The following is a 57,671-nucleotide window of genomic DNA, read 5'->3' on the forward strand; positions in this document are numbered from 1 at the left end:
GCGACTCATGAGTGCTCGGTTATATGCGGGCCAATTGGTTGTGCGGTAGATTTTGTGTGTAGGCTTCTTCATTTGAAAATTATATCGCTGAAAAAGCCTTTACAGATAGGTTTGTGCAACAAAGCCATTGGTAGGTGAAAGTTTAGATTAACGATTCACCTACCAGCTGGGTCTGATTCTGTCAGCAAGATTTATTTTATCAGCTTGAGCATTAAATATTGTCGCTCAAGTTTATTCTATTTTGTGAAATTTTTTTTTGTGAATCTTTACCCCAATTGAATTTTTGTGCACAGATGCCTAATCCGACAATAAAGAGCGCAAGCAAGCTGGTATAAGTCACTTCTTTGAAATATGTTCCTTCAACCAGCATGGTAATCAGGGCGCCAATAATAAAGAAGATTGCCAGATAAGTCAGCCAAGGGAATAACCACATTTTAAAGTCAATCACTTGTCCTTCCGCTTCTAATTTCTTACGCATACGTAATTGAGAAAAAGCAATGGTGAGATAAACATAAAGTGCCGCTGTACCTGTCGCTAACATAAAGATGTCGTAGACATTCATACTTTCAGTGGCAGTCAGGTAGGTTGCCAATAAAGCGAATGATGATGACACCAGAACACCCATCCAAGGACTACCATTACGGTTGATTAAACCAAAGCTTTTCGGTGCATCGTGACGTTTTGACAATGAAAACAGCATACGTGAACAGGTATACAGTGCAGAGTTAAAACAGCTACACACTGAAGTCAGAACCACAAAATTGACAATGTGTTTTGCTTCTGGAATACCGAGTGCAGTTAAGGTCACACTATAGGTTCCCCAAGTTGGGTCTTTGAGTAGTGGATTGTTATGTGGAATCAGGCAGACGGTAATAAGCATTGAACCGACATAAAACAACATGATACGCCATACCACTGAGTTAGATGCTTTGCGGATTTCACGTGCAGGGTTTTGTGATTCTGCGGCAGCCACCGTCACAATTTCAGCGCCAATGTAGGCAAACATAACCCCGAGTAATGCCGTGATTACCGCAGAGAAACCATTGGGCATAAAACCTTCAGAGGTTAAATGGGTAATACCTGACACACCTGCTTGGCTCCACGGCCATAAGTGCATAACTGCCAAGCTACCAATGACTAAGAAAATAACAATTGCGATCACTTTGATCAGGGCAAACCAAAACTCAAATTCGCCATAGTTTTTGACATTTTGTAAGTTAACGACAACCAGTGACACAATCACTAGGAGCATATAGCCCCAGATGGGGATAAACGGAAACCAGCTGTTGAGGATTTTACCTGCGACATACGCTTCCCAGCCCATCAGTAATGCCCAAGAACACCAATACAGCCAGCCAATGGTAAAACCTGCCCAGCGGCCAATTGCACGATCAGCATAAGTTGAGAATGAACCGCTATCCGGGTTGAGAACGGCCATTTCACCCAGCATGCGCATGATTAATAAAATGAGCAATCCACCAAAAGCATAAGCCAAAATTGCAGCGGGACCTGCCGAGTAGATTACATTACCGGAGCCAATGAACAGTGAGCCACCAATTACCCCGGCAATCGAGATCATTGTAAGATGACGTGACTTAAGTCCACTTTTTAAGCCGTGTGATGAATCGGGCGTGGAGACATGTTGATGTTCTGCCATATAATTTCCCTTAATATCCATAGTGTAACAGCAATAGAGCTCTCTACCTTGTGTACACTATCTATCCTTTGAAACTGTAACCGAATTCGCAATCACTTCATTAATTTTAAGTTAAACTTAATAAAGCCGATGTTTCTATAAACACATGAAAAATCACACTTTGATTACAAAACTGTTACATGCTGTTTATGTATGCTGCTAATTTCTCTTTTTTGTTGTCAGGTGACGAGAGCCATTTTTTAGCTATTGAAGGGAGCCAATTGCGTTAAAAAGGTGAAAATTACAGAAAGAAATGTTTACAGAAAAATAAAGACTAAATAAAATGAAGGGGCCATAAAAGGTTTTACTCCTTGTTTAAAAACAGGATGATAATATATTGATTTTAAAAATAAAATTTTAATTAGAATCGAAATTTTACTAATTTAAAGTATGAATTCCATTGTCGCGCAAGCATTTTAACAGTACGCCGAAAGCCACCAATATTTCTTGTTCGCTCACGCAGGCGAAACCGAGCAGTAATCCTTTCTGCCGGGTAGAATAGTGCTTGGTATAGTATTGCGACAGGGCTCTGACCTTAATACCTTGATCAAGTGCATTCGATGCAATCAGGACATCATCACTGCTGCTTGGTAGTTTTAAAATCAGGTGTAGGCCTGCTGCCGTGTTGTATTCGTGCAGAAAATCTTCACCTAAATGACGGTGAATTAAATCAATCAGAAATGCATGGCGTTTACTGTAGAGTAAGCGCATGCGCCGGATATGCGCCTCATAATGGCCCTCACGGATAAATTCTGCCAGTGCCTTCTGATCAATTAAATGTCCACCGCGATAGAGTTCTGAGGCCACAATGCGCAGTGGGGAAAACAGTTTCTTCGGAACCACCAGATAGCCGATACGCAGTGCAGGATAAATGGTTTTGCTGAATGTGCCCATATAAATGACCGGGGAATCAGGTTCCAATCCTTGTAAAGACGGATAGGGCTGGCCTGAAAACCTGAATTCACTGTCATAATCATCTTCCACAATCCAGCTTTTATGCTGCCGGGCAATTGCAATCAGCTGTTTGCGTCGTTCCAGGCTTAGATGTGAACCTAGCGGATACTGGTGGGAGGGTGTAACAAAGATCAGCTTGGGGGGTACTTTCGGATCAAGATCAGGAATAATGCCTTCCTGATCGACCGGCAGTGAACGCAGATTGACCCCGTTAATGCGCAAAATGTTGCGGGCGCCCCAGTAGGCTGGATCTTCGATCCAGACTTCATCGCCAATGTCGCTCAAGGTACGCGAGACTAAATCAATCGCCTGATGCGTGCCTTCGGTAATAATGATTTGATCGGCATCGCATTGCACCGAACGTGCAATTTTCAGATATTCCGCAAGTTCTTGGCGCAGTTCCAGACAGCCGCCAGCATTGCTGTAAATCAAGCGGGTAATTTCCGGTTCACGGCTCAAACGGGTCTGAATTTTGCTAAAAATGTGATGCGGAAACTCTGTCACATCCGGTGCACCGGGAACAAAAGCACCCCATTGATAAGGCGAGGCTGCTGAATAGCCGATTAAGTAAGAACCACGCTGAGACAAGCTGTAACTTTGCTGAGATTTTTTTTCTTGAACAGGGGCGTTGCTATTTTCCGCCTTGACTAAAAAGGATTCGGGCAGTTTATCTGTGACCCAGGTGCCTTGTCCTGTGCGGGCATCGACATACCCTTGAGCCTGTAATTGTTCATATGCACTTAATACCGTATTACGGGAAACCTTGATCTCTTTGGCCAGATCGCGGGATGCCGGCAGACGAGTCTTGGGTGCCAATACGCCGTCAATTATGGCATTGCGTAAGCAGCGAAATAATCGTAGCTGCAATGTTCCATCGATATCTTGCTGTAATCGCTGCAGCAAATAGTCTCCAAGCAAGCTACGCAATTGGCTCTCTCCTACAAATTCAAAGTGGCTCTCGTGAGAGCGATATCGGTATGTGCAAAATAATCTGGTCAGGCAGTAATTGTAAAGTATCCCGTTGTTGCGCAGTGCATGTAAATACGGGCCTGTAAACGGCAGGCAATATACACATATCTGGGTTAAAGCCAAAGCGAAAAATCCAAGCTGAATGTTTTAGCTCAGATCACGCTGGCTACAGAGCTGGATCAATAAATGCCGACAAGCAGAGATAAATTTATACTTTTTGTAGTCGCAAGGAAATGCGTCTGCATACAAAAAACAGGATCATGCAATGAACACAATGATGAAGGGGCTCACCTATACCGAGCACGGTACGACGGCCTGGAACAATTATCTGAAACAGCTGGATAAAGTGGCTCCTTATCTGGGTGAACTCAGCGAAAGACTGGATATGTTGCGACGCCCGAAGCGAAGTCTGATTGTGGATATTCCGGTGATTATGGATGATGGCAGCGTTCAGCATTTTGAAGGTTATCGGGTTCAGCATAATTTGACCCGTGGTCCGGGCAAAGGCGGTGTACGCTTCCATCCTGATGTCAATTTAGATGAGGTGATGGCACTGTCTGCATGGATGACGATTAAGTGTGCGGCGCTGAATTTACCTTTTGGGGGTGCCAAAGGCGGGGTACGGGTTGATCCAAGCCAGTTATCCAAGCGTGAACTAGAACGATTGACACGGCGTTATACCGCAGAAATCAATTTGGTTATTGGGCCGCAAAAGGATATTCCGGCACCGGATGTGGGGACCAATCCGCAAATTATGGCCTGGATGATGGACACCTTTTCCATGAATGCCGGTTCTACCATTACCGGTGTGGTGACCGGGAAACCCGTGCATCTTGGCGGTTCTTTAGGCCGCAGTAAAGCCACAGGACGTGGCGTGTATATTAGCGGGCGTGAAGTGGCGCAGCAAATTGACCTGGATTTAAAGGATGCCCGGGTGTGTGTGCAGGGGTTTGGTAATGTCGGCAGCGAAGCCGCCTTGCTGTTTCATGAAAATGGCAGCAAAGTGATTTGCGTACAGGATCACTCCGCAACCCTATATCAGGAACAAGGGATTGATATTCCCAAGTTAATGGAATATTCAAACACCTATCACAAGATTCAGGGGTTTGCTGCAAGCGACGAAATCGCGATGGCAAAATTCTGGCAAATTCCCGCAGAAGTGTTTATTCCTGCGGCGCTGGAAGGGGTGATTGATGTGCATGTTGCCCAAACTATTCAAGCCAAGATCATTTTGGAAGGGGCCAATGGTCCGACCCTCACTGAAGCGGATGAAATCCTGAGTCAGCGTCAAATCACTGTTGTACCGGACGTGATCTGCAATGCTGGTGGCGTGACTGTCAGCTATTTCGAATGGGTACAAGACCTTGCCAGCTATTTCTGGACAGAAGAAGAAATCAATCAGCGCATGGATGTGATCATGAAAAATGCTGTGCATGACGTTTGGCTCAAAGCCATGCAGGCCGGATGTTCTTTACGTACCGCAGCTTATATTTTGGCATGTGAACGAATTCTGATGGCTCGCCAAGAGCGCGGCATCTATCCAGGTTAAGGGTAGGGTCTCTTGCAGGATGCAATATTTGACCCGGCATAAGTTTGGATATTTAACGCCTTTGCTGATTCCATTTGGTCAGAAACTTTGCTTTTGCCAGCGACCTGGTTTTGAAAATTATTATTTCTTTTTTGGGGCTTCTATAATGTCGCAACGTTTTTTAGTGAAACCATTTTCGTTCTGTGCGCTTGTCGCCAGTGCCGTTACGATGTCTGCCACCGTGCAGGCAGATTCGCTTTCTTGGGGAGATGCCGATACCGATTTAGGCAAACTGACCGTATCGGGGTGGCTACGAGCGAATTATCAGGATAAGGATTATTCGGACAGTGACCATAAAGTAAAGTTTAATGCGGCGAAACTCAGCCTGAAATATGATGCCAAGTCATTGTTCGGCGATGTGGAATACCGTTGCTATCAAAATGATACCCTATGTGATTTTTCAACTTTGGTGAATGCCAACTTGGGCTATAAGCTGAATGATGACAGCCGCATCACCTTGGGTCTGCAAGATATGCCTTTTGGTATTGGCCGCTTCTGGAGCAGCAGCTGGTACGGCAGTTCAATGGACAATGCCGGACTGGAAGATGTGCATAATCTGGGTATTAACTGGCAGCAGCAGCTCGGTACAAATACCAAGGTCAATGTGGCTTATTTTGTGCGTGATGGGGGAAGTTTTGCCGGCACTGGTGACGATGCGGCGCGTTATGCGGCCAATTATGTCCAGCCGGAAGATGCCAGCACCGATGACATCGAAGAAAAAAACATGTGGGTCGCACGCATCAATCAGCAGATTCCGTTGCAGGACAGCCCGGTTAAGCTGAATGTCGGCGGTTCGTACTGGTATTCAGATTTGGAAAATAACCGCAATGGTCAAACCGGGCATCGCAATGCATGGAATGTGTTTGGTCGCTTAAACTACCAGAATGCAAACCTGACCCTGACTGCCGGACAGAATCGTGCAGATACCCAGGCTGTAGAAAATCCAGATTATGCCACGGTAGGTTCTTTTGAATCGAAGTATCATGTGGCCAATAAAGCCAATTATTATGTGGCGAATCTGGATTATCAAATGACTGATTTTTACAAAGATTACGATCTGACGCCTTATGTCAGCTATACCGTCTTTGATAAAGACAAGTCCGGTTTCGGTACATCTACACGCAATATTTTGGGGGCTCAGCTGGATGTTAAGCAGTTTTCGCTGGCAGCCGAATATATCACTGGTAAAAATGATGTATTCATTGGCGGTGATGCAGGTTCTTTGGCGCAAGGAGATGCCGCAGGCCATAGCCGGCTGCTGAATTTACTGTTTATGTATAATTTTTAAATTTTTGCTCTCAGTTATCAAAATGGCACCTTATAAAAAAGGTGCCATTTTTTATGGTGTAATTTCAACTTTATGATTTGTATCTAATTATCCTGTTTTTTTGATTTTTTAAATCTTCGGGATGGGGTGAATTGGCTCTGTCTATCTGATTCAAAGTGGCTCTCGTATCAGGCCGATAAAAGCGCAAAATGAGGAAGATCAATCAGTCATTTGCATATCATCAAGCACATGATATGGATGCCAAAATTTTACAATGTATGAATCAAGAATGAGGATACAAAATGGACAGTAAACACTCTGCACTGAATGCACGTAAACAGCAAGCGACGCCTCGTGGTGTTGGTGTCATGTGTCAATGGTACGCGGAGAAAGCAGAGAACTCGACAATTTGGGATGCCGAAGGCAATCAATATATCGATTTCGCAGGTGGTATTGCGGTACTGAATACCGGTCATCGTCATCCTAAAATTATTGCTGCTGTTACTGAACAATTAACAAAATTTACCCATACAGCCTATCAGGTTGTACCTTACGAAAGTTATGTCTCTCTTGCTGAGCGTATTAATGAGCGTGCACCAATTGACGGCCCTGCAAAAACCTCATTCTTTTCTACTGGTGCTGAAGCAGTAGAAAATGCAGTTAAAATTGCCCGTGCCTATACTGGCCGTCACGGCATTGTAACTTTTGGTAACGGTTTCCATGGTCGTTCATTCATGACCATGGCCATGACGGGTAAAACTGCCCCTTACAAACGTGACTTTGGGGTAATGCCGGCGGGTGTTTTCCATGCACGTTATCCGGTAGAGTCAAAAGGCATTACTGTGGACGATGCCATCCAAAGCATTGAAGACATTTTTGCTGAAGATGTGGCTGCACATGATGTGGCGGCAATCGTACTTGAGCCTGTGCAAGGTGAAGGCGGTTTTAATGTTGTACCGGCAGAATTTTTAAAGCGTTTACGTGCATTGTGTGATCAGCATGGTATTTTGATGATTGCAGATGAAGTACAAACAGGCTTTGCCCGTACCGGTAAACTGTTTGCCATGAATCACTACGAAACCAAAGCAGACCTGATCACGATGGCAAAAAGCCTGGGCGGTGGTTTCCCGATCTCTGGCGTGGTTGGTCGTACTGAAGTTATGGATGCACCGAATCCTGGCGGCTTAGGCGGTACTTATGCGGGTAGTCCGATCGCCGTTGCTGCAGCACATGCAGTTATTGATGTGATTGAAGGTGAAGGTCTGTGTGATCGTGCCAATGTCTTGGGTGCGGAACTGGTTTCGGTATTAAATAACATTAAAGCCAGCAGCAATGTAGTCACTGATATTCGCGCGCTGGGTTCAATGGTTGCAGTAGAATTGGAAACGGCTGAACAGGCCAAAGCGGTGCAAAACTATGCAATGGCAAATGGCCTGCTGATTTTAACCTGCGGTCGTTCTGGTAATGTGATTCGTTTCCTATATCCTTTAACCATTCCAACAGCGCAATTCCGTGAAGGCCTGGCTATTTTAGAACAGGGATTTGCAACTTTAACTGCATAAGAATGAATGAGGGATTGAAATGCTTCCAGATCATTTGAAATATTTATTACAGCATCCGGATGTTTGCTTGGATCAGCCCTTAAGTGGCGATTACATCGAAGTAAAAGATGCGGCAACACATGACACGCTGGCATGGGTGAAATCCCATGACCGTGCATCGGTAGAACAAGCAATTGCTCGTTCACAGACGGCACAGAAGGCATGGAAAGCACAAACAGCATTACAACGCGCTGATGTGCTGTGGGCCTGGTTTGATTTGATGCAGGAAAATAAAGAGTCATTGGCTCAGATTTTGACTGCTGAACAAGGTAAACCTTTAGCTGAAGCGCGCGGTGAGATTGCTTATGCCGCCTCCTTTATCCGCTGGTTTGCTGAACAGGCGCGCCGTATTGACGGTGAAGTGCTGACACCAACGTTGCCGAATCAGCGCTTGTTGGTCATCAAACAGGCAATTGGGGTCACCGCTGCAATTACGCCGTGGAATTTCCCTGCAGCCATGATTACCCGTAAGGCTGCGCCTGCAATTGCTGCCGGCTGTTCTATGCTGGTTAAACCGGCTGAGCAAACGCCATTAACAGCCTATGCTCTGGAAGTGCTAGCTTTACAGGCAGGTTTACCACAAGATGTATTGCTGCACATTAGTGGCGATGCCATTGAAGTGGGCAAAACCTTGTGCGAAAGCGACACAGTGAAAAAGCTGAGCTTTACCGGTTCGACTCAAGTCGGCCGCATTTTGATGCAGCAATGTGCGCCAACCATCAAAAAACTGTCACTTGAGCTGGGTGGCAATGCGCCAGTACTGGTTTTTGATGATGCCAATCTGGAGCAGGCGGTTCAGGGCATTATGGTCAGCAAGTTCCGTAATAGCGGTCAAACCTGTGTCTGTGCCAACCGTATTTATGTGCAAGATGGCATTTATGATGCGCTGGCTGAGAAATTGACTGCCGCTGTAGCCAATTTAAAAGTGGGTGATGGCCGTCAAGACGGTTCCACTCAAGGCCCGTTAATTGATGAAGATGCAATTACCAAGGTGCAGTCGCATATTACAGATGCAGCGAGCAAAGGTGCACAGATTAAAATTGGTGGCCAGCGTTCAAGTCTAGGCGGCACTTTCTTTGAGCCTACCGTGCTGACTGAAGTAACCCAGGACATGAAAGTGGCTAAAGAAGAAACTTTTGGTCCATTGGCTCCATTATTCCGCTTCCACACGGAAGAAGAAGCGGTGGCGATGGCAAATGATACCGAGTTTGGCTTGGCTACTTATGTATTCACACAGAGTACAGCGCGTCAATGGCGTGTCGGTGAAGCATTGGAATATGGCATGGTCGGAATTAATACCGGTGCCATTTCTAATGAAGTTGCGCCATTTGGTGGTGTGAAGCAATCTGGTTTAGGACGTGAAGGTTCTAAATTCGGTATTGATGAATATCTCGAAATGAAATATCTGTGTGTAGATTTATCTTCATAATAAATGCTACATCAACCAGTTAAAAATCAGCCCTGCCCATTCAGGGCTGATTTTTATACAATAAAAACTGTTTAAACTTAACTCACACAGCAGTTAAAAAATATTTTTAAGCAACATGATTTGTCTATATCAATAACTGGAATTGATTTTCTGCCAAATATCTTTATTGGCTAAAATTATTCTGATCCTAGCCATGAAAGAAGAGTTTCCATTTCTTTTCTTGTAAAGGGGTCCGGTATTTCAACTTGAACCTTACGGTTTTTGATTTTATTCATTGGATTTCTAGAAATAATATTATTCTTTACGGCCACTTCAAATACATCTCTTAAGGGAGTTGCACAGTTGTTAAAAATTTTAGCTGTTTGAAAATGCGTTTTTTTCTGGTCACTATAGTTTTTCTTCTGTTTTAGACCTTTAGATTAGAATTTTTGTAGCATCTATAATCCCAACATTCCAATCAATACCTTCGCCTTCAGGCAACTTTTTCGGCAAATTGAAAAGTCTGGGCGGCCTGGCTGCACTATGGGAACCAGTGCCGGTGATTCTTCCAGATTAAGCAGAGTATAAATATGTTTACTCAACGTATCCTTAGCTTACCAAGTGACATCCTATACCAGCCGTTACAAGCAACACCGTCACCATTTTGAAATTCAACCGTATGCGCTTCAGCGTTGATTTTATTTACGCTATTGCCACGGATGGTTTCGATGTTGCTCATGTCATTAAGCTTTTAACTCAGCAGATACGATGCCGAAGCCCGCAATCCACTCACTGATTTCTTCATAGCAATGTGTCGTCATGTCGTATTCGCCCAGTTCGCTCAAGGCAGCAAATGCAGCCATCCAGGCACGAACTTCCTGACCACCACGGCCACCGTCACGGCGGATTTCCGCTTCAGTCATGGCTTCCAGTGCAGCGAAATCTGCATTTTTGAATTTTTCAAGTAATGCCAGATCCCACTCAGGGTTTAGAGGCACAGAAATGCTCTTGTCGCCTGCAGCCAGACGCTGACCGACAGAAATCACATTCGCCTGACGGGCATTACGTGCTTCAGGTGTCGGGTTACGGCCCGCAATCAGGAACTCTTCCACTTCTGGTGGCACAGAACCCATTTGCGGAGTCGGTGGATCGTGTGACAAACCACCGGTACCCAGGACAAGTACACGTTCATTTTCAAGGTTTAAAGACTTGATAAACTGACCTACAGCACGGCCTAAAGCGATGGTACGCTTGGTGGTGGGCATAGGTGCTGCAGCGCCATTAATAAAAACTGGAATTGTTGGATAACGGTCAAGCTGACCTTCACAGAGGAAATGTAAAGGCTGGGTTACCCCATGGTCAGCTTGCATGCGATAAGAATATGCAACATCCACACCTTCATCCAGTACACTGCGAACCAAAGCCAGTGCCTTGTCTTGAGGTACATTCAGGTGGTCATTATCTTTACCATAGTCCCAGTCACCTGCAGCCTTGGCACGAACACCGACACAGAAGCTTGGCATCAGGTCATAGAAGAAACCATTAAAATGGTCAGGACCAAAAGTAATGATCAGGGTAGGGTCATAAGCTTTTACTTCAACTGCCAGTTTGGCAAAGGCATCACGAACAACCTGTTCTTTGCGTTTTTCCTGAGGTGAAGCAAATTCCATTAAAGGGCTATGAGATGCACAAATAAGTTTAATAGCCATAACAGGCTCCTTAAAAGGAAGGCAGCCTAAGAACAGGCTGCCGATAAGTCCGTTTTGATCAGACTAGATTTTTATTCATCAAAGCATCTAGCATACAGCTGACGTAAACTACGGATATCTAGACTGTAACTTGACAAATAAAAATCGTATTCATCAGAAGAACACACTCAGGTTATGTGAGGTATAGGTCACTTGGTCTAGGGTGATTTTGCGGTCAAAAATTTGCCAGCCTAAACCACCTTCAACTTTACGGATCTTGTCGTGACGTTTACCACAGTAAATCGTAATATCTTTCTCTTTTTGAGAACGGTAGAGCAGATAAGTCACGTACACATCGTATTCGCCTGCAACTTCAGTTGGTTCAACAATCACGTTGCTCACCATGTGAGTGGTACGTGATGGAGGCTCTTCCGCCCAAGCCATACCCGTTTCCAGACGCGCTACACGGCGTTCCAACAGATGTTTGTTGTCGTTGAACACCCAAGTTGTTGGTGGCTCAACTGAACGGCGACGGTCACGGGTTTGCGCGTTTGGCGTGGTACGCAGGACGTAAGAAACGTCGTCTGCCATAACATCCAGCCATTCGCGAAATTTCCAGTCATCCAGCAATTTTGCTTCACGATAAAGAAACTGACTGATTTCGTAATGAAGTTCCACACTTACTTGACTCATTTCACAAGCTCCTTCTCATATGCTTCAGTTGCTTTCTCAACATCTTCCCATTCTTTATGAATCAGCAGGTCTGCCCAACGACGATAAAAACCACGTGCTGCTGTTTCAGAGAAAATATAGCTGGTGATACCAGGGACACCATCTTCACGTACTTTTTCGCTGCCTTTACCCATCTCAACGATCAGTTTGTTTTGACGAGCTTTATAACCACGTAATACTTTTTGAATTTCTACCCAGTTTTCAGAGTCATCTTGCTCAAGGAAACCAGCAGGACCGAAAGCACGGGTTGCAGAACGTTCAAATGCATCTTTCACGTCTTGTGGTGCATCAGCATCACAGATACAGAATGCCCAAACTTCAGTTTTGTTTGGACCACGTGGGTGCCATACACGAAGTGTTGCAGTACCGTTCAACCAAGACAGTGTCGGGAACATGGTGTTGTGACCTGCTAGACGCAGTGCACGGGTTTCACCTAAACGTTCTTTTACTTCTTCATAAGTTTCACGGAAATAGTTTGCTACTTCACCATCTACCCAAACGTTTGCATCTGGTTTTTCGGTGAAGAAGAAGCCTGAACCATGGCCACGTGAACCGAATTGGATCGCGTCTTTCGCTGTTTCCCACACTGGACGGGCCGTTTGTGCTGCACCAAGGTGTTTAGACGCATCATCGTCCGGTTTTGCACCAAGCACCTGTACTGCAGATGCATGAGAGAACAATGCGTGGTATTGGTCAGATGCGAACTGTTCAGCAGCAAATTTCCAGTTACACTCGATTTCCCACTTGTGTACACCACCAACAATCACTGTACCACCAGGGCGACGATCTAGAACACCATCTAAATACCAAGCCATATCGCCCATGTATTCTTCTAGGTCAGGCGTTGTTTCATCCCAGCAGCCAAATACCAGGCCTTTGTAGGATTTAACACGGGTTACTTCAAGTAATCCCCATTCTTTTTTGCAAGCCCCTTGTGGGTAAGCACGCTCTTCAAGCGGGATGTCTTTTAAAGAACCGTCAATACCGTATGACCAGCCGTGGTATGGGCAAGTGAACGCACGGGTATTACCACAGTCTGCGAAGCTTACGCGCATAGCACGGTGACGACATTGGTTTAAGAATGCTTTAACTGAACCGTCTTTTTGGCGTGCCACAATAATCGGATCTTCACCCATGTAGGTGTTAAAAAAGTCACCGGCTTTAGGAATCTGGCTTTCATGGCAAAGGAATAACCATGTACGACCAAACACGCGTTCAAGTTCTAATTCGTATAAATCTGGATCTGTATAAATAGATGGAGTAATACGTCCATTTTGTGCATCGACTAAAGCGTCGATTTCGCGCACATCAATTTTTCCACTCATGAAAAGCTCCTGCGACCAATCTTGGCACAAAGTAATAGACTTAACTTTTCAACGATGATGAAATTTTCGGGTGTATTTTAGGAAATATTTTATTTATTTTAATTAATATATTTAATGGATTATTATTGTGGTAATAATTCCTATTAAATTGCTCGTGATTATAATCTGTTTTTTAATTTAATGAACGTATTTTTTTTAGTAATTCCTACTAAATTGATAGTATTTAAAGTGTGTTTTTTTAATTTAATTAATATTATTTAACTAGAATATTGTTTTTCAATTTTTTATTGTTTATTTACAAACATTTAATTTAATATTATCTATTTTTATTGATATGTTTTTTCATTGTTTTTTAGGAATAATTCCTACTAAATTACTCATATTTTGGATGTGTTGTTTTATTTTAATTTTTGTATTTACAATTATAATTAAAGTAGTAATTCCTACTAAAATACTTATATTTAAGGTGGGCATATTTTTTTAGGTGTTAGGTGTAAGATTTTTTATTACTCGGCGAGTCGGTTATATAAAACTATGGTGCCTCCATTACTTTATGAGCGTTGCTGAAGAGGTGAACTTCTCTTAGTCAATAAATCAAAGATGAGGAATAAGGCATTGATGTGAAAAGCCATAATGTATCAAACCTAAAGAGGAGTTTGCTGAGGAAAATGTATTTTCCTTAAATGGGTACTTGACCCTGCACAACGCGGTTTTTGACTTTACTAAAAGCTTAGGGCATTCGGCACAATATTGTACAAAAGGTCAAGAATATCCTGTCTAACCTTTATTATCTCGATCGGGGTGAGCTGAGAATGTACCATTTTGCTGGGCTATATTGTGTCTTTGAGTATGGATGAACGTGTGCTTCAGTCATGGATATAAAGCTAATTTATCCTTTAGGTGAATATGAAGGAACTCCGGAGGAGTACAGAGGCTCGTTTTTTATTTCTTTTGATAAATCGTTTATTTTTAAATCATCAACCATCGTTCAAATTCAGCAACTTTAGCTATTTTTCTAACCATGGCAGCATCAAAAAAAACTATCAAAAAGCCCACATTAATCAATTCCTGACGAATATCTTCTATCTTTTGCTACTTAAGTCTAATACGGTTTTCATGAATAAAAATAGGGATTTAGACGCCAAAAATATTGTGAAAATTATGTTTAACTCTAAATCAGCATTGAATGAAAGTAGTAATCATTTAATTATCGGTAATCCCCCTAAAAATGATCGTCTCTCAGACTCCCATGAATTATCGTTAATTATCAAAATGAAAATATTTTAGTGATAGAGGAATACCACAAACCTATCTCATAATTTTTTATCATCATTCATTAAATCCTATGAAAAACCAGTAGTTTTGCTCACTAAAAAATACGTTTAGATTAATAAAAATACAATTATGAAATAGGCCTATTCCATTTTTTGCTTAAATATAGAAAAAGTGTTGAATAGAATATTTAGACGGGTATTGGAAATATTGGACAGTGATGACGAATCACATCAATCTTAGTCTCTATAAAGAGGTGAAATGATGAATATTGCAAAGAATAGCATATGCCTTTGGTACGATAATGACGCTGAAGGTGCTGCAAGATTTTATGCCAAGACCTTTCCAGATTCATCGATCGGTGCAGTACATTGTGCACCTGGAAATTTTCCATCAGGGAAAGCAGGGGATATTTTAACTGTGGAGTTTACCGTGCTAGGCGTTGCCTGCATCGGACTGAATGGCGGATCAGCATTTAAACACAACGAAGCGTTCTCATTTCAGGTGGCGACCGAGGATCAGGATGAAACGGATCGCTACTGGAATGCGATTGTCGGAAATGGTGGTCAGGAAAGCGAATGTGGTTGGTGTAAAGATAAAGGGGGAATCTCTTGGCAGATTACCCCAATCGTCCTAACGAAAGCTTATACCAGTCCTGACCGTGCGGCTGCCAAACGTGCATTTGATGCCATGATGACCATGAAAAAAATTGACATTTCTGTAATAGAAGCCGCATTTCGTGCTTGAGATGTGGGCAGGAGCTGGCAATTCCTTCAAGTTGTGGCCGCTTGCTTAGATGGGGCAACTCAAAACATGTTGAAAAGAACCATATTTAAAAAACCAAATCAAATATTAAAAAACTTTTATTAGAAAACTCTTGTTCGAGAATTTTTATCAGTTGCCTGATTAGAAGCTGCAAAATTAAAGCCTTCTATAATTTTTAGCACAGGTTAAAGCAGCTGAAGCTGCGTTTTTAATGAAAAATTTAAGCTGTCACTACATCTGAAGTGATGATCACTTATCATGTTCTTTCCCTATTCAAAAAGAGAATAGACAATATTTTTCCACAATATTGGGGACAGTCCAAATAAGATCGTTTTATGTTCAGGATACCGTGAGTGGCATGGTTTCTATATTGGTAAATTATTGTGTCCTAGTGATTTCATTTGTTATGAAATCTGTGCATTGCGGTACATCATATTGATGGAATAATTAAATGTGGTTAAAAATAATTCATAAAACAATAATGATGCTTTTCTCCATTTTAGCTATTTTTGTTATAAGGCGAATATTGGATCTTATAACTTGAGTGAGGGGTCCAAACATAACCTCCTATTTGGAGAAAAAGACCATGAACATCGCTAAAATATTAATGATGAGCGGATGGATAGTTCTATCCACACTGGCCATACTTGCAGCGGAGACCACAGGTGGCAAACCGGGCAGTACCTCCGCAGCTGACCAGAAGGCTATCGCCAGCGCCATGAGCGCAGCACCGAAAAAAGTCAGTGCAGCAGCCACCATTGTGGTTATAGGCAAAGATGGCAAGATGCGCACTTTGCGCAAAGGCAATAATGGTTTTACCTGTATGCCTGATAATCCGACTACCCCCGGTCCAGATCCAATGTGCATGGACAAGGATGCGCTGGAATGGGCAGAAGCCTGGATGGGACACAAACCGCCAAATGTAGGTAAAATCGGCTTTATGTATATGTTGGCGGGTGGAACCGATGCCAGTAATACCGACCCATATGCCCAAAAACCCACCAAAGGTAACCATTGGATCAAGACCGGCCCACACGTCATGATTGTCGGTGCCGAATCTGGTTTTTATAACATGTATCCCCAAAATGCCCAGCCAGATACTGCCGTACCTTATGTCATGTGGCCCGGAACGCCTTATCAGCACTTGATGATTCCGGTTAAATAAAGGTCATCGTGCGCTGTCGTGGTCATGATTCTTTAAACGCAGATTATCTTTGGAGATAAACACTTTATCTTGTATTGCAGCGGTTTGCTGAGTATGCCGCTGCAATTTAAATCCCGTTCAGGACTGCAACATGCCGCTGCGATTAGATGTGATGAACTTAACACCTATACCTGTAGTCAATTGGAAGAGCTAAAGAATATAGCCACCAAGACCTGTACAAATTAAAAAATGATGCGACTTGGATTTGCTTGTTTTTAAAGTTATTTTACCGCTAAGGACTATCCAGTGTCGCCATTTCTATGAATGATTTTGCATCATTCTTTTGTAATTTGATCTTTATTAATATCCTGATCGGTATTCAGCCATTCAATTTTTTTCACCCGATCGTTCACGATGGTAATGGTGTAAAGCATATTTTCAACTGTATAGGTATAGTCCATGGCTAGATAATGGTTTTTTCCTTCTTTGATTTCATGTGTGCTCATGGAGTTGGGGGATAAAGACATACGGTTTTGCATGTCGGAATAAGAATCTCCCAAACTGATGGACTGACCAGAAGGCGTGTGGATGGATGATGTCTCATTCGCTGCGTGATTAAATGACACTACTGACAAAAAAATCACTGGAATTATATATTTAAGTAACATGTTATCCCCAAAATAAAATGACAATCAAAACAATTTATCAATATAAAGAACAAAATAGCAGCATGTCTGTAGCAGAATTATTAACAGAAATAAGGCTGGATGCTAGATAAATTAATCTGACCTGAAGCTGTTTTACCGCCCTATATGCTTACTAGGTAAACGACTTAAACAAGGGTTTTGAAGACATAAATAAAAATACAATATGGAATAGTCCAAGCTATCGATTCATTTGGATTTATTCATACATTCATCAAGCTATAGAGAACTATGCTTAACCTTCGAGGCATTTAAAGCTAAACTATACTATTCAGCTGTATGTCCGTACTTGGAGTAAACTTATGTCGTGGCTTTCTTCGCTTAAATCTGTGTTTTCACCCGCGCAAGAGGTGAAGGAGGAAGAAATCCAGAATGTGTTACAGGGCTATATCTTGCCCAATTCCAAGCATGCCCTGAAAGACCGGATTACTCAGGTCAATGTAGAAGGTCAGGTATTACAAATCACTCTTCATACTTATCCTGAAGAAGCTGATCATTTACAACAAATTCATGATGATTTGGCCGATGCACTGGAAAAATGCGGCATCCGGGAACTGAATATGCATGTTATTCAACAAAAGCATAAACAGGATGAAAGCTGTTCTAATCCTGAGCATGGCAAACAGGGGCATAGCTGTGCAAGTGATGCACAGGCTTCAACGGCAGCTTCAGCGCAAAAACTTCCCCCTGTGGTAGATGCTGCCGGACAAACTGCTCCAGCTGAAAGCAAAGCTGCAGAAGATCCGAATAACCCACCAATCCAGAAACCGGCACCGCAGCAAAGAGATGTGCCCAAGCATCCACGCATTCAAAATGTGATCCTGGTTTCATCAGGTAAAGGGGGAGTGGGCAAATCGACCACCACCGTCAATCTTGCATTGGCTTTACAGAAACTTGGCTTAAAAGTCGGTGTTCTGGATGCAGATATCTATGGGCCGAGTATTCCAACCATGCTGGGCAATGCCGGACGTACGCCCATGATTGAAGCAGAAAACTTTGTTCCGCTGGATGCCTACGGTATGGCAGTACTCTCGATTGGACATCTAACCGGAGATAACAATACCCCGGTTGCCTGGCGTGGTCCCAAAGCGACTGGCGCTTTAATGCAATTATTTAATCAGACTTTGTGGCCAGACCTGGATGTATTGATGATTGATATGCCACCAGGGACAGGGGATATTCAATTAACTTTGGCGCAGCGTATTCCGGTGACCGGGGCAGTGATTGTCACCACCCCGCAAAATGTTGCCTTACTGGATGCAACCAAAGGCATTGAACTGTTTAATAAGGTCCAGATTCCGGTAATTGGTGTAGTGGAAAATATGTCGACCCATATCTGCTCTAATTGTGGTTATGAGGAACAGATTTTTGGTACAGGTGGAGGTGACAAATTGGCTGAACAATACCATATTCCCTTACTCGGGCGTTTACCGCTCAATGTGCAAATCCGTGAAAATGCCGATGCTGGTAAACCTTCTGTACTCGTGGGGGATGATGCAGCTGAAAGTTATATGGCGATTGCGCAAAAAATTGCCGATCAATTGCCGAAAGTAGAAAAACCACACAATAGAATTTTTTAAATTTACTGTCTGATTAAAGCAATATTTTCGAAAAGCCCAATGTTGTTTGGGCTTTAATTCCTTTAATTTTCTCTTGATGGGAGGAAATAAATCGGGGGATCAACAATTAGACAGAAGTTTATTTTATTGTTAAAGCGAATATGAATAGGCTAAATAGTGAAATATAGTTAAAAGATGCAATGATTATTGAAAATATCGGCGCCGTTTATGGTGCTGAATAATATTCCATCGCCACAATAATCGGGTAATCACGAAGAATACAATTGCAAAGATGAAAGCCTCTAGTACCAACCCGAATAATAAAATTTTCGCCAGACTCAAGTCGATGTGTCCATGCCCAAAGTGGGTGATAGCGTGGCTGATCTGATGCAACACCCCCAGCATCATATCCTGATCAATCATATTGACCTGGAAAATTTTGCTGCCTAACCAGAACCCCAGATACAGAATTGGAACCAGGGTAAAAGGATTGGTCAGCCAGGCAAGACATAAGCTCACAGGTAAATTGACTTCAAATAGCAATACCGTCAATACAATCAAAATACTGTGAAATGGTAAAGGTAGCATGCCCCAAAACGTGCCAATAAAAACAGCTTTTGAAATGGACTTTCTGTTCACATACCAAAGTAAAGGATTTAAGGTACGCTCACCAAAAATTTTCATTACTTTCATCCCTGCAACTTTTTGCGGTGAGGGAAGCCAGGACTGAAAGAACTGTTTTGCCATAAAAATAGGCCGCTTAAATGATGATGTATTGTGCCTGAATCGATCCCTCAGAGACAGATCAAGCCAGATAAATATAAATGATCAACCTTAAAATAGTATTTGTTGAAATTTTTTTTAACAAATGACTCAGGAGTTAAACTACAAAAATAACTTTAATTTATTGAAATTTAATAAATTAATAAAACAGATTGGGCAATTTTAAAAGATGTAAAATTTCTGATTTGCCAAGTACAATAAACTGATTTACTCTTCGTGCACTCTATAGAGAGATCGCATATGATTTCATGGTTATTCATTGGTTTAGTCATTAGCATTTTATTGACGCCTGGTCCAACAAATACCTTGCTTGCATCTTCCGGCATTCAGGTCGGTGTACGTAAATCATTACGATTGATTCCTGCTGAAGCGATTGGTTATTTAATTGCAATTACGCTTTGGGGCATGATCATTGGTAGCGTTTCAGCTAAATTTCCCATGCTTCCGACCTTGTTAAAGCTACTGAGTGCATTCTATATTATTTTCCTCGCCATTAAACTTTGGAAAACTGCCGATATTGAAGCAAGTTTTAATCTGCCGACCATCCGTGCCCGCGAATTGTTCTGTGCAACTTTACTCAATCCTAAAGCCTTACTATTTGCTTCGGCTGTTTTTCCAAGTACGGCATGGCTCAGTGTGAATAATTATGCTGCGCATATTGCAATGTTTCTGGTTCTCATTGTCCCGATTGCCTTGTTCTGGACATTTATTGGATCAATTCTGGCTTCTAATAAAGTACGCTGGTTAAATCAATCCAATTTGCAAAAGACTGCTTCTATCATCTTAATCAGTTTTTCAATTCCATTAAGTTATTCTGCTATTTTGAGTCTTTAAACTTTTAAGTCTTGAAATTACGGCGATGAAAATATACATTTTGTAAAAAAACACCTCATCGCCTGATCATTATTTTCATTGTAGCCAATTTCAGTTAAAGTACAGCGCAATAATCGAATTAACTATTTTTGGATTGAAATAATGGCAATTAAGTCTGATCGTTGGATTCGCGAAATGAGCGAAAAACACGGCATGATTGAACCGTATGCGGAAAACCAGGTACGTTATGATGAAACTGGTGAAAAACTCATTTCTTATGGTGTTTCAAGCTATGGTTATGATGTTCGTTGTGCACGCGAATTTAAAGTATTTACCAATGTTCATTCAGCAATTGTCGATCCAAAAAACTTTGATGATAAAAGCTTTATCGACATTGAATCCGATGTCTGTATTATTCCGCCCAATTCATTTGCTTTGGCTCGTACTGTAGAGTATTTCCGTATTCCGCGTAATGTTTTGACTGTATGTCTTGGTAAATCGACTTATGCACGCTGCGGTATTATTGTGAATGTCACTCCACTTGAACCAGAGTGGGAAGGACATGTGACACTGGAATTTTCAAATACCACCAACTTGCCAGCACGTATTTATGCAGGTGAAGGCGTTGCGCAAATGTTGTTCTTTGAATCTGATGAAGTATGTGAAACTTCATATAAAGACCGGGGTGGTAAGTATCAAGGACAAACTGGTGTGACTTTGCCAAAAGCATAAATATTACAAATAATTGAATAAGCGGATCATTTTGGTCCGCTTATTTTTTGCTTGCTTCATTCATCGGAAACTGTGTTCATTCGCCCAGTTTTTTTTGCAATTGCAATAATATTCAGCATAATAAAAAGTTGAACAGACTTGGTCAGAACATTGTCGTCATGACAAATAAATAAAAATTCGACATACCAAGCATAGGACGAATTAAAAAATAATGATGCGGAGCATCTGATAAAAAGGAAGGTCGTGATGACTCAGAGTTGGAATAATACAAGATTTAAAAAATCTTGTTTGGCGAGCATGCTCGCAGCTTTACTTAGCCCATCAGTTTATGCGCTTGAATCTTTGTCAGATGATCATCTTTCTGAAACTACAGGTGAAGGCGTTGCTTTAGCCCTTGAAAATTTTAAGATGGTCTTTCAAGGTCCAAACGAAATCTCACAAGCTTCAAGTTATGGCAAAGGAATTGTCGATCCGGGACAGTATGACACGGGCTTTATCCGAATTATTCCGACCGGTGAAAATTATGAGCTGCTTGGTCAGCGTGCTTATACTAAAATTTATAATAAAGCTTATACGGATGCTTACTTAAGCGGGAAGGCTGCTAATTATAACGGTGTTTACGAAAATACTTATCAATCTGCTTATAATACTTATAGAACAAATAATTATACGACTGTTAACACAACTGTAAAGAATAACTATACAGCAGAATATCGGGGGAATGTGGTACAAAGTTATGTCGACTCTCCTTTGATGAAGCAATATTATCAACAACGTTATGATGATTATTATGATGGGAATTTGTGGCCATTAAGTGTAAAAGATGATGGTACAACTGAACCGGGGTCTGCCGAATCGACATTATGGTTAAAAGACAAATCCCAACAATATGCTACAAAAAATACATTAGAAATGATTGAATTGCTTTATGGCAATCGTTCAACTGAAAGTATACCTACAACTACCTATTCACAAAGTGTAACCAGGCAAAATACGATCGACACCACTGTTGCGAATCAACTGGAAGCTAAAACCCAAGCAGTACTTAATCAACAAGCCGCTGAATATGCGAAAAGCGTAGCCACTACAGCAAGTAATACTGCACTTGCTGAGGTTGAAGCTGAAGCCATTCGATTGGCAAAATTAGCAGCAGCTCAAGCTACAGTGGGAAGTCTAAGAACCAAAGCAGACGTTTTTATTTATGGCCTGGCCCTCTCTAAAAGTGATGGGTCCTTGAGTACCCGGTACAGTAATCAAGGTTTTAATTGGGGAACAGCAGCAAATCCATGGCTGATTCGTGCAGGTAATGTGGATACAATTCAGTTTGCAAAAGGCAATAAGGCCAATGTCGGTTATATTGCATTGGAGGCACCTTTAAAGCTAAAAGGAACAGATACCAGTGATACTTTTAAATTAGGCTTCTGGAGCGATATTTTTTCACGCCAATTAAATTCAAGTAATATGGTGGATCCGTTAACTGGAGCACCCACTTCTGGACTAGATAAAGATTATCGTTTGAGAACCCAGTTTATTGCCAATGGCTTGAATTTAAATGGGTCACAAGTTCGATTATTCCAAACATTACCAGCAACGAGCAATGCCAATTACAATCAAACTTTAGGCATGGCTGCAATTTTACGTCTAAATACTCATGATGATCCATCCACGCTAAAAGCAACGGATGCTGACCTGGATGCTCGTGGAATTAGAATGAGTACTGCTGCAAAAAAAGGCCCGGACAGCACTCCTGATCTATATGATGGTACCGCCGTCACTCCAGCGATTGACCGCTCATTAGCTCCTATATTTAATGATGTGGAAGGGATGTATTTATATAGTCCCAATATTAACTTGGTATTGGGGAATATGTATCAGCCTTTTATTTTAGGTTCTGAAGGTAACAATATTATTTTAGAAATTACCCGTATTCCAAATGTGCCAGAAATATATTCACAAATTTATACCTATTACAGTGATACAGACTCAACAACTGTATTGAAAGATAAAAATAATCAGAATATTGCGATGATCGATAAAGATGGAGTGACCTACACGAAACTTTCTGATTATTTAAAAGGTTCAACCTGTAATGTTTATAGTTGTGGTACTGAAATTACCACGACGGCAAATAATATTACTACGACTTATCAAGGTCGAAATGCAACCCATAGTAGTATCAGTATTGGTACGGTAGAACGGTCAGCTACAGGTAATTTGTTAAACGCCAACAAAACTGCAGATGCAACCGGTGTTGTCTTTAAAAATATTAATGGCCAGGCGACAAATTTAGGCTCAGTTGCAATTGATGGTGTACTCATTCAGCACCTAAAAATAAAAACAACAGGTTTATAGGAGAATAGGCTATGTATCCAAGTATTAAAACTTCTATCCTGAACCTGGTTTGTTCAATTTCTATGTTGGCTTTTACCCCTATTGCAAATGCACAGTTAGTAGGTATGGCTAATGATGAGATGACTGATATATCTGGACAAGGTGGTGCAGATTTAAGTTGGACTCTATCGTTAAATCATCGCTATGCTAAAGATTTATCTCTAAAAAATATTTCAGTTTTTGATGCAACAGGTAAGGCAACAGAGGCATTTTATACTTATAGTTGTACTGATAATGTATTTTGCCGTTTAGCGATCGCACCGAATAATCATAAAGATGCTGCGGGTAATAAAAAATGGTTGGTTTTTAAAGGCATTCAAGGCACCTTACAAATTGATCAGTTTTCATTAGATGGTGCGACCATTATTAACCGTGATGGTAATCCTCAGACTGCATTACAAATTTCTTTTTTTGATGATAAGCCACTGAAAATTAGGAATTTAGGTTTTAATACTTTGGCGGTCGAAACAGGTGATGCAGGTGTTGAAGGGTATGCCAATAATATGATTTATAGCACCTATACAGAAAAAAAATCTGATGGAACAACAGTTGCAGGCTTAGATGTGCCGACGTTTGATAAAAATACAGAAAAAGGCTTTATGGGCTTAAATATGCATGGCAATTTGCATATGTCAGGCAATTTAAAAATATTCAGTTTTAACTGTACAGGTGCAGGAACTGCGCGCTGTTAATTGAATAAAGCCAGATAGGGATATAAGAATGAAAAAAATAACAAAGTTAAAAATACTTACGGCAAGCATTTTGATTGCACAACAAAGCCATGCATTTGAGCAACTTTCCGATGATTATCTTGGCTCAGTAACCGGGCAAGATGGTATCAGCATTACACATGAGATCTCCAAGGCAACTATAAATGCTGTCAATTGGGTTGATTCTTCTTCAAAAAGCAATGCCAACGATTCATTACTACGTCCTGATACCATGAAGATGGGGCTGAAAGATGTGACCCTGTCAGGTGTCAATAATCAATCGATTATTTCTACGCTTGACTTTGATGTGGGGGCAACTGATCGAGGGGCGGGGATTCGCATAGAAGCCAATATTTCTCCATTTGAATTAGCTGTTAACAACCTCATGTTACTGTGTACTGATGCAACTAAATGTCAGACTCCTGAACAAAGTTTGGGTTCTCTCGATATCAAAACCAGTTCACCACTTCGTTTACTTCTTCAAACGCAAGCAGGATTATTTAATCGAGATGAAACGGCACACCTTAATTTTCAATTGCAAAATGCCAGTATCAGTCATGGTTTAAACGGGCAAAAGCTCACTTTGAAAGATTTTAACTTCAATTTTTCTGGTGATGGCTATATGTATCTGAACTCTTATCAAGAAAGAACATCAAGCAGTTACATGGATGAAGGGATTGTTCTGACTACAAAGAGTCGTAATGGTGTGACGGATCATGTTGTAATGTTGGGACGAGTAGATGACAGCGATCCTGTCGCCAGTGCAAATTCACTGCCTGGTCGTGATACCGTACATTCATCAAGAACCAAGGCAACCAATCCAGGGGTAAATATTGACCTGCGTTATGGCAGTGATCCGAATCAGCAACGAAATTTAATTCGTATGGGGGCATCGGGCGCGGTAACCAATGCCACAATTTTCTTAAATGCCAATCAAAGTGGGATTACAGATTTTGGCCGTACTTCAACAGCGACATTAACAGGTTATGATGCGGTAGGGCTAGGCGGGCTGCATTTTGGTATTTCTGCCGATTTTACCCGTGAAGGGAATGCACTTTTAGGTACGAATCAGCCCCCAACAACCCTTGAGATTGGTCATACAGGTAATGGAAGTTATGCCATTGAATTTTCCAATTTATCACCTTTAACTGTTCGTAATTCGAGTTCTAAAACAGATTTAAATACCAAAAATGCCTATATTGATTTTGGTGACATTTATATTAATGCAATACAAGCAAAAAGTTTAGATTTTTTAATTAACGATAAAATTAAAAAGACTTTAGGGGTGAGCAATTTAGTTCAGACGCAGCAATTATCATCGCTTGAAAAAGGTAATGACTTTGCATTAATCGCTATACGTAGTATGGATTTTCAATCGATTGCACGTAAAGCACGGTTTATTGCGGATAACTCTTTAGCTGAAATTACCAATGATACCAGTAGCTGGGGAATTGGTATCCCTGTTTATAATCTGAATGCGAATATTGCGCTTGCAGGCACAGAATATACATCAAAAGTGGATGGTGGGACTAAAAAAGGAATTGCCTACAATGTAATGGCAACTACCGATGGTTATGGAATTGACACAAAAACGGGTGCAGCGAGTACTACATCATTAATTTTAATAGATGGAAAAAAAGGGCTGCACAATGAAGAAGTAAATTACTATGCCGGTTTACGTAATATTGATGCATTTGTCAAAGCCAAAGGCGTGATTGGTTACGAAGAGCAAGGAATCTACATTAGCGCCGATGATTTGCTTGTCGCTGCAAGTGCAGAAATGGCGATTGGTCAATTACCTGGTTCGCTCTATAACTGTACCAGTGGTTCTGTTAAATGTGGCAGTGTCGTTCCTGTTGATAATTTCGCCCGCAAAGATGATGTGCTGACTTCCATTGCCTTTAAACTGGATGGTAAAGGTGATTTGTTTATTATTCCCGGTATGAATGATAATGCAGAAAATAACTTCTTATCTTTCCGTGCTAACTTTGAATTTAATGCATTATCAGACACAGATAAATTGAACCCCAATATTTTGGGAAGCTACTTTAGTTTGATTAACGAAGATGTTGATGCGAATAACACGGTTGTGAAAACTTCAAGTATTAATTTGAATAAATTGCAAGGTGTCCTAGCGCTTGAATCACAAGTCAAGATGCAAAAAGATACTGTGGTATTTGATAATAAAGTGGATATTAATCCGGCCAAATCTTTGAATCAGGTATTCAGAACCGAATTATCGATGTCTACCATGCCGAATCAAATGCAGAAAATGGCAGATATTGCAATTACAGGGGGAAGTATTAGAAGTAATTTAGGTATTACTCCACGTTAACCTGTTTGAGAATAAATAAAAGAATAGGGATAGAATTTTATGAAAAAATTATTATTGGCAAGTTTGATTACTTCATCTATTGCAATACCAAGTTTAAGTCATGCAATGGTTGCTATGGATGATGATTCATTATCTGATGTAAGTGGTCAAGCATTATTGTCTATGGAATATAACGCGGGTTATAACGTTATTGATGCTAAAGGACAAAATGTAGACCAGACGAATCTGGGATTTTATAAATTGGGCCTAGAAGCTGAAATGGAAATCAACGCCAATATTAAAAAGCTGCAATTAGGTTGTGGTGGGGTGAATGGTATTGGCAAATGTGATATTGATATTGATAATATTTCTTTAAGTGGTTTGCAAGGCGCAAACTATACTTCTGATGATCGTGCGGCAAGCTCAGCCCTTATTACCAATCCATTTGTTGAGTTTGCTATTAAAAATCCAAAATCTGCTTCTACTCGTGAGGTTCTTGGCTTTCGTTTAAGTGCTGAAAAAATTGCTGGCTTAATGACAATAGGAACAGAAAACAGTAGTACGCCTAATGGTATTAACTCCTTTAGTGGTTATATGAAAACCAAGGCCTCTTCTGGGGTGGCAATTACAGACCCTCGAATTATGGATTATGCAGCAACGGGTCAATATATCGAAGGTGCTGTAACGGGAACATTGGTTGGTATTCCTTTAGAATTGCATTACAAGTCAAATGATTATTCATTTAACTTATCTTCAACAACTGCACCTTTTACCATTCCATCGACGATCGTATCTGGAACACGTATGACAGAGGCTGTCCTAAAAGGAACAGGAACAGTAAATCAAATAGATTTTTCTGGACCTTTAGCTGCACAGATTTCAGCATTAGGTTTAAATCTTACTTTGAATAAACAAATCGATGGTTATTTAACTGGTTTAAAGACTGATATTACAGTAAATCAAAATTTAGGTTTGATTCATTCTTTGTATCTAAATAATGCAAGTTCGTTATCACTACAGACCCAGCAAATATTGTGGCCGGGTGCATCGGTTGCTGCAAATCGAGGGTGGTGGTTAGCAATTGAAGATGAAGTGGATTTAGGGAGTATCAGTCCAACAACCAATGTAAAAATTACCGATGAAGTGCTTAAACAAACGATTGCAGGAATTAATCACGACTTAACCTCTAAGCCGCGTGCATGTGGCGATTTACTGTTTGGATGTGTTGCAGGTACCGGATTATCTGTGGGTGAAATTAAAAATCCAACACTTATTGATTTTCCATTACAGAACTTAACCTTGCAAGGACAGAACTTTAAGTCTAACTGCTTTGGTGGGCTGAAATTCTGCTAATGAGGAAATAAAAAATCCCGCACTTAGCGGGATTTTTTATTTTAAGAACAACTACTTTGCAATTTTAGCGAGTAATTCTTCTTTTGAAATATTGACAGATTCAGCATCACGGCGACCTTTATATTCAAAAGTCCCTGCATCCAAACCTTTCTCCCCAATTACAATACGGTGTGGAATCCCGGTAATTTCAAGGTCAGAGAATTTCACCCCTGGACGCTCGTCACGGTCATCCAAAATCACATCATAACCCGCAGCTTGCAGTTCTGCATAAAGTGCTTCAGCAGCTTCCAAAGTACGTGGTGATTTATGTGCATTCATTGGAACAATCGCAACTTCAAACGGTGCAATTGCAGAAGGCCAGATAATCCCTTTGTCATCGAAGTTCTGTTCAATGGCAGAGGCTACCACACGCGTTACACCAATACCGTAGCAACCCATGGTTACAATCGTCGGTTTGCCGTCTTTACCAAGCACTTTGCAGCCTAAAGCTTCAGAGTATTTTTGGCCCAGCTGGAAGATGTGACCGACTTCAATACCACGCTTAATTTGCAGTGTCCCTTTACCATCTGGAGATGGGTCACCTTCAACCACATTACGTAAGTCATAAACCTCAGTAAATGTTGCATCACGTTCCCAGTTGACACCTGTTGCATGTTTTTCGGCTTCATTGGCACCGGCAACAAAATCAGAAAGTACAGATGCTGCACGGTCAACAATCACAGTAATGCCTTTTTCAACTAGACCTTGTGGCCCAATGAAGCCAGTGGTTAAACCAAGGGCTTGAATTTGAGCTTCAGTTGCGAATGTTAAAGGTGCGGCAATTAACGGATGCTTTTCAGCCTTAATTTCATTCAGTTCATGGTCACCACGAAGGAATAAAGCAACAACAGGTGCTTCTTTACCTTCTTCAGTTGCAACACCTTGTACGAGCAATGCTTTTACAGATTGTGCAGCATCAGTACCTAAGAAAGCAGATACATCGGCAATGGTTTTTTGAGCTGGTGTATCGACCAGTTTTAATTCCTGAGTTGCGGCCGCACGCTCACCGACAAGAATTGCTTCAGCCATTTCAACGTTGGCAGCATAATCAGATTCGGTAGAGAAGGCGATATCATCTTCGCCACTTGATGCCAAAACGTGGAATTCATGTGAACCTGAACCGCCAATTGAGCCAGTATCGGCCTGTACTGGACGGAAGTCTAAGCCCAAACGGCTAAAGATACGGCAGTACGTGTCATACATCACGTCATAGGTTTCTTGTAGTGAAGTTTGATCGATATGGAAAGAATAAGCATCTTTCATGATAAATTCACGTGAACGCATCACACCAAAACGTGGACGGACTTCATCACGGAATTTGGTTTGTACCTGATAGAAATTGACTGGCAGCTGTTTGTAGCTTTTCAATTCATTTCGTGCAAGATCGGTGATCACTTCTTCGTGTGTAGGACCAAGCACAAAATCGTTATTATGACGGTCTTTAAAACGTAATAACTCTGGACCATATTGCACAAAGCGGCCGGATTCTTCCCAAAGGCTTGAAGGCTGGGTTACTGGCATGAATACTTCCAGCGCTCCTGCACGGTTCATTTCTTCACGGACAATCGCTTCAACTTTATTTAGCACGCGTACGCCCATCGGCAACCAAGTGTATAAACCCGAAGCCAATTTACGAATCATCCCCGCACGTAACATGAGCTGATGTGAAATCACTTCAGCATCATTTGGGGTTTCTCTTAACGTAGCAAATAAAAAGCGACTCGCGCGCATGGAAACTGTCCTAATAATTAAGCGTTAAAGCATAAGATTATACGATAAAAAATGAGGTGAACATTTCAGAATGTCACCTCATGTCAAGTGGGTTTATTATGCCATGATTTTTCGGATTTGGCGCGTCATAAAATTCTTCAAGTCATCCAGGTAGGTGAAGATCACAGGAACCACAACCAGAGTCAATAGGGTGGAGGTGATTACGCCCCCAATCACGGCATGGGCCATGGGTGCACTTTGTTCGCCACCTTCACCCAGACCCAATGCAAGAGGAATCATCCCCATCACCATGGCACTGGTGGTCATTAAAATAGGGCGTAGACGGGTTTTACCCGCTTCTATAATGGCATCATAACGATCAACCCCACGATCCATGGCTTTTTTGATGAAGTCAATTAACAGGATGGCATTTTTGGTCACTAATCCCATCAGCATGATAATGCCAATAATGGAAAACAGGTTCATGGTGGAATTAAACAGGAATAAAGCCAGAAACACCCCAATCAGCGAGAGGGGAAGGGAAGCCATAATCGCAGCAGGATGAATGAAGCTGTTAAATTGTGAACCCAGTACAATATAGATGAACACAATGGAAAGGGTAATGGCGGTTAAGGCATAACCTGCCGATTCGGCCATGTCTTTATTTGCACCTTGCGTGGCAAAGCTATAACCGGGTGGTAAATCAAAGTTATCTTGAATTTTTTTAATGTCTTGACCGATATCCCCTGCAGGGCGGCCTGCTGTATTGGCTTCTATCAGGACTTCGCGGGCCAAATCACGGCGGGTAATTTGCGATGCCCCCAAACTTTCTTCGAAGTTTGCCACACTGGCTAGAGGCACTAAAATAGGCTGGCCAGAAGCATCGGTTTTTTGTGAATTCAGATAAAGATTTTCAATATCGCTCGGTAAGGTGCGTCTGTTTTCAGTCAGGCGAAGATTAACATCATAGATTTCGCCTTTTTCATCTTGCCAAGTGGTAACGTTGTCGCCTGCAATTAAGGGACGAATGACACTGGCGATTTGATTGACAGAAAGACCTAAATCACTGGCAAGGACACGATTGATATCTACAGCCAGGGTTGGTTTGGGCTCTTTAAGTGAACTTTCAAGATCGACGATACCTTCGACTTTGGAAATTTCTGCCAGAAAGCGATCGGAGATTTTTTGCAGTTCGTTCAGGTCGGTGCCTTTAATGGAAATCAGGATCGGTTTTTGCCCTCCCGAAACTGTTTCATCTGCCGAAGCCACCGAGGTAATGGTAATACCCGCTACGCTTTGCAAGCGCTGGCGAAACTCATTATTCAGTTGGGTCAGGGTCTTATCACGCTCCAGACGAGGAGTGACCTTGACGCGTATGCTGACATGGTTTTTACCACGATCCGTTACCCCATTGATAATGCTGTAGGTATTACGTACATCTAGATGCTGGCGCAGAATATTCTCCACTTGCAACAACTTGGCTTGTGAATATTCGAGTGAGGCATCTACAGGCGTTTCAAATTTAATTCGAATTTCGTTTTTATCTGGAACAGGAACAAATTCCGTACCAATCAATTTAGATAAACCCAATGCACCAAAAAGTGAAGCTGCGGCCACTATCAGGGTTAAAATACGGAAGTGTAGTGCCAGTTTTAACAGTTTTTCATAGTAATGGCTTAAATGATCAAGCCTGTTGGATATCCAGTTAAAGAAGCGCTTTATTCTGCTGGGTTTCTTGTTTGGATTATGTTTTTCAGCCCAGTGTGCAGAAAGCATGGGATCGAGGGTAAAACTGATAAACATTGAAATCAGTACGGCAGCGCTGACCGTTACTCCAAATTGATAGAAGAATTTACCGATAATACCGCCCATAAATGCAACTGGTAAAAATACCGCAACAATGGTCATTGTAGTGGCTAAAACTGCAAGTCCAATTTCTTTGGTGCCATCGAGTGCTGCCGTTACTGCATCTTTGCCCATATCGGCATGACGGACAATATTTTCCCGCACTACAATTGCATCATCAATCAACAGGCCAATACTGAGAGATAATGCCAGTAAGGTCATCATGTTAATAGTGAAGCCGAAAGCCCAAATAAAGGTTAATGTCCCCAACAGGGAAATAGGTAAGGTCAGCCCGGTAATGGCAGTAGAGCGAAAAGAACCCAAGAACAGTAAAACAATCAGAACAGCGAGAACCGCACCTTCAATAATGGTCCGTGCCACATCTTTAATACTGCCACGAATGCCTTTGGAGCTATCGACGGCAACTTTAGCCACAGTACCCTCGGGTAGCTGTTGCTCGATTTTTGCTAGGGCTTTATAGCTGGCATTGACCACATCAATTACATTGGAATCCGAATTGCGCAGAATATCAATCGCGACCGCAGCTTTACCATTTAAATAAGCACTTGATTCCAGATTGGCTTGACCATCTTCAATGCTTGCCACCTGTTTTAGAAAAATAGGAGTACCATTTTTATTGGCAATAATCAGGTCACCAAACGATTGCGGGTGAATCACTTTGGATTTGATTTCCACCACCAGTTCAGACGTCGGCTGTTTTAAGGTGCCTCCCGGAACTTCAATATTTTCACCTTTCAAGGTATTGATGACTTTATCTACACCAATACCAAAGCTTTGCAGTTTTTGCGGATCGACTTCAATACGAATCTGGCGTTGTGCATCGCCCAGTAAATTGACTGTACCCACGCCCGGCATGGTTCGAAGTTGCGGGACAATCTGCTGACTTAAATAGGAACTCAAGTCGCGTAACGGCATGGTCTCCGATTCAAACACAATCGACATCACCGCATTGGCAGTAGGGTCATAACGTTCAACAACAGGATCCTGAATTTCATCTCGAAACTGGGCGGTAACTGGAGCAATCTTATCGCGAATATCCTGGGCGGCCACTGCAGAAGACATATCCAGATTAAATTCGACAATAATGGTCGACAGCCCTTCACTAGACTGGGAAATAATCTGTTTTAAACCTGAAATGGTATTGATCTGGTCTTCCATTTTTTTGGTAATTTCAGATTCAATGGTTTCAGGGGAGGCACCCGGATAGGAGGTATAGACCACAACAAATGGAAAATCGACATCGGGAAATTCTTCTATGCCCATGCGTTGCCAAGATGCCAGCCCCAGTACCAGTAAACACAACATCATCATGATGGTGAAAACAGGATATTTAACGCTAATTCGGGTAAACCACATAAGAACAATCCTGTACTTATTTTTTATTATTTATTGATGACGACCGCTTGATGAATGTCCTGGTCATTAAATTTAATACGGCTAATCTGGTCGGCGTTTTGCAGTCCTTGCACGACAGCCAAATTGTCCCGATAGCGCTGTTCCAGAATCACCAGGTTGACCTTTTCAATTTTGTTTTGGCGGATCACCCAGACATAGGGTTTATCTTTGATATTCTGGATCACATCGAGCGGAATGAGCTGACCTGAAACTTGAGTTGAAGCAAGAATGTTGCCTTCCACGAAAGAACCAATACTCAGTGAGTTAATGGTTTCGTTCGGTCGGGCAAAGAATTCAATCTGGCGACTGGCAGGATCGGCAATCGGGGAGATGCGTGTTAAAACAGCAGTCAGTTGAGCTGGATTACCTTGAATGGTGTATTCAATACGTTGTCCCACTTTTAAAGCGGCTTGCATGTCACTTGGCAATTTGGCCTGAATTTCCAGCTGACTCGGATCCACGATTTCAAACAGGGTCTGGCCAGCAGCAACGGTTTGACCAGTATCGACTTGGCGCTGTGTAATCACTCCGGAAATGGGGCTATAAATAGTCCCTTCACGCTCGGCTTTTTGGGCAATATTGACACTGGCCTGTTGCGCATGCACATTTTCCAGTTGCGCCTGATAGTCGACAGCAGCCTGTTCATATTCAACTTTGGAGATAAAACCTTGATCTAATAAGCGTTGTTTGCGCTGCATCATATTTTTAGCCAGATTGGCCTGCGCTTGTGCTGCTGACAAATTGGCCTGAGCTTGCGCTAAACGTGCAGCATTATCTTGATTATTCAGGCGAACCAAGACCTGTCCCTTAGCGACTGACTGTCCGACCTGGACATAGACCTGAGTTGCAGTGGCAGTGACCTGAGCCTGTATGCTACTTTGATTGACTGCACGAAGCGTGCCGGTAAAAGCACTTTTTGCGACAGAAGTGCCATTCTTCACGGAAACTAGATCTTTTTCAATTAATTCAATTTTTGTTGTGGTTTCTACAGGTTTTTCTATTTCATTTTTTTTGCAAGCTGTTAGAAATAAAATTAAACACAGAACGCTGCCGGTTAAATATTGCTTATGGTCACTTAATTTAGATTTTTTCATATGCTGTCCAGATAGCATGTAGCTTCATCCTTTTTATTTATTGTGACTTAAATTAAGTGCTTCATAGCCTAAATACAATTTATTCAAGCGCTTTTAAGCGAGCGATAATATTGTCGTATTTTGCTTGAGTATTTCGATAGTTAATTTGTAATGATTGAATCGTTGCTTTTTTTGCTTCAATATTCTTTTGATTATTCTCGATTGTATTTTTCAAGCTGGCTGGAATGTCTTCAGCTTTACGTAAATGTTCAATCTGTTGACGCTTAAAATAAATACGGTCAGTTTGTAATTGCTTTAACTGGTCTTGCTGAAAGGCAATTTGCTTTTTGATGCCGGTTAATGCGTCATTACGTTTTGCGAATGCAACTTGACTATTACCATAAGCCTTTTTTAGTTTTAAGTCCGCTGCCTGCTGTCTGGCGTGGGCTGCACGTTGCGGTGCCTGTTTAATATCGGCTTCAGTATTATAGGCACGATTACGCCGGATGACCTGCATGTTCTGGTCCAAAGCTTCGTAGCCATAGCGAATATGATTGGGGGTGACATTGGTGCTAATATTGGCTATACCCTTACTGTCATAATAGCGATACCAGGTGGCTTTAGGTGGCGGATTTTCAGCATATGCGAATGCCGATTGCAAAACCAGAAAAGAAAGAAAAATGAATCTAAAGTTCATTTTTTTTTGTGCAATGAAAGCAAGTTTGTATTTAAACTGACTTTGCATTGTAACCCCCGAATAAAAGTTGACTAAATTACTTATTTTAAAAGTAATAAATGAGCTATATTAGACTCAAAATAAGTAATAAAAAACCTCTGTCTGTCAAAAAAAAATCATTGGTCGATGGAAAGTGTGAAGTCGTTATTGAAAATAGACTAAAGTGAGTCTTCGTGCGGAAAATGTTCATTGAAAAGGCAAGTAAAGATATGTTAAAAATGTTTGTAACTTGTAATAAAATTTTTGACTAAAATTGTTTGTACATTCTAAAAATGGGAAGGATCATTAAATGGACGAAAAATTCCAAAATCTAAAAGTGATGGTGATTGATGATTCAAAAACCATTCGTCGTACAGCAGAAACATTACTCCAACGTGAAGGTTGTGAAGTCGTGACCGCAGTAGACGGGTTTGAGGCTTTGGCAAAAATTGCTGAAGCAAATCCGGATATTGTTTTTGTAGATATTATGATGCCACGTTTAGACGGTTATCAAACTTGTGCATTAATTAAAAATTCGCAGAATTATCAAAATATTCCAGTCATTATGCTGTCAAGTAAAGATGGTTTATTTGACCAGGCAAAAGGTCGTGTTGTTGGTTCGGATGAGTATTTAACTAAACCCTTTAGTAAAGATGAATTGTTAAACGCAATCCGCAATCACGTAACAGCATAAGTTTATTTTTATTGGGGAAAAGCATGTCACGTATCCTTATCGTTGATGATTCACCTACGGAAACATTTCGTTTTAGAGAGATTTTAACCAAGCATGGCTTTGAGGTGATTGAAGCAGCAAATGGTGCTGATGGTGTCACAATGGCACAAGCAGAATTGCCAGATCTAGTGCTCATGGATGTGGTCATGCCTGGTGTAAACGGTTTTCAGGCAACACGTCAGATTGCCCGTGGTGCTACTACTAAACACATTCCGATTGTGATTGTCAGTACCAAGGACCAAGCCACTGACCGCGTTTGGGGGAAACGTCAGGGGGCAAGTGATTATTTGACCAAGCCTGTAGACGAAAACCAATTAATTGATGTGATTAAACAACACCTCAATGCAGGATAAGCTCTATGGCAGCAAATGGATTTATCGAATTACTTCGGATTGCTAAACGTGGTAACAAAAACTACGTTACAACTGAAAATGAAGTAAACCGATGGTCAGGCATTGCTTTTGAGATGATGGGGCAATATTTTGTTGCCCCTTTGGGTGAAGTATCTGAAGTGATATATCCACCAAAATATACTCCGGTTCCAAATACTCAGTCATGGGTGATGGGACTGGCCAATATTCGGGGACGTTTACTTTCCGTCGCTGATTTGGCGCATTATATTTCAGGACATCGAAGTCAGTTTTCACCGACTCAAAAAGTATTGTGTATTAGTCATAATGACCATTATGTCGGTTTGGTGGTAGATCAGGTTTTGGGGATTCAACACTTTAATAAGAAGAGTTTCTTTTCTAAAAACAGTGAATTAGATAGCAATTTACAAGAATATTGTCAGGGTTATTTTTATCAGCATAATCAGCACTGGCATGTTTTCTTATTTAGTCGTTTATTGCAAAACCCAAAATACATGAATGCCTCTATAAAATTTATAAATTAATAGTCGCAAGCTAAAGAATGATAGCGCAACTCGGGGAGAAGCTGGATGGGCTTTAAACTTAAAAAGAAAAATACAGGTGAAGGCACCAGCCATAATGGCGGGAATGCTTTAGTCGCAAAGATTCAATCACAAACAGAGCAATTATCACGTGTATTTGGTGACAGTGAAAAGTCCAAACCATTAATTTTGGGGGCAGCATTTTCTCTGGTCGTAGCACTCTTCCTGTTATTGTACTTATTCTATAGTGTACCGCGTAATAATGAATTGACACGTAGTGTGGGTGATTTGCGTCTATTGTCACAAACCATTTCACGTCAGGCAACTGATGCAACTGCTTCAGGAACCAAAGAGTCGATTGATAAATTAATTAAATCGCAAAAAGAATTTGCTGAAAACCTGGAAACGGTTAAAGATATTCATCCACATACAGCTGCATTGGTTGAGGTGGAAAAGCAGTGGAAATCGCTATCAGAAGGGATTGATTTAATTTCGTCTCAACAGAAAATGATTAACAAGCTGTACGATACCAATATTGCAATTGGTGAGTCGATTCCGGGAATTCAGGCAGAATATAACCTGATGGTTGACCAAATGGCGCGTCAAAACATGCCGTCTAACCAGGTGGTTATTGCCAAAAACCAGGTATTCATTGCGGAACGTATTTTGCGTTCGATCAGTTCGGTACTCACAGGTAACGATAACTCGCGTGAATCTGCGGATGACTTCAGTGCCGATACTGAAACTTTCGGTTCTTACCTCAATGCCCAGCTCAATGGTAGTGCAGAACTGGGTGTAGAACGTATTGATGATCCGGCATTGCGTGAATCACTGACAGGCATTAAAAGCGAATATGATGATGTACTAAAATCAGCTTCTGCAACAATTCTTTCAAACTCGGCGCAAATTGTAAAAGTACGTCAAGCTTCTGCTGCAATTTTTGCCCAGTCGGATGAATTGTTAGCCAACCTGAATAAGCTATCTGGTGGTTCGAGCTTGGCTATTGCGCTTCCTGCCTTGCTTTTAATCCTGTGTCTGGTTGCTTTCCTGTTTTCTGTATTCAAGTTGCTTGCATTACGTGGCCAGTCAGATAAACAGCGCGTGGCAAACCTGCAAGAAGAATATGACCGTAACCAGAATGCGATTTTACGTTTACTGGATGAAATTGCCGACTTGGCGGATGGTGACTTGCGTTCATATGCAACGGTATCGGAAGATTTTACCGGAGCAATTGCCGACTCCATTAACTTCGCGATTGACCAGTTACGTGACCTGGTATCACGTATTACTGAAACGTCTCAAGAAGTTGCGCAATATACAGCGAATACCCAAGGCATTACCCACCAGCTTGCTGAAGCATCTGAACACCAGGCACAAGAGATTGCCGGTGCATCTGCCGCGATTAACGAAATGGCGATGTCTATTGACCAGGTATCTGCAAACGCGGAAGAATCTGCAGTGGTTGCGGAGCGTTCGGTACAAATTGCTGCCAATGGTGCAGAGGTTGTAAACCGTTCTATTGAAGGTATGGACACCATCCGTGAGCAGATCCAGGAAACATCTAAACGTATTAAACGTCTGGGTGAATCTTCTCAGGAAATTGGTAACATCGTTGCCCTGATTAACGATATTGCCGACCAAACCAACATTCTGGCATTGAACGCTGCAATTCAGGCATCTATGGCGGGTGAGGCTGGTCGTGGTTTCGCCGTGGTAGCCGATGAGGTACAGCGTCTTGCGGAACGTTCAGCCTCTGCAACCAAACAGATTGAAGGCTTGGTAAAAACCATTCAGACAGATACCAACGAAGCCGTAATTTCGATGGAGCAAACCACTTCCGAGGTTGTTCGTGGTGCAAGCTTAACCAAAGATGCCGGTGTGGCACTGGATGAAATTCAAAACGTATCGACCAACCTGGCGCGATTGATTGCCAACATTTCGGATGCTGCAAAACTTCAGTCTGCTTCTGCTGGTCACATTGCGACAACGATGAATGTCGTACAAGAAATTACCTCGCAAACCACAACAGCAACCTTCGATACAGCACGTTCGGTATCGGAACTGGCAAATATGGCCGAATCATTACGTGAATCTGTAACCGACTTTAAATTACCTGACTAAGTTAATTAAAAAGCGTTGCAGTGATATTCCCTGCTTTTGGGCAGGGGATATCTATAAGACACAGATCAAGCATCGACAAGATGAACTTAACTTCAAAGTTAGGTCTCGCGTGATGGTGACAATTAAGTTTGAGCAACCTTCTTGGTGGCAGATAAACGTAAGAAGCCTAAGCTATGAAAGAAATATTAAAAAATTTAGTTGAAACGACTACGCTTCCTGAAGATAGTTATCTTGATCAAGATGCAGAAATTCTAGAAATTTTTGTTGAAGAAATAGAAGAAATCTTCGTTGAATTAAGTACTTTATTTACAACTTGGTTGGAAAATCCGAATGACCAAGAAACTTTAACGACCATTCGCCGTCATTTTCATACCCTTAAAGGTTCTGGCCGTATGGTTGGAGCAAAATCTGCGGGTGAGTTGGCATGGGCGGTTGAAGATACTTTAAATCGGGTTATTTCCGGCACAGTACCTTTGGACAGCACAGTTCAACGATTTGCCCAAACTGTATTTAATATTTATCAATACAAGTTATACCCAATTTTTAAAACTGTTCAAAATGCTGATATCGACTTAAGACCTTTAGTATTATTGGGGCAGCAAATTCAGCAGCAGGTCAGTTTAGAACCTGCACTAGAAGAATTGCTTGAACTGTCTAGCACACTGACCAGTGTCAATAGTCTTACTGGTCTGGAATTGCAGGATCAATCATTTAGTGAAGCAGCGCCTGAAATGGCAATCGAAACTACTGCTACAGCAGCGTCAGTCGCAGCAGACGACAACAATGATATTGAAGAAACGGTCGCGATCTTTATTGAAGAAGCAGAAGAACATCTGCTCACGATTGACCAGTTCCTGAAAAATGAACAGGAACAATATCAGGATTATAATGGCCTGATCCGTGCCTTGCATACCTTGCGTGGCAGCTCTTCTATGGCACATATTGATCAGATTTTTGCAGCCAGTACCAAGGTTGAAAACTTATTTAAAACACTTTTACAAGAAGAAATTGTCTCTACCTCCAGCCAGACTGCGTTGCTAATTCAATATGCTGAATTTGTCCGTGATTATTTACATACTTTAAGACAGGGTCAGACTCAGAAACTTGATGCGATATATGCCACCTTTAATTCGGCATGGGACGACTATGGTTTCAGTTCTGCAGAAGTGGATGAGGACGTTAATCCGCAAGGTCTGGTGTCCAAACTGGTCGAATTGAATATTGATTTACTTCTGGATGCCGAATTCGAATTTGAAAAACGTGCCAAAGTAGAATATCCGGAATACATTCAGGCCTTAAGCCAGCAGGCACAGCAATTATTGGACAATACTGATAATCGTGCTGCGATGGGCATCTATCAATTTACCCATGAATTGAAGTCTGGCTATGAAGCTCTGGTATTAAAACCGGAACTGCTCAATATCGACTATGCATATGATCTGTTTGGGCAGGCACATCAAGAGTTCATTCATCTGTTTGATACACTGGCGGCAGGTCAGCGCGTTATTTTAACGGAAGATATCCAGAAAGTTCTGAATGATCTGGCAGCCTTTGTTCAGCAGGATCTTGAACAGTTCGAAGTTCAGGAACCGAATCCTGAAACTCAAGCTGAAGCCTCACCAGCTGCTGCTTCAGGTATTGTAGATCTGGCACAGATTTCACAAAAAATTGGTTCAGACCGCGAACACATGCATGCTGCTGATGCAAATCGTGATTTTGATGAAGATTTGTTGGATATCTTCCTGGAAGAAGCAGAAGAATTACTGGGCGGGATCGATCAAGACTTGAATACCTGGTCGAAAGATCCGTCCGATACTGCAGCACTGAATAATTTAATGCGTTATTTGCATACCCTTAAAGGGGGTGCCAATATGATTCAGGCGACTCATATTGGCTTAATTGCGCATGAATTGGAAAGCATTTATGAACGCGTGATCCGTCATCAAATTGAGGTCAATCCACAACTCATCAGTATTATTCGCTTAGTACAAGATGATGTATCAGACCGTATTCAAGTCATTCGCGATGAGCAGATTGATTATTCAGGTGCTGAATCGATTGAAATTTTGCGTAATATTCAGGCGATCGCTCAAGGTAGTGTGGCTGTAAGCACCGCAGTTGCGGAAGTCGAAGTTCAGGCTGAACCTGAAGTTGCAGCTGAAATTGAAGAACTTGAAACTGCAACGACAGTAGAAACAGAAATTGAACCTGAAATAGCTGCTGAAGTTGCCTTGGCAAGTCCAGACCATGTTGAAGAGCCGGATGACAGTATCCGTTTAATTGCAGAAGAAACCTTCTGGGAAGAAGCAGAAGAAATTCTGGAGTCTACAGATAGCCTGTTGAAACAGTGGTTTGAGCAGCGTAGTGACCGTAGCTTGCTGCTTCAATTACAGCGTGCAGCCCACAGTTTGAAAGGTGGCGCACGTATGGTGGAAAATGAACCAGTAGGGGCAATTGCTTACCAGCTGGAAACCACCTTCGAACGCTTTGCGGTGCATCAGTTCAACTCCAATGTTTATGACCTGTTATTGCAAACGACTTTGGCATGGTTAAAGCAGGCTATTTTCGAGCATGATTACAGTAATTTTGACAGCGTCAAATTAAGTTTAGAGTCGATTGAATTTGTTGATGTCATTGCGCAGTTACCTAAGCGCGTGGCCGAATCCGATACGCTGTCTACGGCTAAAGTCTTTGAATTTGTTCAGGGTGATGGTACCGAACCTCCAGCAATGATGGGTGAGTGGGATACAAGTAATCAACAGGACAACAGCAATGAAATGATCCGTATTTCTGCCGATCTGGTCGAGAAAATGATCGACTTGTCTGGTGAAAATGCGATTAACCGTTCACGTATTGAAATGGACTTGGGACAGTTTAGTAATACCCTGAACGAAATGGAACTGGCGATCAAGCGTCTGGCTGACCAGTTACGTCGAATGGAAGGTGAGCTCGAGTCTCAAATTATTGCCAAACATGGTGATAATTCACGTTATGCCGATTTTGATCCCCTGGAGATGGACCAATATTCATCATTAAACCAGTTGTCAAAATCGCTGGCGGAATCTGCATCTGACTTGGTCGATTTCAAGACGACCCTGTCAGAAAAGATTCGTGATACGGAAGGTTTACTGTTACAACAATCCCGTATTCAAGCCGAGATTCAAGAAAGCCTGATGCGTACCCGTCTGGTACCATTTGATCGTTTATTGCCACGGTTACAACGGATTGTGCGTCAAACCTCATCGACCCTGAACCGTCCGGCCGAGCTGGTGGTGCAAAACACCGAAGGTGAATTGGACCGTAACATTCTAGAGCGTCTGGTTACACCGTTCGAGCACATGCTGCGTAATGCGATTGACCATGGTCTGGAAGACACTCACGTACGACATGAGTTACAAAAGCCTGAAGTCGGGAAAATTGTTCTCAATATTAGCCGTCAAGGTACAGATGTACTGGTGTCATTCAGTGATGACGGTAAAGGGATTGATGAAACAAAAATTAAAGAAAAAGCACTCAGCTTGGGTTTAATTAAAGCCGATCAATCCATGGATAAGCAGGAAATCCTGCAATTAATTTTCCATCCTGGATTTACTACTGCCAAAGAAGTGACCCAAATTTCCGGACGCGGTGTAGGTCTGGACGTGGTGCAAAGCGAAATTAAGGCGCTGGGCGGGCATATTTCCATCGATTCTGAATTGGGTAAAGGGACCACCTTTACCATTCGCGTACCAACTACGGTGGCGGTGAGTGACGCCTTGATGGTTAAATCAGGCGACCAGCAGTTTGCGATTTCACTGGCACAAATTGACCGTATTGTACGTATTGCACCATCAGCACTGGAAAAATATTTCAACAGTAAAGACGACTTCTTTAAAATTGATAACACCAGTTACAAACTGCGTTATTTATCCGAATTTGTGTCCAATCAGCCTTTACCACGTTTAAGTAATGTTGCCCATTCTTTACCTGTATTGCTGATTAAAGGCAATAGTGGTCAAACTATTGCACTACTTGTGGATCAGCTGATTGGTTCGCGTGCACAAATTGTGGTGAAACCGATCGGTCAGCAATTCTCAAGTGTTGGCGCTGTTGCCGGAGCGACTATTCTAGGTGATGGTCAAGTCTGTCTGATTCTGGATGGTCAGAATATTGCCCGACAAATTCAGAACACCCAACGTCTTAAACATGTGTCTGATCAACGTGAGCATTCGCGTTACAGTAATACACGCCGCCTGATCATGATTGTGGATGACTCGGTGACAGTACGTAAGGTGACCTCACGTTTACTTGAACGTCAAGGCTTTGATGTGGTGACGGCCAAAGATGGTATTGATGCCATGGAGCAGCTGGAAAATGTCAAACCAGACTTGATGTTGCTGGATATTGAAATGCCGCGCATGGACGGTTTTGAAGTCACGAATCTGGTTCGTCACCATGACGTGCATCAAAACTTGCCTATTATCATGATTACGTCAAGAACAGGCGAGAAGCACCGTGAACGTGCATTCAGTCTTGGGGTAACGCACTATATGGGTAAACCGTTCCAGGAAGCGGAATTGCTGGAAAATGTGGAAAGTTTGTTAGAAATCAGTCAGGGATAACTCAATGAGCCAAAATAGTGTTTCAAACTCTGCTGTTGACCGAATTTCACAACAGGAGTTACACCACCTTATTACGGTATCTACCGGATTTATCGATACCTATATTATCGATTGTTATGGTAAGGAAGCGATGATTCTTCCGCAAAACATTGTCTTGTCTGCGCTGGATAGCGCTACACAGGTGCCTTTTGTGGAATGGCATGAATTGAAGCTGCCAGTGTATGCTGTGAATGATCCGGAGCGCAAAACGGGTGTAGCATTGGTCATTGAAGGCGATGATGTCAGTCAGCGTTTTGCCCTGATGTGTAATGAGATGCCAAAAACGATTCGTCTGCGTATTTCTGAAGTGGTAGATGAAGAACGCACGGCAACAGACCCTGATGTATTCCAGTATGTACGGATGGGAGATCAGGTGTTTTATGTGCCTAATCTCGAACACATTCAGTCTTCTTTAGGATTGTAATGTTGAAGCATTTATAAAAGGTGGGTAATAAAAAAGGAACTGTTCAGTTCCTTTTTTATTTTATGTGGTTACTGTTTTAGCGAGCTAATAAGCCTTCTAGAATTTGTTCGTAAATTTCAGCAAGCGGTTCCAGGTCAGCAACATTTACATGTTCGTCAATTTGATGGATGCTGGCATTTAATACACCGAGTTCCAGCACCTGTGCACCTGTAGGGGCAATAAAACGACCGTCGGAAGTACCGCCACTGGTAGAAAGTTCAGTTTCAATACCGGTGACATTACGAATGGCATTTTTAGCAGCATTGACCAATTCGCCTACTGGGGTAAGGAATGGCAAGCCAGATAATGTCCATTCAATATCATAATCAAGATTATGACGGTCTAGAATTTCTAAGGTACGTTCTTTTAACTGTTCAGCAGTCACTTCAGTTGAATAACGGAAGTTAAATAAAAGATTCATACTGCCCGGAACCACGTTAGTTGTACCGGTACCTGCATTGATATTGGAAATTTGGAAAGATGTTGCAGGAAAATATTCATTGCCATTGTCCCACACCGTATCGCACAGTTCAGCCAGGGCTTTAGAGGCAGTATGAATCGGGTTGATGGCAAGGTGAGGATAAGCCACATGTCCCTGTTTACCTTTCACGGTTAATTTAGCATTCAATGAACCACGACGACCATTTTTGACCACGTCACCCAACTGTTTGGTACTGGATGGTTCACCAACCAAACACCAGGTCATTTTTTCATTACGGGCTTCTAAAGCTTCCACAACTTTCACGGTACCGTTAATGGATGGACCTTCTTCATCGGAAGTAATGAGAAATGCGATAGAACCTTTATGGTCTGGGTGTTTTGCCACAAAACGCTCTGAAGCCACTACCATCGCTGCCAGTGCTGTTTTCATGTCGGCACTGCCACGTCCATACAGTTTACCATCGCGAATTTCCGGTACAAAAGGGTCCGAATTCCAGGCATCTAAACTCCCGGTAGGTACCACATCGGTATGGCCTGCAAAACATAAAACAGGTGCTTCAGTACCTTTACGTGCCCACAGATTGTCCACGTCTTCAAAACGCATCGGTTCAATATTGAAGCCGATTTTTTCCAGACGTTCCGCCATGATATTTTGGCAGTTATGATCGATTGGTGTTACAGAAGGCTGACGTAGCAGTTGCAGGCTTAAATCAAGGGTAGCGGAAGAGGTCATGCGATTTTCATAAGTCGATAAATTTGTCTGCACTATAATAGGCGAATATGTCCTTGAATGTGAATGACTGCCCTAAAATTGGCATAAAAAAACCCTATCTTGGATAGGGTTCTGTGTGCTGAAGACAAACTAGTTTTTGCGGATTTCCTCAGAAGTTTTTTCTGCAGTATCGGTTACAGCCTCTCCAGCTTTAGATACATCTTTACCCATACCTTTAAACGTATTACAGCCAGTTAAAGCAAATGCAATAATGAGGGAAGCAGCAAGAATTTTTTTCATCATCATCTCCAAGTCATTCATTATTTTGATGTGAATTCAGGTTAATTAATACACAGTCTAAACAATAGGGTTTTTTGATGGTAGAAAAGTAAGCATTTGTTATAAAAATAGACAATTCTCATAAAATTGGCGATGTATTGCTTGAGAGAGTAAAGGTGGATTGCGGTACATATAGAAATTATTTTGATCTTTTTGCAGATATAAGCCGTTACTCCACCACTGTGCGGTATCGCTACTGATATGCTGCTCTGGACAGATCCATTCGAGTCGCTGTAAGCGGTAAAATTGAGCATTTTGCGGAGGAATATCGCTTCCCCAACAGCCTAAACGTCGCTGTCGATTGACCCAGTTGGGAAGGCTGTTTGTTGTGCTTCCAATAGGTAGATAAAGTTGCCCTTTGAGTACTGCGAAACGCTGCTCAATGTTGTGTTCCAGTGCATCCTCAAACTGAAACTGCTTTTGGCTAAAGTGATTTAATTTTCGCAATAAAGTATCGCTGCGGTTTAAGCCATACCAGTAGGGCAAAGAACAATCCCGTTCTGCCAGATAATATTTTAAAGCCACTTCCCAGTGTTCAATGGCTTGGGTTTCGGTATTCAATAACAGAAAATCGAGTTCACCCAGAGTTCTGGGTCCTGCAATTTTCTGAATGCTATGACCGATTAACTGATACGGATGATAGTCTTGGTCGAGCAACCAGAACCAGACCAGCATTTCAAAACGCAGACCCAAACGTGTACTTTTCAGCTGCTGTAAAAAGCTTTCTAATTCTTGTGGATGCTGATCTAAATAAAGCAATCTGGAGTGATAATTCTGAAAATGGCTACGCCATACGGCATCATCATGAAATTGAAAAGCATGCTTGAGTACCATTTCGGACGGGATGTGGGATAAAATATTTGGACTGCATACACAAAAGGCCAGTTGCCGAACCAGTAAATTTTTAAATTGCAGCCAGGGTTCTTCAATATGAGAGACTTGATTTAAAGCAAACATAGCAACCCCGGGCGATAAATTAAAAAGTGCAGAATGACAACGGATAATATGCAAAAACACTTTATACTACCGCAATTAGTTGTATAGGGTAGTGCTATGAAAATGTTGTTTTGGCGAAGTTTAGTGATGATTTTTGTCATCCTGGGCTTTATCGGGGCACTTTTACCGGGTATGCCAACAACAGTATTTCTGATTTTAGCTGCCTGGTCGGCTTCGAAAGGCTGGCCGCAAATGGATGCCTGGTTGCTGAATCATCCTAAATATGGGGCGACCTTAAGGGCATGGCGTGAAAATGGCACCGTACCACGCAAGGCAAAATGGTTCGCCACTATCATGATGATGATCAGTGGAATCATCATGTTATTTACCAATGCACCGCTTTTGGTGAAAATCTTCACTGACCTGACCATGCTGACAGTGGCCATCTGGTTATGGCTACGTCCTGAACCTTCAGCAGAACCAATCAAAGATGGTGAGTGATTTTGTTATGGCATATTCTTTAGAACAGGCGGATATATGGATTGACTTAGCTGAGCAAAGTTTGATCTTACCGAAACATGACAAGACTTATGTCATCTCTACAGGCAAAAACGGGATTGGCGAGCAGGAAAATTCCGGCAAGACTCCTCGGGGCTGGCATAAAGTGGCGCTTAAATTTGGTCATAATGCTCCGAAAAATGCGGTGTTTAAAGCACGGCAGCAAACTGGTGAAGTCTATGATGCAGCATTGGCTGCACAATATCCTGAACGTGACTGGATTTTATCGCGTATCCTTTGGTTAAGTGGTCTGGAAGAAAATTTTAATCAGGGTGAGGGCTGTGATACCTTTCAGCGTTATATCTATATTCATGGCACCCCCGATACAGAGCCTATGGGGATTCCGTTGTCACATGGCTGCATCCGGATGCGTAATAAGGATGTGATTGAATTATTCGAACTGATCACTGAGGATGCTTTGGTGTTTATTTCAGAACAGCGTTTGAATTTGAAGGATGGTACACAGGCAATCGCCGATTAATAATGTGATAAAGTATTAAAAGCTTAATACCCAGCTGAATATATAGCAGATAAAAAATGGCGGTATTCGCCAGCAGTTCAAAAAATATTGCAATATTTTGCTTAAAAATGACTCGGTGATTTTTGGGTTTTTACGGAAAATAGTAAATAAGTTATCGAAATTGTTTGTTTTTATAGCAAACAACCTATTTTTTAATCACTCAAACGTAAAAAACCAAAAACAGTCAGAAAAGCGTTTGACAGTCTGTCAGGATTCTCTATAATGCACCTCATCAAACGATGAAGACGTTTAAAGGGCGCTTAGCTCAGTTGGTAGAGCGTCTGCCTTACAAGCAGAATGTCGGCGGTTCGATCCCGTCAGCGCCCACCAAGCTCTTTAGCGTTAAGACACTTTAGTGCAGCGGTAGTTCAGTTGGTTAGAATACCGGCCTGTCACGCCGGGGGTCGCGGGTTCGAGTCCCGTCCGCTGCGCCACTTCAGTTCTTAATATTCGTTTGCCACAATAGCGACATTGTGTAAGTGCAGCGGTAGTTCAGTTGGTTAGAATACCGGCCTGTCACGCCGGGGGTCGCGGGTTCGAGTCCCGTCCGCTGCGCCATTTACATGATAGACCTTTTGAGGGCGCTTAGCTCAGTTGGTAGAGCGTCTGCCTTACAAGCAGAATGTCGGCGGTTCGATCCCGTCAGCGCCCACCAGATTTTTTGCGATGCAGCGGTAGTTCAGTTGGTTAGAATACCGGCCTGTCACGCCGGGGGTCGCGGGTTCGAGTCCCGTCCGCTGCGCCATCCTTAGAATCGAAAATGCAAGACCCTTTGAGGGCGCTTAGCTCAGTTGGTAGAGCGTCTGCCTTACAAGCAGAATGTCGGCGGTTCGATCCCGTCAGCGCCCACCATATCTTTTAAAGATATTTTCTTTTTCAGATATAACTTACTTAGAAATAAGTATCGTGATGCAGCGGTAGTTCAGTTGGTTAGAATACCGGCCTGTCACGCCGGGGGTCGCGGGTTCGAGTCCCGTCCGCTGCGCCATTTTTAAAATGTCTTAAATCCCTGAGTTTAAGATATCAATACCAAGACTACGCACTTCGCTTGTCTTGCGTCATAAAAAATAACGATGTTATTTTACTCTTCAGGGCGCTTAGCTCAGTTGGTAGAGCGTCTGCCTTACAAGCAGAATGTCGGCGGTTCGATCCCGTCAGCGCCCACCATATATTCTCCTTGATCAAATTCTATTTTTCTCCTAAAATCCTTAGTTAATAATAATTTTAACTATTGAAAAATCATGAGAAATCCATATCAACGCAAGGCTGCGTCTAAGACCCAAAATAATACTTATAATGCCCAAGAAATCTATAAAAAATTTGTTGAAATGATTGTAGGCCAAGGTTACGTCCATGCCCTGTATGATGATGGTTGGGCATTATGTGCAACGCCTACCGGTCAGCGTGCATTTGCTATTTGGCAAAGCAAAGGGCTGGCAAAATTGCTGGTGAAAGACAATTGGGCAAATTATCATGTTGAGAATATTTCACTTAAAGATTTTGTTGAAAAAGTCATTCCTTTTTTACGTCAGGAAAGTACCTGTGTATCGATGGATTTGACACCAGAAGGGCAAAATGTGCTGGTGGCACCAGAAAAATTATTATTGGATATCAAAAATTATCTGTATCAGATTTACCTGCAAAAACCTGAATTGTTTAAAGATGAAAAACTGCCTTTACCCCGTAGCATTCGTTTGAACTGATTTTAGTATTCCTGTAACAGCCAGCCACTGATAAAGGCAAAATATTCGCGTAACCAGGAGTTATAGCGAATATAAAGCGGTGTTGGGGCGCTAAGGGTAAATATCTGCTGATAACCTTGATGTTTAGCAATGGCTTTGGCACGTAAAATATGAAAGTCACTGGTGACAATGACAACTGGCTGCTTTAGGGAAATATGCTGCTGTGCCAGTAAAGGCTGCACATTACGCAGATTTTCTGCAGTGCTGGTACTTTTAGCTTCTAACAGAATACGTGATGGATCAATATGATGCTGTTGTTGCAGATATTCAGACATCACTGTTGCTTCAGCAATTTGTTCTTTAAATCCTAAACCTCCAGTCACGACCAGCACGGTTTCCGGGTAACGTTTGGCATAGGCAGCACCAACATCTAATCGCTGTTTTAAGGTGGGAGAGGGATGACCCTTTTCGATTCCACTGCCCAGTATAATGACTGCAGAGGCGGGCTGAACTGTATTGGACTGCTGAATGCTATATAGCAGATAACTGAAAAATATCACCAATGTGCTGAGCCAGAGAAAAAATCCCGCCCATGCACAGCGCCATAAAGTCTGTCTTAATTGCGTGCGCTGAATAAAGCTTTGAATCCGGTTAAAAAACAGGGCATAGAGCATGAGTCCAATACCGATGATCAACGGAAGAATAATGCCGAGATGAATTTTATCCAGTGACAGTAACCATAAGCCATCGAGAGTCAATATACTGCCGATAATCAAGCTCAGGTGACGTTTGAAGCTGCTGGACATAAAATTACTCTGGGTGAATGTTGTTGCTAGTTTAAACAAATTGGATACTTTAAGTATAAAAAAACCGGGTTCTGAGACCCGGTTTTTTTATTGACTTCAATGATTAGTAGACATCACGACGATAACGTCCATCTTGGCGTAGCTGGTCAACTACAGCTTCACCCAGAATGTCGGTTAAAGCCTGATCGACATCGCTGGCCATACCGTTGATGCTACCGCACACATAAATCACCGCACCATTCTTAACCCAGGCTTTTAGTTCCTGTGCCTGTTCACGCAGTTTATGATGTACATAGACTTTTTCTGCCTGATCTCGTGAGAAAGCCAAATCCAGGCGTTGCAACATGCCAGTGGTTTGCCAAGCTTCAATCGTGCTCTGATAGAAGAAGTCATGTTCACGCTGGCGTTCACCAAAGATCAGCCAGTTTTGCGTATAGTTCTGACGGATACGTGCATGTAGCAAGCTCATTAATCCTGCAAGACCGGTACCGTTACCAATACAAATGATAGGACGGTTGTCATCAATCAGGTGGAAAGATTCATTGTTACGGATATGCAGCGCAATCTTGCTATTTAACGGGGCATGCCGAGTCAGCCAGCCTGAACCCAGACCCAATTGGCCTTGAGCATCGGACTGTTGGCGCACCACTAAACGCAGAACTTGCTGTGAAGGAATACTGGCAATGGAATATTCACGTGAAGGCAGCATCGGAAGTTGCTCCAGTAAATGATCCATATTGGCAAAAGGTTCAACTTCACCGGTCAAATCTTTGTTCCATAAGGCCTGTTCAATATTGATCTTTAACGAATCTACAGAGGTATTCGGCTGAATTTGATGCTGCTGCATAAACCGGGCAATACGTTCAGCACTGTTACCGGGTTGAATCTCGGCGATATCACCGGCTTGCCAGCTCACTTCATGATCCGGCTTTAACTCGATATTAAAGGCTGGGGCACCTACGCTGTTCGGATTGAGCAGATCACGTTGGGTTAAAGTCCAGCAATCGAAGGTTTTTTCGATATTCATGGTTTGTAACTCAAGCTGGGTTACTTTTGCTAAAGTCGTATTCCATGCCTGAATCTGCTCTTGATTGGTATTATCCACTTCAATGATATTAAACAATTGCTGTGCACCATTCTGTTTTAACCAGTTATCAATTGCATGGCCAAAATGGCAGAAAGTGTCGGCATATTCGCGCGAACCCAAGGCCAATACTGCATAGTGCAGATGGCTTAAATCAGCTTTTTTGCGCAATATTTTTTTGGTAAAACCCGATGCTAAATCAGGTGCTTCACCGGTACCATAAGTACTGGCTACAAATAAAACCTGTTCAGTATTTTTTAAATCATCCAGACTTAAATATTGTACAGATTTTACACTTACAGACTGATGAGTCTGTTGCAGGCTGGTTGCTGTACGCCATGCCAGCTGTTCTGCCGTACCGGTTTGTGACGCATAGACAATCAGCCAGGGTTTTGCACGGGCATCAATATTGATCGCGGTTAAGCCATGACGTGCAGCTTGGGTTAGTTTCTTCTGTTTGCGACGTTTCAGATAAAGCATCCAGCCTGTAACAAAGAACAATGGCATACTCAGAGCAGCCAGCATAGCCATGAACTGGTAAACCGGACCAAAGAAGCTACCACGGTGCACCGGCAGCATACTGCTCATGATTTTTTCATTGAGTTTTTTATCTTCGTAAAGTTCCATCTCTTTAATGCTAGATGCTTGATAATCAAATGTGGCTTTGTTGCGTGCGCGTTCATGCTGGGGAATGGCATCGACAAAGCTAATTTCAAGTTCACCATTGGCTTTTTTCGGGATATTCAGGGTAATACTTGAATAATCACGGCCCACTTGAGCATTAAAGCCTTTCCAGCTTTGACTAAGAGCCAGATGAATCTGTTCCGGGCTTAAGCTTTTTTTCTCAATTTTTTCAACAGGTTGAATTTCAGTAGCTTTTTCATGTTTGCTTGTAGCTGCATTACGTAATGCTTTGCTCGAACCCTCATTGTTGCTGACTGTTTCACCACCTTTTGGCGCTTCAGCTTCACCCTTGGCTTGCGGTTGTTCAACACCCATCACAGTGTACAAGCCGCTACGCCACCAGCCATAAGACCAGGTTAAACCGGTACAGGCGATAATCAGGAAGAAAATCACCACCCAGGTACCCACCACGGCATGTAAGTCCCAAATGAAATTACGGCCTTTTAGTTGAGGCTTGAGCATGAACCATTGTTTAACAGAATGTTTTTTCGGCCAGCGCAGATATAGACCACTGAGTACAAAAAAGATCAGCATGAGGGTACAGGCCCCGGTGATCTGCTTGCCGACGGGTCCAACGGTTAAATTGCGATGCAACTGCTCGATAAACTTGAAAAATTCTCGTCCTTTAATCTCAGGTAACACTTCGGCTGTGTAAGGATTAATCATCATGGTATAGCCTTTACGTGCACCTTCTTTGACAATATTAATGCTTGAAGATGCTGTCGGATCTTTGGCTATGGTGATGCTATTAATTTTCATTTCCGGATCAGTTTTTTGAAAATGCTGATACAGTTCGGCAGGGGTTAATTTATCTTGTTTTTCAATCTGGACGGTATAGCTAGCCGGATTGAGCCATTTCTGGATAGGCTGTTCATATGAATAAATGGCACCAGTTATCCCCATAATGGAGAGGATTAACCCGGCAGTAATACCAAGAAACCAGTGAATCTGGAAAAAGATTTTTTTTAACATAGCCGAAAAACAGGGTGAGAAACAGAATTAACCTGAATTATAGCTGAACTTTCCCAAAATGATATCGATTTAGTAGGTAATATTTATTCTCATTATCATTTAATTTTATCGGAATTAAAAAACCCCCAGTCTGGAGGTTTTTTAATGTCTAGCTTGCAGTAGCATTTAAATCTGTTTTGCTTCGCCCACAGTTTCATTCAAGTGCTTGCGGATAGTCTTGAAAGAAAAATTCTTTGAATCCATACGCTTTGGCAAGATATAAGCACCTTGTTGACCTTTAACCTTGAAGTTAATCAACATAAAGTCAGGGGTATTGTACCACTCATAAATATCTTTCCAGCCAATGGCACCAACACCTTCCTGTGCACCCATTTGCTGACGCATGATAATGCCGTGCGGCTGTACGCCCAAACGGATACCTTTAATTTCCTGTACCGGAAATTCATTCATCTTGCGTTTTACATACCATTCCAGGCCGAATTTACGGATCAGGAAATATGCAAGCACACAGACCAAAGCCACCCAGCAGAAAATGGTGGAATAGTTTTTCAGCAAGATGATACCGACAATGGAAAGTAGGGCAACAGCTGCCATGATGATCCAGGCTTTGGTGCCGATTTTATTGGTGCTACGCCAGATGGCAAGTTGCGCTTGACGTTGTTCAGCCTCAGAAATTTCATAGTTCACAGGCTGTAAGGTATAAGCGTATAAATTTTTCGCGGTCATAATGAAAATAACAAATTTAGAACTGTAAAAAGTTTAGCATTATTTATACCAATTCAGTGAGTATATTGTTCCAAAATCATCCTATTTATAATGAGGCTAATTCGGTGGCTTTTTCATCACGGTCATGGCTTAGACTTTGCTTTAAACGACTGAGCTGATTCAGAATACTGAGCATCAACGATAATTGCTGCAAAACAATCAGAGATTTTTGATCCTCTTCATTATTTTGGTTTAAGCGTTGGCGTATGGTATTCAGCATATTTTGTGCCGTCAGGTCGGGCACTTCATCTTTTAGCAATGCCCCTTGAATGTCGTCCAGCGCTTGATCGAGGAGCTGCAAGACTTCCTGATCTGCAATTTTTTCACGATGTGCGCCCAGTGCAGCAATATAGCTGAGCAGGGTGTGATTCAAGCACAAAAATTCAAAAGCCTGGCTTTTTTGTGTCGGATCAAAATCAGGTTCTGTGGCCAGGGTCGAAATCAGTGAGGCCACATCTGCATCGTTATTATGCGCAGCACGACGTACCACACGATATTTCAAACCGTTATTACGGCCATTTTTGTACTGCTCAATCACTTCGGTCAAATATTCACATTGAGCGTTGAGTGAACGCCGGATATTGCGCGGTAAACGACGAAATTTCCAGTCGGGGAAGATAAAACTCACCCCAAACCAGGCCAAGGCACAGCCAATCAAGGTATCAATCATGCGCGGGAGGGCTGCGGCGAAACCCAATCCATCGAGGTTAAAGTTAATTAATGCCAAAATCGTGATAAAGGCGGTGGCCTGGGCATATTGCTTACTGCGTAATTCAAAGAACAGTACACCACTTAAAATCAGCAGTAATAATTGACCTTCGATCGAAGGAATAAAATACAAAATGGCATAGCCGAGAATAATGCCGACCAAGGTGCCAACAATCCGTAAACGCAGGCGACGTTTGGTGGCGTTAAAATTGGGTTGGCTGACAAAAAGCGCCGTTAATAGAATCCAGTAGCCATATTGAATCTGGGTAATCTGGACAAAAATATAACCAATAAACAAGACAATAGAGACACGAATTGCATGTCTAAACAGCACCGACTCTGGTGTTAAATGCTGTTTGATCCGAATCACAATATCATCCCAGCCTTTGAGATCATCATCTTTTAGCTGGTTTTCAATATGTTTGCTTTTATCTAACTTAATATGCCGCTCTGTTTCTACGTTGCGAAGCTGGGCATCAATCGACTTTAAATTTTGATAAAGAGAAAATAAGGCATTGACCCAAACTTGATCGTATTGCTGCTCGGCACGGAGTTTTTCCAGGGATATTTTTAAGTTGGCAAAGGCATGTTTAAAGCGCTTGTTATGCTGATAGGTTTCACGATTTAAAATACTGTGACCCAAGTCTTTACAGGCCTTACCCTGAATAGAAAGAATGCGTTGAAAGCGAAATAAAATGTCACTATGTTCAAAAACTTTGACCAGTTTTTGATAATCAATATGCGCTGAATCTGCACGTTCATGGATATCCTGAGCCACAAAATAATATTGCAGGCTGCGACGGGTATCTTTTTGTCCACGGTCACCTTTTAATCGGGTTAACAGGGCAGTTTTCATTTCATTGAAAATACCGACCAGTTTGCCATTTTCCAAAGACAGCTCAATCATGCTTTGCTGATAACTTTCTGGCGTCATGTCAACATCAAACAGGTTCGATTTGGCAAACAGAAAGTCTCCCAGTGATGAATAGCACTGGGACAGTTTGTCCTGAACCTGCCGAACCGGAAATAGCAGAAAACTGATGGTAGAAAGCAGGCCATACCACATCGCACCGGCAACCAACAGTCCAGCCTGCATATACCATTGATCAAACAGTCCAACCCCCAGCATTGAATAGACTGAAATGACTAGACAGCCATAGGAAATGGTCGCATAACGCCGTCCTAATGAGCCGAGCAGAATCCAGCCAATGCAGGACACAATCAGCCCTATGGCAAATAAAACGGGATGAGGAAATAAAAAATAAATCGAGGCGGCGGTAATAAAGAAACCGATGTAAGTATAAATCAGGTTCATGATCCGCACTGAAAAGCGGTCATCGATATCGCTTAAACCGGCAGCCACTACCCCTAAGGTCAAGGGAATGGTAAAAAGCTGTTGTCCCATAAAATAGGGCACAAAGGCAGTACCTGCAAATGCAATAATCATGCGCAGGTTATACATGAAGGTGGTATTGTAAGTCGCTTGTTTAAGACGCGTCAGCCAAGATTTCAAGTTATGTCCTAATCACTAAAGGATGTATGCATCAGGGAATGAAATTATGTGAAATTTCATTTTCAATCCTTAAAATAATACTATGTACAGTGTAAGCTTGTCTTTAAAGCCCCCATTTAAAAATTGAATATCGTTATGTCTTTACAGCAATCTACACGGCAGTATTCCACAGCATGGATCATGCTGCTGGCTTTATTGACCTCACTTGGCCCACTTTCTATTGATATGTACCTGCCAGCCTTGCCGCAAATGGCACAGGATTTTGGCGTCAGTACGCAAATGGTGGCCAATACTTTACCGGCTTATTTTTTGGGACTGGCTTTAGGGCAGCTGATCTATGGACCTTTGAGTGACCGGATTGGGCGCAAAACACCATTGTATTTTGGATTAACCCTGTATGTTGTTGCAAGCTTGCTGTGTATTTTTGCCAGCAATGAATGGAGCTTAATTGCTGCAAGGATTTTACAGGCTGTCGGAGGCTGCGTAGGGGTTGTGATTGCCCGGGCTGCCATTCGTGACCGTCTGGATATGCAGGCTTCTGCACAGGCCTTTGCCAGCATGATGATTGTGATGGGGATTGCGCCGATTGTTGCGCCGAGTGTCGGGGCAATGGTATTGACGTTCTTTAGCTGGCATGCAGTCTTTGTCTTTTTAACCTTGATCGGACTGATCTGTTTATTCTGCGTGCACTTTTTCTTTAAAGAAAGTTTGCCACCTGAACGCCGTTTAAAGCTGAATGTTGCTCAGATTATCCAGCTGTACGGTAGTATTTTTAAAGACCCGAGTTTTACATGGCCAATGCTGGCTGGTTGTTTTTCTGGCGGCATTTTATTCTGTTATATCAGTTCATCTGCTGCTGTGCTGATGGATCATTATGGATTAGCGCAACAGCAATTTGCTTATGCTTTTGGGCTGAATGCCTTTGGTATCATGCTGTTATCTGCGCTCAATAAAAGACTTGGCCAGCAATTTTCGGTCCTGAGTCGCCTGAAAATAGGCGGCATCATCCAGTTGCTTGGGGTCTGCATTTTATTCAGTGCAGGTTTAATCGGTCATAGTCCCTTATGGCTGGTATTGATTGGCATGTTCTGGGCAGTGGCAGGAATTGGTTTTACTGGTCCCAATGCGATGGCTTTGGCCATGTCGGAACAGGGTGCGCAAGCGGGGACAGCCAGTGCGATTATGGGAAGTATGCAGTTTGCCTGTGGTTTGCTCGGCGGCGTGATTTTGAATTTTCTGATGTGGGATTCACTGCTCAATATGGGAATTCTGATGTTGATCTTTGTGGCAGTGACTTTGCTCGCAATTCTACAGCTCAGCAGACAATTGCAGGATAAAAGTTTAAATATTTAAATATCTGCATAGCAAAACAGACCTTTAAACTTATTCGTGCTAAAGGTCTGCTTGAATTCAAGCTATTTATTTATCCATAAACGCGGCAATATTCATTTTTCCGGATAACTAGGCAAAGGTTTTCTTAAGGGGGCCCGGCTTGCCACGGTTAAAATGTTTTAATGATTTATGGATCAACCTGTCTGATACAAAAAGCCCGTACCGCATGGCGGGCCGTTATGGCATCGTTTACATGCTGAAATGAGCTGTAAATTTATAAAAATGTCTTTTGAAATGAGTTTTTTAGCGCTGGGTAGTTATATACATTAGTCGAATGTCTGGTTGTTTGGCTTTAGGATGAATTTCTCTAAGTCTAAGAATATCCACATTATTTTTTTATTAGATCTGAAAATGAGATTATTTTTCAATCAATGTTCGGGAAAACTGATTTTAATAAAGTCTGAAAATTGCTAGATTTAGCACGATATGTGGATGTCACATATTTGTAATATTATAATATTTTAAGTTTTTTACTGTACTCGGAAGCTGAAAATGCAATGGTTTTTTAAGCTTATTAATTTTTGAAGGGTATTTTTTCATAGATTTATTGGGTTTTTAAAAAATCACTGAATGCATGGAATGCGAAATTTAACAAATCGGAGATTTTAAGAATGAGTCAATTACGTAACGGTAAATTTATTGCTAAAGGTTTAGCATTGGCAGTTACAGCAGTCATGGTTAGTACAGCACATGCCGGCACAGCTGAACAAAAACAGATTCAACAATTACGTCAAGAAGTTGAAGCATTAAAATCTTTAATCCAACAACAACAGCAAGTGCAGCAACAGCAACAAACTCAAATTGAGCAAGTCAAGGCACAGCCTGTTCAACTTGCAGCAGCACCTGCAGCGAAGTCTGAATCAGCATTAACTGGCTTTAAAACTAAAGCCGGTGCAAGTGTAAACCTATACGGTTTTGTTCGTGGTGATGCAAACTATATTATTGAAGGTGCAGATGACGACTTTAACTCTGTACATAAATCTGATGGCAAAACTCAAGACAAACTTCGTGCTACTGGAAAAATGACTCGTTTAGGCTTAGATTTTAATACGCCAGTGGGTGATGCAAAAGTTGGTGGTAAAGTTGAAGTTGATTTTGCAGGAACCAATGAAGCATTGCGTATTCGTCATGCTTACTTAACCTA

At 42.0% G+C, this 57,671-nt stretch carries 42 protein-coding genes and 8 tRNA genes (1 of these 50 running past the window's edge); 32 read left to right on the top strand and 18 right to left on the bottom strand.

Annotation, left to right across the window (positions count from 1 at the left end; genetic code table 11):
• Window positions 1-211: 211 nt before the first annotated feature.
• Both FTT83_RS06060 and FTT83_RS06065 read right to left on the bottom strand, forming a co-directional pair.
• On the bottom strand, window positions 212-1,657 hold the full coding sequence (locus tag FTT83_RS06060) for an amino acid permease (protein WP_180176442.1): 1,446 nt from the start codon (window positions 1,655-1,657) through the stop codon (window positions 212-214).
• Window positions 1,658-2,074: 417 nt separating this feature from the next.
• Entirely contained in the window at window positions 2,075-3,577 is a 1,503-nt protein-coding gene (locus FTT83_RS06065) for a PLP-dependent aminotransferase family protein (RefSeq protein WP_131273627.1), read from the bottom strand.
• A 319-nt stretch (window positions 3,578-3,896) separates the two neighbouring features.
• On the opposite strand from FTT83_RS06065, the gene FTT83_RS06070 reads away from it, so the two are divergent.
• The 4 genes from FTT83_RS06070 to FTT83_RS06085 all read left to right on the top strand — a co-directional run bounded on the left by FTT83_RS06070 (window position 3,897) and on the right by FTT83_RS06085 (window position 9,504).
• Entirely contained in the window at window positions 3,897-5,168 is a 1,272-nt protein-coding gene (locus tag FTT83_RS06070) for a Glu/Leu/Phe/Val dehydrogenase (protein WP_166167856.1), read from the top strand.
• A 145-nt stretch (window positions 5,169-5,313) separates the two neighbouring features.
• Window positions 5,314-6,495, top strand: coding sequence for a hypothetical protein (locus FTT83_RS06075; protein ID WP_180176441.1), 1,182 nt, complete (start codon window positions 5,314-5,316; stop codon window positions 6,493-6,495).
• Between the two features lie 281 nt (window positions 6,496-6,776).
• Complete coding sequence (gene gabT, locus FTT83_RS06080) at window positions 6,777-8,036, top strand: 4-aminobutyrate--2-oxoglutarate transaminase (RefSeq protein ID WP_166167689.1); 1,260 nt, start codon at window positions 6,777-6,779, stop codon at window positions 8,034-8,036.
• A 19-nt stretch (window positions 8,037-8,055) separates the two neighbouring features.
• On the top strand, window positions 8,056-9,504 hold the full coding sequence (locus FTT83_RS06085) for an NAD-dependent succinate-semialdehyde dehydrogenase (protein ID WP_180042446.1): 1,449 nt from the start codon (window positions 8,056-8,058) through the stop codon (window positions 9,502-9,504).
• A gap of 722 nt (window positions 9,505-10,226) precedes the next feature.
• On the opposite strand, the gene FTT83_RS06090 is transcribed toward FTT83_RS06085, so the two are convergent.
• From FTT83_RS06090 to hcaE, 3 genes are all read right to left on the bottom strand, one after another.
• A complete protein-coding gene (locus FTT83_RS06090) occupies window positions 10,227-11,192 on the bottom strand; it encodes a 3-carboxyethylcatechol 2,3-dioxygenase (protein ID WP_180176440.1) in 966 nt (321 codons plus the stop codon).
• A gap of 153 nt (window positions 11,193-11,345) precedes the next feature.
• A complete protein-coding gene (hcaF, locus tag FTT83_RS06095; protein ID WP_086196003.1) occupies window positions 11,346-11,864 on the bottom strand; it encodes a 3-phenylpropionate/cinnamic acid dioxygenase subunit beta in 519 nt (172 codons plus the stop codon).
• On the bottom strand, window positions 11,861-13,228 hold the full coding sequence (gene hcaE, locus FTT83_RS06100) for a 3-phenylpropionate/cinnamic acid dioxygenase subunit alpha (protein ID WP_166167679.1): 1,368 nt from the start codon (window positions 13,226-13,228) through the stop codon (window positions 11,861-11,863). Before hcaE ends, hcaF begins: the two co-directional genes overlap by 4 nt.
• A 1,536-nt stretch (window positions 13,229-14,764) precedes the next feature.
• Here hcaE and FTT83_RS06105 point away from each other — a divergent pair.
• Both FTT83_RS06105 and FTT83_RS06110 read left to right on the top strand, forming a co-directional pair.
• Entirely contained in the window at window positions 14,765-15,247 is a 483-nt protein-coding gene (locus FTT83_RS06105) for a VOC family protein (protein WP_218951832.1), read from the top strand.
• Window positions 15,248-15,851: 604 nt separating this feature from the next.
• Window positions 15,852-16,430: a hypothetical protein gene (locus FTT83_RS06110; RefSeq protein WP_180042441.1), complete on the top strand. Its 579-nt coding sequence runs from the start codon at window positions 15,852-15,854 to the stop codon at window positions 16,428-16,430.
• A gap of 314 nt (window positions 16,431-16,744) precedes the next feature.
• On the opposite strand, the gene FTT83_RS06115 is transcribed toward FTT83_RS06110, so the two are convergent.
• Window positions 16,745-17,077: a hypothetical protein gene (locus FTT83_RS06115; protein ID WP_086195998.1), complete on the bottom strand. Its 333-nt coding sequence runs from the start codon at window positions 17,075-17,077 to the stop codon at window positions 16,745-16,747.
• Between the two features lie 338 nt (window positions 17,078-17,415).
• Between FTT83_RS06115 and apbC the strand changes: the two genes are divergently transcribed.
• A complete protein-coding gene (apbC, locus tag FTT83_RS06120; RefSeq protein WP_086195997.1) occupies window positions 17,416-18,693 on the top strand; it encodes an iron-sulfur cluster carrier protein ApbC in 1,278 nt (425 codons plus the stop codon).
• A 183-nt stretch (window positions 18,694-18,876) separates the two neighbouring features.
• On the opposite strand, the gene FTT83_RS06125 is transcribed toward apbC, so the two are convergent.
• Window positions 18,877-19,419 (bottom strand): DUF2062 domain-containing protein, encoded by a 543-nt coding sequence (locus FTT83_RS06125; RefSeq protein ID WP_086195996.1) that lies wholly within the window; start codon window positions 19,417-19,419, stop codon window positions 18,877-18,879.
• Window positions 19,420-19,695: 276 nt separating this feature from the next.
• On the opposite strand from FTT83_RS06125, the gene FTT83_RS06130 reads away from it, so the two are divergent.
• The 6 genes from FTT83_RS06130 (at window position 19,696) to FTT83_RS06155 (ending at window position 27,768) form a co-directional block, all read left to right on the top strand.
• The gene (locus FTT83_RS06130; RefSeq protein WP_086195995.1) at window positions 19,696-20,289 is read left to right on the top strand and encodes a LysE family translocator; all 594 of its coding nucleotides are present in this window, start codon (window positions 19,696-19,698) and stop codon (window positions 20,287-20,289) included.
• 141 nt (window positions 20,290-20,430) lie between these two features.
• Window positions 20,431-21,000, top strand: coding sequence for a dCTP deaminase (dcd, locus tag FTT83_RS06135; RefSeq protein ID WP_086174816.1), 570 nt, complete (start codon window positions 20,431-20,433; stop codon window positions 20,998-21,000).
• A 246-nt stretch (window positions 21,001-21,246) separates the two neighbouring features.
• Window positions 21,247-23,352, top strand: coding sequence for a hypothetical protein (locus FTT83_RS06140; RefSeq protein ID WP_180082154.1), 2,106 nt, complete (start codon window positions 21,247-21,249; stop codon window positions 23,350-23,352).
• 35 nt (window positions 23,353-23,387) lie between these two features.
• Entirely contained in the window at window positions 23,388-24,083 is a 696-nt protein-coding gene (locus FTT83_RS06145) for a hypothetical protein (protein WP_373423505.1), read from the top strand.
• A gap of 28 nt (window positions 24,084-24,111) precedes the next feature.
• Window positions 24,112-26,436, top strand: coding sequence for a DUF6160 family protein (locus FTT83_RS06150; RefSeq protein WP_180082155.1), 2,325 nt, complete (start codon window positions 24,112-24,114; stop codon window positions 26,434-26,436).
• A 39-nt stretch (window positions 26,437-26,475) separates the two neighbouring features.
• Window positions 26,476-27,768: a DUF6160 family protein gene (locus tag FTT83_RS06155; RefSeq protein ID WP_180042437.1), complete on the top strand. Its 1,293-nt coding sequence runs from the start codon at window positions 26,476-26,478 to the stop codon at window positions 27,766-27,768.
• A gap of 51 nt (window positions 27,769-27,819) precedes the next feature.
• Here FTT83_RS06155 and FTT83_RS06160 read toward each other — a convergent pair whose 3' ends face one another.
• From FTT83_RS06160 to FTT83_RS06175, 4 genes are all read right to left on the bottom strand, one after another.
• Window positions 27,820-29,538, bottom strand: coding sequence for a proline--tRNA ligase (locus tag FTT83_RS06160; protein WP_180176438.1), 1,719 nt, complete (start codon window positions 29,536-29,538; stop codon window positions 27,820-27,822).
• Window positions 29,539-29,634: 96 nt separating this feature from the next.
• On the bottom strand, window positions 29,635-32,739 hold the full coding sequence (locus tag FTT83_RS06165; RefSeq protein WP_180176437.1) for an efflux RND transporter permease subunit: 3,105 nt from the start codon (window positions 32,737-32,739) through the stop codon (window positions 29,635-29,637).
• 26 nt (window positions 32,740-32,765) lie between these two features.
• Window positions 32,766-33,872 carry an efflux RND transporter periplasmic adaptor subunit gene (locus FTT83_RS06170; protein ID WP_257234891.1) on the bottom strand — a complete coding sequence of 369 codons (1,107 nt, stop codon included), beginning with the start codon at window positions 33,870-33,872 and terminating at the stop codon, window positions 32,766-32,768.
• Between the two features lie 79 nt (window positions 33,873-33,951).
• Complete coding sequence (locus FTT83_RS06175; protein WP_180082160.1) at window positions 33,952-34,596, bottom strand: hypothetical protein; 645 nt, start codon at window positions 34,594-34,596, stop codon at window positions 33,952-33,954.
• 280 nt (window positions 34,597-34,876) lie between these two features.
• Between FTT83_RS06175 and pilG the strand changes: the two genes are divergently transcribed.
• The 6 genes from pilG to FTT83_RS06205 all read left to right on the top strand — a co-directional run bounded on the left by pilG (window position 34,877) and on the right by FTT83_RS06205 (window position 43,376).
• Window positions 34,877-35,260 (top strand): twitching motility response regulator PilG, encoded by a 384-nt coding sequence (gene pilG / locus FTT83_RS06180; protein WP_086195987.1) that lies wholly within the window; start codon window positions 34,877-34,879, stop codon window positions 35,258-35,260.
• A gap of 23 nt (window positions 35,261-35,283) precedes the next feature.
• On the top strand, window positions 35,284-35,652 hold the full coding sequence (locus FTT83_RS06185) for a response regulator (protein ID WP_086195986.1): 369 nt from the start codon (window positions 35,284-35,286) through the stop codon (window positions 35,650-35,652).
• Window positions 35,653-35,657: 5 nt separating this feature from the next.
• Complete coding sequence (locus FTT83_RS06190; protein WP_086195985.1) at window positions 35,658-36,194, top strand: chemotaxis protein CheW; 537 nt, start codon at window positions 35,658-35,660, stop codon at window positions 36,192-36,194.
• A gap of 45 nt (window positions 36,195-36,239) precedes the next feature.
• Window positions 36,240-38,312 carry a methyl-accepting chemotaxis protein gene (locus FTT83_RS06195; protein ID WP_086195984.1) on the top strand — a complete coding sequence of 691 codons (2,073 nt, stop codon included), beginning with the start codon at window positions 36,240-36,242 and terminating at the stop codon, window positions 38,310-38,312.
• Between the two features lie 173 nt (window positions 38,313-38,485).
• Entirely contained in the window at window positions 38,486-42,913 is a 4,428-nt protein-coding gene (locus FTT83_RS06200; RefSeq protein ID WP_180176435.1) for an Hpt domain-containing protein, read from the top strand.
• 4 nt (window positions 42,914-42,917) lie between these two features.
• Window positions 42,918-43,376, top strand: a complete 459-nt coding sequence (locus FTT83_RS06205) for a hypothetical protein (protein WP_086195982.1) — start codon at window positions 42,918-42,920, stop codon at window positions 43,374-43,376.
• 76 nt (window positions 43,377-43,452) lie between these two features.
• Here the strand turns inward: FTT83_RS06205 and dapE are convergent, their stop codons facing one another.
• From dapE to FTT83_RS06220, 3 genes are all read right to left on the bottom strand, one after another.
• On the bottom strand, window positions 43,453-44,589 hold the full coding sequence (gene dapE / locus FTT83_RS06210; RefSeq protein ID WP_180042431.1) for a succinyl-diaminopimelate desuccinylase: 1,137 nt from the start codon (window positions 44,587-44,589) through the stop codon (window positions 43,453-43,455).
• Window positions 44,590-44,718: 129 nt separating this feature from the next.
• Window positions 44,719-44,868 carry an entericidin A/B family lipoprotein gene (locus FTT83_RS06215; protein ID WP_086195980.1) on the bottom strand — a complete coding sequence of 50 codons (150 nt, stop codon included), beginning with the start codon at window positions 44,866-44,868 and terminating at the stop codon, window positions 44,719-44,721.
• 99 nt (window positions 44,869-44,967) lie between these two features.
• Entirely contained in the window at window positions 44,968-45,864 is an 897-nt protein-coding gene (locus tag FTT83_RS06220) for a DUF1853 family protein (RefSeq protein WP_086195979.1), read from the bottom strand.
• A gap of 96 nt (window positions 45,865-45,960) precedes the next feature.
• Here FTT83_RS06220 and FTT83_RS06225 point away from each other — a divergent pair, with 96 nt between their 5' ends.
• The 11 genes from FTT83_RS06225 (at window position 45,961) to FTT83_RS06275 (ending at window position 48,624) form a co-directional block, all read left to right on the top strand.
• On the top strand, window positions 45,961-46,344 hold the full coding sequence (locus FTT83_RS06225; RefSeq protein ID WP_086195978.1) for a YbaN family protein: 384 nt from the start codon (window positions 45,961-45,963) through the stop codon (window positions 46,342-46,344).
• A 7-nt stretch (window positions 46,345-46,351) separates the two neighbouring features.
• A complete protein-coding gene (elsL, locus tag FTT83_RS06230) occupies window positions 46,352-46,882 on the top strand; it encodes a cell wall-recycling L,D-carboxypeptidase ElsL (protein ID WP_086196101.1) in 531 nt (176 codons plus the stop codon).
• A 293-nt stretch (window positions 46,883-47,175) separates the two neighbouring features.
• Window positions 47,176-47,251: transfer RNA gene (locus FTT83_RS06235), tRNA-Val, on the top strand.
• Between the two features lie 27 nt (window positions 47,252-47,278).
• Window positions 47,279-47,355 (top strand) — tRNA-Asp (locus tag FTT83_RS06240).
• Between the two features lie 47 nt (window positions 47,356-47,402).
• Window positions 47,403-47,479, top strand: a tRNA-Asp gene (locus FTT83_RS06245).
• A gap of 21 nt (window positions 47,480-47,500) precedes the next feature.
• Window positions 47,501-47,576: transfer RNA gene (locus tag FTT83_RS06250), tRNA-Val, on the top strand.
• A 13-nt stretch (window positions 47,577-47,589) separates the two neighbouring features.
• A tRNA-Asp gene (locus FTT83_RS06255) sits at window positions 47,590-47,666 on the top strand.
• A gap of 31 nt (window positions 47,667-47,697) precedes the next feature.
• Window positions 47,698-47,773, top strand: a tRNA-Val gene (locus tag FTT83_RS06260).
• Window positions 47,774-47,832: 59 nt separating this feature from the next.
• Window positions 47,833-47,909 (top strand) — tRNA-Asp (locus FTT83_RS06265).
• A gap of 103 nt (window positions 47,910-48,012) precedes the next feature.
• Window positions 48,013-48,088: transfer RNA gene (locus FTT83_RS06270), tRNA-Val, on the top strand.
• Between the two features lie 74 nt (window positions 48,089-48,162).
• Window positions 48,163-48,624: a DUF2750 domain-containing protein gene (locus tag FTT83_RS06275; RefSeq protein WP_086195977.1), complete on the top strand. Its 462-nt coding sequence runs from the start codon at window positions 48,163-48,165 to the stop codon at window positions 48,622-48,624.
• A 2-nt stretch (window positions 48,625-48,626) separates the two neighbouring features.
• Here the strand turns inward: FTT83_RS06275 and FTT83_RS06280 are convergent, their stop codons facing one another.
• The 4 genes from FTT83_RS06280 to yccS all read right to left on the bottom strand — a co-directional run bounded on the left by FTT83_RS06280 (window position 48,627) and on the right by yccS (window position 55,135).
• Entirely contained in the window at window positions 48,627-49,409 is a 783-nt protein-coding gene (locus tag FTT83_RS06280; protein WP_086195976.1) for a YdcF family protein, read from the bottom strand.
• Between the two features lie 103 nt (window positions 49,410-49,512).
• Entirely contained in the window at window positions 49,513-52,149 is a 2,637-nt protein-coding gene (locus FTT83_RS06285; RefSeq protein WP_180176434.1) for a sulfite reductase flavoprotein subunit alpha, read from the bottom strand.
• A 165-nt stretch (window positions 52,150-52,314) separates the two neighbouring features.
• Window positions 52,315-52,875, bottom strand: a complete 561-nt coding sequence (locus FTT83_RS06290) for a YcxB family protein (RefSeq protein ID WP_086195974.1) — start codon at window positions 52,873-52,875, stop codon at window positions 52,315-52,317.
• An 85-nt stretch (window positions 52,876-52,960) separates the two neighbouring features.
• Window positions 52,961-55,135 (bottom strand): YccS family putative transporter, encoded by a 2,175-nt coding sequence (gene yccS / locus FTT83_RS06295; RefSeq protein ID WP_180176433.1) that lies wholly within the window; start codon window positions 55,133-55,135, stop codon window positions 52,961-52,963.
• A gap of 135 nt (window positions 55,136-55,270) precedes the next feature.
• Between yccS and FTT83_RS06300 the strand changes: the two genes are divergently transcribed.
• Entirely contained in the window at window positions 55,271-56,488 is a 1,218-nt protein-coding gene (locus FTT83_RS06300) for a multidrug effflux MFS transporter (protein ID WP_180176432.1), read from the top strand.
• A gap of 650 nt (window positions 56,489-57,138) precedes the next feature.
• A protein-coding gene (locus tag FTT83_RS06305) for a DcaP family trimeric outer membrane transporter (RefSeq protein WP_180176431.1) crosses the window boundary here: on the top strand, window positions 57,139-57,671 show its 5' portion. Its footprint extends 790 nt past the window's final position; only the first 533 of its 1,323 coding nucleotides appear in the window; it begins with the start codon at window positions 57,139-57,141; its stop codon lies off the right edge, out of view.

The sequence above is a fragment of the Acinetobacter sp. YH01018 genome, from assembly GCF_013420295.1.
Lineage (GTDB): Bacteria > Pseudomonadota > Gammaproteobacteria > Pseudomonadales > Moraxellaceae > Acinetobacter.

Excerpts from the sequence above, each read along its gene's own strand:
- FTT83_RS06060 (WP_180176442.1), bottom strand. The coding sequence starts at position 1,657 with ATGGCAGAACATCAACATGTCTCCACGCCCGATTCATCACACGGCTTA.
- FTT83_RS06070 (WP_166167856.1), top strand. The coding sequence starts at position 3,897 with ATGAAGGGGCTCACCTATACCGAGCACGGTACGACGGCCTGGAACAAT.
- FTT83_RS06075 (WP_180176441.1), top strand. The coding sequence starts at position 5,314 with ATGTCGCAACGTTTTTTAGTGAAACCATTTTCGTTCTGTGCGCTTGTC.
- gabT (WP_166167689.1), top strand. The coding sequence starts at position 6,777 with ATGGACAGTAAACACTCTGCACTGAATGCACGTAAACAGCAAGCGACG.
- FTT83_RS06085 (WP_180042446.1), top strand. The coding sequence starts at position 8,056 with ATGCTTCCAGATCATTTGAAATATTTATTACAGCATCCGGATGTTTGC.
- FTT83_RS06090 (WP_180176440.1), bottom strand. The coding sequence starts at position 11,192 with ATGGCTATTAAACTTATTTGTGCATCTCATAGCCCTTTAATGGAATTT.
- hcaF (WP_086196003.1), bottom strand. The coding sequence starts at position 11,864 with ATGAGTCAAGTAAGTGTGGAACTTCATTACGAAATCAGTCAGTTTCTT.
- hcaE (WP_166167679.1), bottom strand. The coding sequence starts at position 13,228 with ATGAGTGGAAAAATTGATGTGCGCGAAATCGACGCTTTAGTCGATGCA.
- FTT83_RS06105 (WP_218951832.1), top strand. The coding sequence starts at position 14,765 with ATGAATATTGCAAAGAATAGCATATGCCTTTGGTACGATAATGACGCT.
- FTT83_RS06110 (WP_180042441.1), top strand. The coding sequence starts at position 15,852 with ATGAACATCGCTAAAATATTAATGATGAGCGGATGGATAGTTCTATCC.
- FTT83_RS06115 (WP_086195998.1), bottom strand. The coding sequence starts at position 17,077 with ATGTTACTTAAATATATAATTCCAGTGATTTTTTTGTCAGTAGTGTCA.
- apbC (WP_086195997.1), top strand. The coding sequence starts at position 17,416 with ATGTCGTGGCTTTCTTCGCTTAAATCTGTGTTTTCACCCGCGCAAGAG.
- FTT83_RS06125 (WP_086195996.1), bottom strand. The coding sequence starts at position 19,419 with ATGGCAAAACAGTTCTTTCAGTCCTGGCTTCCCTCACCGCAAAAAGTT.
- FTT83_RS06130 (WP_086195995.1), top strand. The coding sequence starts at position 19,696 with ATGATTTCATGGTTATTCATTGGTTTAGTCATTAGCATTTTATTGACG.
- dcd (WP_086174816.1), top strand. The coding sequence starts at position 20,431 with ATGGCAATTAAGTCTGATCGTTGGATTCGCGAAATGAGCGAAAAACAC.
- FTT83_RS06140 (WP_180082154.1), top strand. The coding sequence starts at position 21,247 with ATGACTCAGAGTTGGAATAATACAAGATTTAAAAAATCTTGTTTGGCG.
- FTT83_RS06150 (WP_180082155.1), top strand. The coding sequence starts at position 24,112 with ATGAAAAAAATAACAAAGTTAAAAATACTTACGGCAAGCATTTTGATT.
- FTT83_RS06155 (WP_180042437.1), top strand. The coding sequence starts at position 26,476 with ATGAAAAAATTATTATTGGCAAGTTTGATTACTTCATCTATTGCAATA.
- FTT83_RS06160 (WP_180176438.1), bottom strand. The coding sequence starts at position 29,538 with ATGCGCGCGAGTCGCTTTTTATTTGCTACGTTAAGAGAAACCCCAAAT.
- FTT83_RS06165 (WP_180176437.1), bottom strand. The coding sequence starts at position 32,739 with ATGTGGTTTACCCGAATTAGCGTTAAATATCCTGTTTTCACCATCATG.
- FTT83_RS06170 (WP_257234891.1), bottom strand. The coding sequence starts at position 33,872 with ATGAAAAAATCTAAATTAAGTGACCATAAGCAATATTTAACCGGCAGC.
- FTT83_RS06175 (WP_180082160.1), bottom strand. The coding sequence starts at position 34,596 with ATGCAAAGTCAGTTTAAATACAAACTTGCTTTCATTGCACAAAAAAAA.
- pilG (WP_086195987.1), top strand. The coding sequence starts at position 34,877 with ATGGACGAAAAATTCCAAAATCTAAAAGTGATGGTGATTGATGATTCA.
- FTT83_RS06185 (WP_086195986.1), top strand. The coding sequence starts at position 35,284 with ATGTCACGTATCCTTATCGTTGATGATTCACCTACGGAAACATTTCGT.
- FTT83_RS06190 (WP_086195985.1), top strand. The coding sequence starts at position 35,658 with ATGGCAGCAAATGGATTTATCGAATTACTTCGGATTGCTAAACGTGGT.
- FTT83_RS06195 (WP_086195984.1), top strand. The coding sequence starts at position 36,240 with ATGGGCTTTAAACTTAAAAAGAAAAATACAGGTGAAGGCACCAGCCAT.
- FTT83_RS06200 (WP_180176435.1), top strand. The coding sequence starts at position 38,486 with ATGAAAGAAATATTAAAAAATTTAGTTGAAACGACTACGCTTCCTGAA.
- FTT83_RS06205 (WP_086195982.1), top strand. The coding sequence starts at position 42,918 with ATGAGCCAAAATAGTGTTTCAAACTCTGCTGTTGACCGAATTTCACAA.
- dapE (WP_180042431.1), bottom strand. The coding sequence starts at position 44,589 with ATGACCTCTTCCGCTACCCTTGATTTAAGCCTGCAACTGCTACGTCAG.
- FTT83_RS06215 (WP_086195980.1), bottom strand. The coding sequence starts at position 44,868 with ATGAAAAAAATTCTTGCTGCTTCCCTCATTATTGCATTTGCTTTAACT.
- FTT83_RS06220 (WP_086195979.1), bottom strand. The coding sequence starts at position 45,864 with ATGTTTGCTTTAAATCAAGTCTCTCATATTGAAGAACCCTGGCTGCAA.
- FTT83_RS06225 (WP_086195978.1), top strand. The coding sequence starts at position 45,961 with ATGAAAATGTTGTTTTGGCGAAGTTTAGTGATGATTTTTGTCATCCTG.
- elsL (WP_086196101.1), top strand. The coding sequence starts at position 46,352 with ATGGCATATTCTTTAGAACAGGCGGATATATGGATTGACTTAGCTGAG.
- FTT83_RS06275 (WP_086195977.1), top strand. The coding sequence starts at position 48,163 with ATGAGAAATCCATATCAACGCAAGGCTGCGTCTAAGACCCAAAATAAT.
- FTT83_RS06280 (WP_086195976.1), bottom strand. The coding sequence starts at position 49,409 with ATGTCCAGCAGCTTCAAACGTCACCTGAGCTTGATTATCGGCAGTATA.
- FTT83_RS06285 (WP_180176434.1), bottom strand. The coding sequence starts at position 52,149 with ATGTTAAAAAAAATCTTTTTCCAGATTCACTGGTTTCTTGGTATTACT.
- FTT83_RS06290 (WP_086195974.1), bottom strand. The coding sequence starts at position 52,875 with ATGACCGCGAAAAATTTATACGCTTATACCTTACAGCCTGTGAACTAT.
- FTT83_RS06300 (WP_180176432.1), top strand. The coding sequence starts at position 55,271 with ATGTCTTTACAGCAATCTACACGGCAGTATTCCACAGCATGGATCATG.